At 51.1% G+C, this 57,671-nt stretch carries 59 protein-coding genes and 1 pseudogene (1 of these 60 running past the window's edge); 9 read left to right on the plus strand and 51 right to left on the minus strand.

The window, feature by feature from the left end; genetic code table 11:
* Positions 1–399: 399 nt before the first annotated feature.
* The 11 genes from BN2762_RS24945 to BN2762_RS24995 form a co-directional block, all read right to left on the minus strand.
* Positions 400–966, minus strand: coding sequence for a type IV secretory system conjugative DNA transfer family protein (locus BN2762_RS24945; RefSeq protein ID WP_230202594.1), 567 nt, complete (start codon positions 964–966; stop codon positions 400–402).
* Entirely contained in the window at positions 953–1,144 is a 192-nt protein-coding gene (locus BN2762_RS24950; RefSeq protein WP_007130974.1) for a hypothetical protein, read from the minus strand. Before BN2762_RS24950 ends, BN2762_RS24945 begins: the two co-directional genes overlap by 14 nt.
* A 21-nt stretch (positions 1,145–1,165) precedes the next feature.
* A complete protein-coding gene (locus BN2762_RS24955; RefSeq protein ID WP_007130975.1) occupies positions 1,166–2,071 on the minus strand; it encodes a hypothetical protein in 906 nt (301 codons plus the stop codon).
* Positions 2,068–2,943, minus strand: a complete 876-nt coding sequence (locus BN2762_RS24960) for a PcfB family protein (RefSeq protein WP_055109584.1) — start codon at positions 2,941–2,943, stop codon at positions 2,068–2,070. The genes BN2762_RS24955 and BN2762_RS24960 overlap by 4 nt, the downstream gene beginning before the upstream one ends.
* Positions 2,852–4,261: a relaxase/mobilization nuclease domain-containing protein gene (locus BN2762_RS24965; RefSeq protein WP_055109586.1), complete on the minus strand. Its 1,410-nt coding sequence runs from the start codon at positions 4,259–4,261 to the stop codon at positions 2,852–2,854. Before BN2762_RS24965 ends, BN2762_RS24960 begins: the two co-directional genes overlap by 92 nt.
* A gap of 13 nt (positions 4,262–4,274) precedes the next feature.
* Positions 4,275–4,631, minus strand: coding sequence for a plasmid mobilization protein (locus tag BN2762_RS24970; RefSeq protein ID WP_010274554.1), 357 nt, complete (start codon positions 4,629–4,631; stop codon positions 4,275–4,277).
* Positions 4,632–4,898: 267 nt separating this feature from the next.
* A complete protein-coding gene (locus BN2762_RS24975; protein WP_007130979.1) occupies positions 4,899–5,216 on the minus strand; it encodes a type II toxin-antitoxin system RelE/ParE family toxin in 318 nt (105 codons plus the stop codon).
* Positions 5,194–5,484: a type II toxin-antitoxin system Phd/YefM family antitoxin gene (locus BN2762_RS24980; RefSeq protein WP_007130980.1), complete on the minus strand. Its 291-nt coding sequence runs from the start codon at positions 5,482–5,484 to the stop codon at positions 5,194–5,196. The genes BN2762_RS24975 and BN2762_RS24980 overlap by 23 nt, the downstream gene beginning before the upstream one ends.
* A 164-nt stretch (positions 5,485–5,648) precedes the next feature.
* Positions 5,649–6,599, minus strand: a complete 951-nt coding sequence (locus BN2762_RS24985; protein WP_007130981.1) for a DUF3991 domain-containing protein — start codon at positions 6,597–6,599, stop codon at positions 5,649–5,651.
* 49 nt (positions 6,600–6,648) lie between these two features.
* A complete protein-coding gene (locus BN2762_RS24990; RefSeq protein ID WP_055109589.1) occupies positions 6,649–6,933 on the minus strand; it encodes a hypothetical protein in 285 nt (94 codons plus the stop codon).
* A 181-nt stretch (positions 6,934–7,114) separates the two neighbouring features.
* Positions 7,115–9,811: a DEAD/DEAH box helicase family protein gene (locus tag BN2762_RS24995; protein ID WP_230202595.1), complete on the minus strand. Its 2,697-nt coding sequence runs from the start codon at positions 9,809–9,811 to the stop codon at positions 7,115–7,117.
* A gap of 53 nt (positions 9,812–9,864) precedes the next feature.
* Between BN2762_RS24995 and BN2762_RS26395 the strand changes: the two genes are divergently transcribed.
* On the plus strand, positions 9,865–10,815 hold the full coding sequence (locus BN2762_RS26395) for an N-6 DNA methylase (protein ID WP_230202596.1): 951 nt from the start codon (positions 9,865–9,867) through the stop codon (positions 10,813–10,815).
* 1,285 nt (positions 10,816–12,100) lie between these two features.
* Here the strand turns inward: BN2762_RS26395 and BN2762_RS25005 are convergent.
* From BN2762_RS25005 to BN2762_RS25100, 22 genes and pseudogenes are all read right to left on the minus strand, one after another.
* Positions 12,101–12,958 (minus strand): TnpV protein, encoded by an 858-nt coding sequence (locus BN2762_RS25005; protein WP_222861118.1) that lies wholly within the window; start codon positions 12,956–12,958, stop codon positions 12,101–12,103.
* A gap of 349 nt (positions 12,959–13,307) precedes the next feature.
* Positions 13,308–13,574, minus strand: coding sequence for a helix-turn-helix domain-containing protein (locus BN2762_RS25010; protein ID WP_055109595.1), 267 nt, complete (start codon positions 13,572–13,574; stop codon positions 13,308–13,310).
* On the minus strand, positions 13,571–14,050 hold the full coding sequence (locus BN2762_RS25015; protein ID WP_055109596.1) for a hypothetical protein: 480 nt from the start codon (positions 14,048–14,050) through the stop codon (positions 13,571–13,573). Before BN2762_RS25015 ends, BN2762_RS25010 begins: the two co-directional genes overlap by 4 nt.
* Before the next feature lie 65 nt (positions 14,051–14,115).
* Positions 14,116–17,628 carry a DUF5704 domain-containing protein gene (locus tag BN2762_RS25020; protein ID WP_055109598.1) on the minus strand — a complete coding sequence of 1,171 codons (3,513 nt, stop codon included), beginning with the start codon at positions 17,626–17,628 and terminating at the stop codon, positions 14,116–14,118.
* Positions 17,629–17,631: 3 nt separating this feature from the next.
* Positions 17,632–18,096, minus strand: coding sequence for a hypothetical protein (locus tag BN2762_RS27995; RefSeq protein ID WP_230202597.1), 465 nt, complete (start codon positions 18,094–18,096; stop codon positions 17,632–17,634).
* Complete coding sequence (locus BN2762_RS28000; RefSeq protein WP_230202598.1) at positions 18,072–18,737, minus strand: copper amine oxidase N-terminal domain-containing protein; 666 nt, start codon at positions 18,735–18,737, stop codon at positions 18,072–18,074. Before BN2762_RS28000 ends, BN2762_RS27995 begins: the two co-directional genes overlap by 25 nt.
* An 87-nt stretch (positions 18,738–18,824) precedes the next feature.
* The gene (locus BN2762_RS25030) at positions 18,825–19,802 is read right to left on the minus strand and encodes a hypothetical protein (protein ID WP_055109600.1); all 978 of its coding nucleotides are present in this window, start codon (positions 19,800–19,802) and stop codon (positions 18,825–18,827) included.
* The gene (locus BN2762_RS25035; RefSeq protein WP_055109602.1) at positions 19,789–20,337 is read right to left on the minus strand and encodes a hypothetical protein; all 549 of its coding nucleotides are present in this window, start codon (positions 20,335–20,337) and stop codon (positions 19,789–19,791) included. The genes BN2762_RS25030 and BN2762_RS25035 overlap by 14 nt, the downstream gene beginning before the upstream one ends.
* A gap of 10 nt (positions 20,338–20,347) precedes the next feature.
* Complete coding sequence (locus tag BN2762_RS25040) at positions 20,348–20,737, minus strand: hypothetical protein (RefSeq protein WP_055109604.1); 390 nt, start codon at positions 20,735–20,737, stop codon at positions 20,348–20,350.
* Between the two features lie 72 nt (positions 20,738–20,809).
* Positions 20,810–21,289: a hypothetical protein gene (locus BN2762_RS25045; RefSeq protein ID WP_007130992.1), complete on the minus strand. Its 480-nt coding sequence runs from the start codon at positions 21,287–21,289 to the stop codon at positions 20,810–20,812.
* Positions 21,290–21,361: 72 nt separating this feature from the next.
* Positions 21,362–23,425, minus strand: a complete 2,064-nt coding sequence (locus BN2762_RS25050) for a hypothetical protein (RefSeq protein ID WP_055109606.1) — start codon at positions 23,423–23,425, stop codon at positions 21,362–21,364.
* Positions 23,415–25,283 (minus strand): P-loop NTPase family protein, encoded by a 1,869-nt coding sequence (locus tag BN2762_RS25055; RefSeq protein WP_055109608.1) that lies wholly within the window; start codon positions 25,281–25,283, stop codon positions 23,415–23,417. The genes BN2762_RS25050 and BN2762_RS25055 overlap by 11 nt, the downstream gene beginning before the upstream one ends.
* Positions 25,280–26,128, minus strand: a complete 849-nt coding sequence (locus BN2762_RS25060; RefSeq protein ID WP_055109610.1) for a CpaE/TadZ family protein — start codon at positions 26,126–26,128, stop codon at positions 25,280–25,282. Before BN2762_RS25060 ends, BN2762_RS25055 begins: the two co-directional genes overlap by 4 nt.
* 39 nt (positions 26,129–26,167) lie before the next feature.
* Positions 26,168–26,890, minus strand: coding sequence for a hypothetical protein (locus BN2762_RS25065; protein WP_055109612.1), 723 nt, complete (start codon positions 26,888–26,890; stop codon positions 26,168–26,170).
* A gap of 9 nt (positions 26,891–26,899) precedes the next feature.
* A complete protein-coding gene (locus tag BN2762_RS25070; protein ID WP_055109614.1) occupies positions 26,900–27,991 on the minus strand; it encodes an SAF domain-containing protein in 1,092 nt (363 codons plus the stop codon).
* Positions 27,992–28,022: 31 nt separating this feature from the next.
* Positions 28,023–28,193: a hypothetical protein gene (locus tag BN2762_RS27160; RefSeq protein ID WP_154674789.1), complete on the minus strand. Its 171-nt coding sequence runs from the start codon at positions 28,191–28,193 to the stop codon at positions 28,023–28,025.
* 84 nt (positions 28,194–28,277) lie between these two features.
* Positions 28,278–29,216, minus strand: coding sequence for a ParB/RepB/Spo0J family partition protein (locus BN2762_RS25075; protein WP_055109617.1), 939 nt, complete (start codon positions 29,214–29,216; stop codon positions 28,278–28,280).
* Positions 29,164–29,991 (minus strand): ParA family protein, encoded by an 828-nt coding sequence (locus BN2762_RS25080; protein WP_055109620.1) that lies wholly within the window; start codon positions 29,989–29,991, stop codon positions 29,164–29,166. Before BN2762_RS25080 ends, BN2762_RS25075 begins: the two co-directional genes overlap by 53 nt.
* Positions 29,992–30,263: 272 nt before the next feature.
* Positions 30,264–31,904, minus strand: a pseudogene (gene rlmD / locus BN2762_RS25085) (23S rRNA (uracil(1939)-C(5))-methyltransferase RlmD).
* 780 nt (positions 31,905–32,684) lie between these two features.
* Entirely contained in the window at positions 32,685–33,566 is an 882-nt protein-coding gene (locus BN2762_RS25090; protein ID WP_055109622.1) for a diacylglycerol kinase, read from the minus strand.
* Between the two features lie 21 nt (positions 33,567–33,587).
* Entirely contained in the window at positions 33,588–34,484 is an 897-nt protein-coding gene (locus BN2762_RS25095) for a sirohydrochlorin chelatase (protein WP_083485170.1), read from the minus strand.
* Positions 34,484–34,774 carry a YerC/YecD family TrpR-related protein gene (locus tag BN2762_RS25100; protein WP_055109624.1) on the minus strand — a complete coding sequence of 97 codons (291 nt, stop codon included), beginning with the start codon at positions 34,772–34,774 and terminating at the stop codon, positions 34,484–34,486. The genes BN2762_RS25095 and BN2762_RS25100 overlap by 1 nt, the downstream gene beginning before the upstream one ends.
* A 227-nt stretch (positions 34,775–35,001) precedes the next feature.
* On the opposite strand from BN2762_RS25100, the gene BN2762_RS25105 reads away from it, so the two are divergent.
* Positions 35,002–35,517 (plus strand): hypothetical protein, encoded by a 516-nt coding sequence (locus BN2762_RS25105; protein WP_055109626.1) that lies wholly within the window; start codon positions 35,002–35,004, stop codon positions 35,515–35,517.
* Between the two features lie 46 nt (positions 35,518–35,563).
* Here the strand turns inward: BN2762_RS25105 and corA are convergent, their stop codons facing one another.
* The 6 genes from corA to BN2762_RS25135 form a co-directional block, all read right to left on the minus strand.
* Positions 35,564–36,523: a magnesium/cobalt transporter CorA gene (gene corA / locus BN2762_RS25110; protein WP_055109627.1), complete on the minus strand. Its 960-nt coding sequence runs from the start codon at positions 36,521–36,523 to the stop codon at positions 35,564–35,566.
* 108 nt (positions 36,524–36,631) lie between these two features.
* Positions 36,632–37,621: an inorganic phosphate transporter gene (locus BN2762_RS25115; RefSeq protein ID WP_055109630.1), complete on the minus strand. Its 990-nt coding sequence runs from the start codon at positions 37,619–37,621 to the stop codon at positions 36,632–36,634.
* A 90-nt stretch (positions 37,622–37,711) separates the two neighbouring features.
* The gene (locus BN2762_RS25120) at positions 37,712–38,326 is read right to left on the minus strand and encodes a DUF47 domain-containing protein (RefSeq protein ID WP_055109632.1); all 615 of its coding nucleotides are present in this window, start codon (positions 38,324–38,326) and stop codon (positions 37,712–37,714) included.
* A gap of 192 nt (positions 38,327–38,518) precedes the next feature.
* Entirely contained in the window at positions 38,519–39,562 is a 1,044-nt protein-coding gene (locus tag BN2762_RS25125; protein WP_055109633.1) for a DUF3048 domain-containing protein, read from the minus strand.
* Positions 39,563–39,774: 212 nt separating this feature from the next.
* Entirely contained in the window at positions 39,775–40,605 is an 831-nt protein-coding gene (locus tag BN2762_RS25130; RefSeq protein ID WP_055109635.1) for an alpha/beta hydrolase, read from the minus strand.
* A 113-nt stretch (positions 40,606–40,718) separates the two neighbouring features.
* Complete coding sequence (locus tag BN2762_RS25135; protein ID WP_055109637.1) at positions 40,719–40,940, minus strand: hypothetical protein; 222 nt, start codon at positions 40,938–40,940, stop codon at positions 40,719–40,721.
* 245 nt (positions 40,941–41,185) lie between these two features.
* Here BN2762_RS25135 and BN2762_RS25140 point away from each other — a divergent pair, with 245 nt between their 5' ends.
* Together BN2762_RS25140 and BN2762_RS25145 are read left to right on the plus strand one after the other, a co-directional pair.
* Positions 41,186–41,899, plus strand: a complete 714-nt coding sequence (locus BN2762_RS25140) for a DUF1129 family protein (RefSeq protein WP_055109639.1) — start codon at positions 41,186–41,188, stop codon at positions 41,897–41,899.
* Between the two features lie 168 nt (positions 41,900–42,067).
* Complete coding sequence (locus BN2762_RS25145) at positions 42,068–42,787, plus strand: hypothetical protein (protein ID WP_187386584.1); 720 nt, start codon at positions 42,068–42,070, stop codon at positions 42,785–42,787.
* A gap of 107 nt (positions 42,788–42,894) precedes the next feature.
* On the opposite strand, the gene BN2762_RS25150 is transcribed toward BN2762_RS25145, so the two are convergent.
* The 8 genes from BN2762_RS25150 to BN2762_RS25185 form a co-directional block, all read right to left on the minus strand.
* Positions 42,895–43,653, minus strand: a complete 759-nt coding sequence (locus tag BN2762_RS25150; protein ID WP_055109644.1) for a hypothetical protein — start codon at positions 43,651–43,653, stop codon at positions 42,895–42,897.
* Positions 43,653–44,348, minus strand: a complete 696-nt coding sequence (locus BN2762_RS25155; protein ID WP_055109645.1) for an ABC transporter ATP-binding protein — start codon at positions 44,346–44,348, stop codon at positions 43,653–43,655. Before BN2762_RS25155 ends, BN2762_RS25150 begins: the two co-directional genes overlap by 1 nt.
* A gap of 58 nt (positions 44,349–44,406) precedes the next feature.
* Entirely contained in the window at positions 44,407–44,799 is a 393-nt protein-coding gene (locus BN2762_RS25160) for a GntR family transcriptional regulator (RefSeq protein ID WP_055109647.1), read from the minus strand.
* A 48-nt stretch (positions 44,800–44,847) separates the two neighbouring features.
* Positions 44,848–45,606: an ABC transporter permease gene (locus tag BN2762_RS25165; protein ID WP_055109649.1), complete on the minus strand. Its 759-nt coding sequence runs from the start codon at positions 45,604–45,606 to the stop codon at positions 44,848–44,850.
* Entirely contained in the window at positions 45,599–46,549 is a 951-nt protein-coding gene (locus BN2762_RS25170) for an ABC transporter ATP-binding protein (protein ID WP_055109651.1), read from the minus strand. The genes BN2762_RS25165 and BN2762_RS25170 overlap by 8 nt, the downstream gene beginning before the upstream one ends.
* Before the next feature lie 202 nt (positions 46,550–46,751).
* Positions 46,752–47,537 carry a hypothetical protein gene (locus tag BN2762_RS25175; protein ID WP_055109652.1) on the minus strand — a complete coding sequence of 262 codons (786 nt, stop codon included), beginning with the start codon at positions 47,535–47,537 and terminating at the stop codon, positions 46,752–46,754.
* Positions 47,534–48,238 carry an ABC transporter ATP-binding protein gene (locus tag BN2762_RS25180; RefSeq protein ID WP_055109654.1) on the minus strand — a complete coding sequence of 235 codons (705 nt, stop codon included), beginning with the start codon at positions 48,236–48,238 and terminating at the stop codon, positions 47,534–47,536. The genes BN2762_RS25175 and BN2762_RS25180 overlap by 4 nt, the downstream gene beginning before the upstream one ends.
* Positions 48,239–48,607 (minus strand): GntR family transcriptional regulator, encoded by a 369-nt coding sequence (locus BN2762_RS25185; protein WP_055109656.1) that lies wholly within the window; start codon positions 48,605–48,607, stop codon positions 48,239–48,241.
* A gap of 296 nt (positions 48,608–48,903) precedes the next feature.
* Here BN2762_RS25185 and BN2762_RS27165 point away from each other — a divergent pair, with 296 nt between their 5' ends.
* The 5 genes from BN2762_RS27165 to BN2762_RS25205 all read left to right on the plus strand — a co-directional run bounded on the left by BN2762_RS27165 (position 48,904) and on the right by BN2762_RS25205 (position 52,126).
* Entirely contained in the window at positions 48,904–49,080 is a 177-nt protein-coding gene (locus tag BN2762_RS27165; protein ID WP_148500011.1) for an LPXTG cell wall anchor domain-containing protein, read from the plus strand.
* 48 nt (positions 49,081–49,128) lie between these two features.
* On the plus strand, positions 49,129–49,866 hold the full coding sequence (locus BN2762_RS25190; RefSeq protein WP_055109657.1) for an ABC transporter ATP-binding protein: 738 nt from the start codon (positions 49,129–49,131) through the stop codon (positions 49,864–49,866).
* Between the two features lie 29 nt (positions 49,867–49,895).
* Positions 49,896–50,552 carry an ABC transporter permease gene (locus BN2762_RS25195; protein WP_222861119.1) on the plus strand — a complete coding sequence of 219 codons (657 nt, stop codon included), beginning with the start codon at positions 49,896–49,898 and terminating at the stop codon, positions 50,550–50,552.
* Positions 50,553–50,682: 130 nt separating this feature from the next.
* On the plus strand, positions 50,683–51,432 hold the full coding sequence (locus tag BN2762_RS25200; RefSeq protein WP_222861120.1) for a DUF4097 family beta strand repeat-containing protein: 750 nt from the start codon (positions 50,683–50,685) through the stop codon (positions 51,430–51,432).
* A gap of 19 nt (positions 51,433–51,451) precedes the next feature.
* Positions 51,452–52,126, plus strand: coding sequence for an ABC transporter permease (locus BN2762_RS25205; protein WP_055109662.1), 675 nt, complete (start codon positions 51,452–51,454; stop codon positions 52,124–52,126).
* Positions 52,127–52,292: 166 nt separating this feature from the next.
* On the opposite strand, the gene BN2762_RS25210 is transcribed toward BN2762_RS25205, so the two are convergent.
* From BN2762_RS25210 to BN2762_RS25225, 4 genes are all read right to left on the minus strand, one after another.
* A complete protein-coding gene (locus BN2762_RS25210; protein WP_055109664.1) occupies positions 52,293–53,126 on the minus strand; it encodes a response regulator transcription factor in 834 nt (277 codons plus the stop codon).
* On the minus strand, positions 53,098–54,876 hold the full coding sequence (locus BN2762_RS25215) for a cache domain-containing sensor histidine kinase (protein ID WP_055109666.1): 1,779 nt from the start codon (positions 54,874–54,876) through the stop codon (positions 53,098–53,100). Before BN2762_RS25215 ends, BN2762_RS25210 begins: the two co-directional genes overlap by 29 nt.
* Before the next feature lie 54 nt (positions 54,877–54,930).
* Positions 54,931–55,980, minus strand: a complete 1,050-nt coding sequence (locus BN2762_RS25220; protein ID WP_055109669.1) for an NAD(P)-dependent alcohol dehydrogenase — start codon at positions 55,978–55,980, stop codon at positions 54,931–54,933.
* A gap of 657 nt (positions 55,981–56,637) precedes the next feature.
* Positions 56,638–57,671: the 3' portion of a glycoside hydrolase family 43 protein gene (locus BN2762_RS25225; protein ID WP_055109671.1), read on the minus strand. 574 nt of this gene lie beyond the right edge of the window; only the last 1,034 of its 1,608 coding nucleotides appear in the window; the start codon falls outside the window, past its right edge — the gene reads right to left on this strand; the stop codon is at positions 56,638–56,640.

The following is a 57,671-nucleotide window of genomic DNA, read 5'->3' on the forward strand; positions in this document are numbered from 1 at the left end:
TATGAATGACCCATTAAGAGGGCGATACCATCTGTAGCAACATGGTCAATGATTTCTATTTCTTGTTCACCTAGTAACTGTTCGCTGGGCTGCTGGGAAAATGGCCGGCGAATGCCCAAAAACGGTGGAAACTTGTGAAAAAAGCCTGACTGCGACCAGGATATGCCCAAGAGGTATCGGATGAAATCAATCGTTGTATTTGACAAGGGGCAGTAATAAACCGAATTGCATCTGCTGAGGTGACTCCATTATGGCTGCATTGACACTGCGTATCTAGCCGTTAACGACCGGTAACTTTGCGGAAATGAAACGACCGGAGGTTGCCGTGAAGTTATTTGTTCGATTTATTTTGGCCAAGGCGGCGGTTCCATCAATATTTGATTGGGAATACAACAGGTTCTACGAATAGTCGCCAAAGTAGCCTTTGGCTTTAAGCAGATGACCGGTGTCCCGCAATATTTCCCCCTTTGGGTCCAGAACGACATAAGAGGTCGAGGCTTGCATCACATTCGGCTTAGCATAGAACCGTGTTTTGCCCGCGCCGGAGCCGCCGACAACCAACACGTTCAGGTTCCGGCGATGCTTGCGGCCATCCAGACCGATTTTGACCCGCTGCGTCAAAATTTTGTTTTGTTCCGTCCGTCTGTCTCGATACTTGGCATTGACGGTTTTCGCTCGGCCCCAGCGGGCGCTGCCGTGCTCTTCCCGCCGACGATAATTCCGTGGTGTCGCCAAATAAACCCCAGCGCAAAGCCCATAGATCAGCGCAAAAATCAACAAGCAGCGGGGCGTATCGTCCACCCACTCTATGTTAAGCGGCTGGCGCATCGCCGTGCTGAGATGGACCAACATACTCGGCAATCCTTCTGACCATGCGGGAGCAAGCAACAGTGCCAACCAGATGACGGGAATAAAAAAAGCCGCAAAGAGTATCAAATTACTCCTTGCGGCTTCATCGCGTTTCATAATGCCTCCAGCGCTTTTTATTTAGAAGTGGGGCATCAATCATTTTTAACAATAAATCATCCACGGCATCCGTCGGTCGTTTCTCACCGATTAAGTCATTTCGTAACGCATTCAGCGCATGGACGACTATCCCGTGCTCATAATGATTCAAAGACAAGATTCGTTCCTGTTTTTTCATAGCACTCCCTCCAGACAAAACTTAGCGAACCGGATCGTATCGTTTAGGCTGGCGCTGTTGTGACAGGTTCCGGTTCATTCTCTGGGATGTTTGTTGAAAAGCTTCCTTCATGAGCGTCAACTCGGCACGAACTTGCTGCGGTTCCAACCCGTTCCACTTCTCCGGCGCTCGATCAAAGCGGAAGGTGTCGGTTGCAACACCAAATTGCCTGCACAACATATAAGAAGCGGAGTAGGCAACAAACTCGTTATCTGAGCGGTTGTACCGTCCATCGCCACGATCCAGTTCAGCATGTGTCAGTTCTTGGGCAAGCGCTCGAAAAATATCGCCGGCCTCAAGCCCGCGACGAATGGTAATGTTTTTTGTATCTGGCTGATAGAACGCGTGCTTTACCGATGGCAACGCATCACCAATGCCAATCGGAACAGGGGCGAGGTCAATTAACGCTTTAATACGGGCGCGATCATCCGGGAATGCCGGTTCTTCCCGTTTCAACGCGGCGGTCGTTTGCGCAATATCAAACATCTTTTTCGGATTGTAGCTGATACCGGTGCTGCCATCCTGCTTTTGATAGGTTTCGCCCGGTTCCAGAATGTAAAACCCTGTTTCCTTTCGACGAATGAATACCCCTTGTTCCTTCCATGTGTCAAAATCGGCAATGCGAGTCGCGTTTGGCCGCTGCGCCAGAATCAGCAACGCATTGGCCACGCTATAGCGGTCAAAGCGGCTCTGGACATCCAAATATTGCTGGAACGCCTCACCGTTCTGCATCACCGACAAGGTGGTGGCATCAATCGTATCATATGTCCATTGCCGCAGCTCCTGTTTCTTTTGCACCCATGCTTCTTTATCGAAGGATGGTTCGGTTGTACGGAAAGAAGAGGAAGCCGCAGCATCCTGTCGGAATAAATCATCCAGTTCGCTCATTTGGCTTTCCCTCGCTTTCGTCCTTTTGCTTTGTTGGCTTGTTGTTTATCGGCGGCTATCCGCTCCTTTCGAGACGGCAACGGTTCCGCTTGTTCCCGCGGCTGTCTGTCTTTCTCCCATATCCTTTGCTGCCGGTTCTCTTCGCGTATTTCCCGCAATAATTGACGGACGGACACTCGCTCCGGCTCTTGACGAGAAGGTGGATCAGTATCCCTTGCGGTAACCTCGTTGCGCTCGAAGGTATTCTCGGACGGATGGGACGTTTCCGCCGGTTCCTTCTCCGCTGTTGAATGGTCGTCCTCCGATGGAGTCGGCTCCGGCAGTTCGGACTTTCCCATCAATTCATCCAACAAGTCGTCCGTATTCCTTTCTTCTGCGATTTCCTTCGACAGCTCTTGTTCCTGAACTTGCTCGTGACCTGGTTCATGTCCTTGTTCCACAGCAGGAGCTTCGGACATTCCATTGGATTTTTCAATTTCACTCTTAATTTTGGCGGTATCCACAGTGGCCAAGTGGAAACGCTCCACGATCCGATTGATTTTGGACGCATCCTCCGCCCGGACCATCACATCGCACATCCCGTCCACGTTCTTTTTGTCGCGCAAAGCACAGTACAACACGCCATACCGCTTGGCTTCCTTGCAGAAGGTTGCCAGGTCTTCGTTCTTGACCGCAAATACCTTTAATTCTTTCCCACTGCGCAGCAAACTCTCCAACCGGATGCTGCCCTTTGTTCGTTTTTGTCCTTGCAAGGCCGCAAACAAATATACCGCCAAATGCTTAGCGCCTTCGCCGGAAATCTTGGCTATGACTTCGATGCTTTTCAAGCTCATGTTGACAACCTGATTGGCGGCTTCCGTTTCGGTACTCATCGAAAATTTCCTCCTTTCGATCCTGTGCGCCACTTCTGTTTAACGTCTCTCGTAATTCTCCTGATCGCTCCAAAATGCCTTGAACCAGCTTCACCTCCTTTCGAAGCGAGGCAAGCCGTTTAGAACAAACAGCAATTTGCGTTTTGTATTGTTCTCGCTGGCCAGCATCCTTGCAGCGGCGAATTCGGTTGTACAACGACTTGCGCTTCTGGTGCAGAGATTGGATCTGTTCCTCCAACCTGTCACGGAAAGCGAGAAGCTCCTCTTGATGGGTGAGGCGATACTTGCATAGCAGCTTGGTTTGCTCCATCAATACCGACAAGTGTCTCAAATCCTCCCGAAGTCTAAAGGATGGCTTTTTGACAGGCTTTCGTTTTCCAGGAAGCACACCCATTTCAAACAAGTAGCGGATATATAAAGCTTGCAAGCCGCGCAATTTGCGACCAGACCGAACATGGCTCTTACACATGGCACGTCGTCTGCGGACATGGGATGGCCTTTCCCGTTCAGGTATTCGGTTTCGCAATATTCGCTGCTTGATCGCTTCCTCGGTATAGCCATCGCCTAGACTGCGCAAACGGACAAAGCGTGTCTTTCCAGGCGGCCGTATCGCCATATGTTTAACCGCCGTTTTTAGCTCATAACCTTGCTTTTGTAAATGGGCAAAAAACTGTGTCATCGTCATGGAAGATGCAATAGCCTGATCGATGTCCTGCCGGATTAGCCCTCTCCATGTTGGCTTTCGCTCACGTTCCGCTTTCCATTCTCCATAATGCTTGGCTTTGCTCGGTTCGGGATGCTCAATCACCGATAGCGCATGTTCCTGGCAAAGCCGGTCGGATGTCTGTCTCAGCAGGGCATAGGAAGCTTTGTTGTCGTAATACCGTTTCCCATCCACAAAGGAAACCGAGTTTAACACAAAGTGATTGTGCACATGCTGTTTATCCAAATGGGTCGATACGACGACTTCAAAGCGCTCCCCCCACAACTTCTGTGCCAGTTTAACACCGATGGTATGGGCGATTTGCGGCGTTGTCTCCCCCGGCGCAAACGCTTGATAGGCGTGAAAGGCCAAAATGCCGTCCGTCTTAAAAAACTGCCGCTTCGTCCGCTGCATCTGCTCATAAGCCGTTGACGGATCGCAGTTGACACCGCTGACATATAGTTGCTTCTCCGTCTTGGCATCCGCCTGTGTATATGCGAGTACCTGCTCCAAACCTCCGCCTTCGCTACGTTCTGCTGTCTTGTCGGGATTTGCGGCGTAATCCAGCACCCGCTTTAGCCTGTCGGTCACACCCCAGATTGCGGTCGTTGCCACGCGAAATTCCCCCCTACGGCGGATGCACATTTGGATTCACTGGTGGCCTTCGTTCCGGTTCGGTTACAGCCTGTTGAATCTGCTGGACTGCGCGGCGCAAGCGGTCGGCTTCCACCTGAAATGCAGCCCGTTCCAGATGTCCAGTCGTATGGGCCTTCACAGTGAGTTGATTCAGGTTATTCCCAATAGCGTTCAGTTCACGCATCATCGCGTAATATTCCAGCGGCGGTAGCGGTTTGGGAATATACCCATTGATCAATGCCCGAATGTACGCTTCCCGAGAAAGTCCCGTTTTTTTCACTTCTCTCATTAGTCGCTTATGTTCGCTTTCGTCTAAGCGAACCAGAAAAGAGATTGGTCGTTTCCTCATTTGCATCACCCCTTTCCGAACATGAGCTTCCGACAGAAAATTTCAACGCTGCGGATCAAATCGAGCATCAAACAATTGCATCGTGCGAACGGGGTCTTAGGGGCTGTGCCACTAACAAGCGAATTTGGATATCCAAATTCAGTGCTTGCTACAACACGAGACAGTCGTCTCGCGTTGCCTTCAAGGCACCTGCCGGGAAAAAGAGGGGGCCCCAAAAAACACAAAAAAGACGCCGATCCGCTCAGCGCCTTCCTTCGAACTTTTTTGTTATCTCACCAACCAGCGATAATCCTGACGGCAGTCTACAATGTAATCGACATACACGATTTCATCCTGAATTTGATATAACACCAGATACCATTTTTCCACGAACATCTTGTGATACTTGTTTGACGGGATAAATTCCGCTTCCAGAAAAGGATAGCGCTCCGGCATTCGCGCCAAGGAACGTATCGCTTGCAGTAATTCGTTTTTCGTTTTTCGCGCCGCATCCGGACTTTTCTCCGCAAGAAATCGCACATGAGTCGCCAGCATTTGGCGGGCGCGATCGGAGACGATGATCTTATAACGGGGCATCTTTTCCATGCTGCACCTCGTCAATAATGCCCTCCAGGTAAGCGTCCAGTTCATCCGGCGTCACGCCAACACGGCCCGCCAAACGATCTTCTTGCACAGCGAGCAGTTCTTCACGCAGCTTTAACATCTTCTCGCGACGGGAAAACGTATCAATGTCCATTACGACAAGATCGCCTTCACCGTTCTTGGTCAGATAAACCGGTTCCCCGGATGTTTTGCATAGATCGGCGATTTCATTATAGTTTTGCCGGATACTGGCGGAAGGTTTGATAATCATCTTGGTCACTCCTTGCATAGCTGTATATTGATTTTATTATACCTATTACATGCTATACAATCAATGCGGCTGCACTTATCCCCATCTATTCACATCTTATCCACATGCTGTGAAAATTTTCCGTAGCCCAGAAAGAAAAGACGCCAACCGTTCAGCGTCTACCGCTATCGGGATGGTTCACCGCGTCTTCTTCGGAATTCCATCAAATCGTTGTTTACATCCTTTCCGAACTTAGGCGGCTCATCGGATATGAGAAGGGCGGGGGAGAGGAGCCTCTGTATCGTGGCTGCCGCCAATCGCCCCGGCTCATCATTGTCCAGGTGCAGGACAAGTCGATTCACCTGGGGAAAGCACTGCAAGTAATGCGTTAGGGCAGACGGGGGAGTAGAGTCCTCCCCATTTGTCCTGGGCCTGTATATTCCGGCCAGCGACAGCTTATGCGCCTGCCGCCAATCCCGGCCAGCGAGATGTTCCAGCGTACAGTAGGATAAGAGATCAATAGCGCTCTCAAACAGATGCAGTTCCGTACAGTTTCCCGAGGCCGGAATGGAAAACGAATACCGCTTGTCGCTGCCAGCGGCTTCCCCCATATAACGAGTGCTTGTCGTACCGCGTATCGCCGCATAGCGCGGCGTTCCTTGCTGGTCGAAACCGACGAATACCGCGTTGTGATAGCGGCGGCTTTCATACAAACGCCCCGTTTCGAGACAGTAGTCGATCAACGTGCGATGGATACCACGTTTGCTGAGATAGGCCATGACGCGATGCGATGTACGATTCGGTTCAGGAAGTTCAAACCGCGCTGGAGATGAGCGTTGTTGCAAAGATTGCGAAAATGCAGGTGCGCTGCCTGGATGAACGCCTTCCATTTGCAGCACCGCATCGGGAAAAGACATGCCCCGCACTTTGATCAAATAGTCCAGCGCCGAGCGCCCGCCGATCCCCCTTGACCACCAGTACCATTTACCGTTGGAAATTTTCAAGCTGTCGTGTGTCCGGGTGGTGTAGACATTGCGGGAGCATCGGACCAGTTCTGCCGGCTCGTACATTTGCAAATATGTGAGCAGGTCCAGTCTTTTGGCACGTTCGATCTGTTCCTTGTTTACATAGCTCATTGCCGCAGCTCCTTTTGGAAATCCAGGCAGCGTCCGATGGGGTTATGGTTCATCGTGCCTTCCCCCTCTTTTTGGGGTACGTATAAGCTCTGCCTTCCTTCAACTTCGTAACGCCTTTCTTGTTCATGAATGCGTCTAAATCGCCTTCATGAACTTGACTGGTCACCCCGTTTGAGTCGCGGATGTAATCATACGTGTCGCCAAATCCGTTTTTCTCTTTGGATATCAACTCCAACGATGGCACGGTTTCTCCCTCCTTGATCAAGCTGGTTCCGTAACCAAAAGGCGGCAAAATCGGACAAAAGCATCCGCCGCTTGGGCTGGCATACAACATGTTCATTCCTCCGGAAACGAGAAAAGGACCCCAAAACCGGAGTCCCATTCGTCATGAAATTGATAATTTTAACAAGTGAGCGATCTTCGACCTGTGAAATGCTCGCACCGATACCATGTTCTTCTCCGTAATGGTCAGCATGAAGTTCCCTTTCAGGGGGAGGAACGACGGTGTCAGGCCGTTATCGCCCACGGCCCACCACTCGCCGTTCGGGCGCTTCCGGTTCTTCGTCCGGAACGCTGTCCACGGCTTCATTCTCCCGCTTATCCATATTAAGCAGGGCATTCAGTTCCGCGAGTCGCGCCGATTTCGTTAGCAGCTCCTGTTCTTTCTCGAAAGGAGCTTCGACTTGTTCCTTCGCTGTTTCCATCTGCTGGAGCAGCGTGGAGAGTTGCTGGCGGCTATGTTCCAGTTTGGCTGGCAAATCCGCCAACATATTGTTCAACCGGGTGATGTTGCCGCCTGCATCCATCCCTAGCGAGATGGTATGGTCCAATGCGCCGCGCAGGGTCGCCTTGTATTCTTTATGGAAGCTGTCAAAGGATAACCATAGGGAAAAACCGAGATAACTGCCCGCCTCCTGCGGCTCGGATGAAGTCATTCCCTTGCACGCCTCCAGCAAGGCCGCGCCTGCTGCCGCTCTCTCCGTGTAGGTAAAATCCTTAATGACCATACCTGGGAACTTGGATTCATCCGTTCCCTCCGGCACAGCCGATTTGGAACGCAGATATAGAGCGACATCCTGTTCATATCCGGCAATTCGATCTTCTGTAGATTTGACTTGTTGCGGCAATACTTTCAGCAACCGATCCTCCAATGCGTAGCGTTGGCTCAAGTGATTAGCCTTGAGCAGCTTAAGCTTGGAAACCTGGATATCCAGGTCCATCTTCTCTTTGATATACGGATTACCGGTTGCCAGCGCCTTGACTTCGGCATAAGAAAGGGCTGCTTCATCGATATCCTCGGCAGAACGTACCGGCGATTTACTGGTCATGATTTGCGAGATAAAGCGCTGTTTATTCTCCAGCGTCTGATACAAATAAGCGTCGAACGTGTTCTCCGTCACATACCGAAAAATGTGTACCTCGCTATTCTCATTGCCTTGCCGGATAATGCGTCCGCTTCGCTGCTCCAGGTCGCGCGGGCGCCAAGGGCAATCGAGATCATGAAGCGCAATCAGCTTCGTTTGCACATTGGTGCCCGCCCCCATTTTAAATGTCGATCCGAGCAGTATACGAATCTGGCCAGTCCGCACCTTGGCGAACAGTTCCTTTTTCTTCACCTCGGTGTTGGCATCGTGAATGTACGCAATCTCCTCGGTAGGCACCCCTTTCTCTGTCAGCTTGCGTCGCAGTTCGTCATACACATTGAACGTTCCGTCTTGCTTTGGGATGGATAGATCGCAAAACACCAGTTGGGCTAGCCGCTTTTCCTCGTGTTCCTTCCATAGCCGAAACACATTGTCCGCACAAACGCTCACTTTACTGCCTTCGTCATCGGGCAACATCGGATTGGCCAGCCGTTGATCCAGTGCCAGCTTACGCCCATCATTCGTAATCTTGAGCATATTGTCTTCGTGCGGCTCTACTTCCTTGGCTCGCACCCGCTCAGCACGGTGGGCGAGATCCGCGACCATTTCCCGCTGGAAGTCGCTTGGCGGCACGGCAACATTGTGGAAATGGGCTTTCGGTACGGGAAGCTGGAGCATGTCCGCCGTCTGGATGTCAGCCACTTCCTTGAACATATTCATCAGTTCCGGCAAATTGTAAAAACGGGCAAACCGGGTTTTCGCCCGATAGCCCGTTCCTTCCGGTGCCAGTTCAATCGCCGTGACCGTCTCGCCAAACGTCGAAGCCCAGGAATCAAAATGTTGCAATCCTTGCTTTCGCAGCCGCTCATATTGCAAGTAGCGCTGCATCGTATACATTTCCGTAATGGAATTGGAGATCGGCGTACCCGTCGCAAAGATGATACCCCGGCCTCCGGTCAGTTCGTCCAGATAGCGGCATTTGGCAAACATGTCCGACGACTTCTGCGCTTCGGTTTGCGACAGTCCGGCCACATTGCGCATTTTCGTGTAAAGAAACAGGTTTTTGAACGAATCGGCCTCGTCCACGAATAGCCGATCCACTCCCAGCTCCTCGAAGGTGACCACATCATCCTTGCGGCTGGTATCGTTCAGCTTTGCCAGCTTGGTTTGCAGCGTCTTCCTCGTCTTCTCCAGTTGCTTGATCGCGTACCGTTCGCCCTTGGCCTCCTTCAGCTCGCGAATGCCGCTTGTGATCTCGTAAATTTGTTCCTCCAGTTGTTGACGTTGGCGCTCCATCGATATGGGAATTTTCTCAAACTGCGAATGTCCGATGATGATCGCGTCATAGTCGCCGGTGGCAATCCGCGCGCAAAACTTCTTCCGGTTCTTTGTTTCAAAGTCCTTCTTGGTCGCTACCAGAATATTGGCCGATGGATAGAGCTGCAAAAACTCCGCTGCCCACTGCTCCGTCAAATGATTAGGAACAACGAACATGCTTTTGCTGCATAAGCCAAGATGCTTGCTTTCCATGGCCGCAGCGGTCATGGTAAACGTTTTGCCTGCGCCTACACAATGAGCAAAAAGGGAATTGCCTCCATACAGCGCCCGGGCAACCGCATTGACTTGATGTTGGCGCAGCCGGATTTCCGGATTCATTCCCGTAAACCGAATATGACTGCCATCGTACTCGCGCGGGCGGATCGCATTGAAACGATCATTGTACAAACGCGTTAATCGTTCCCGCCTCTGCGGGTCTTTCCAAATCCAATCGCGGAACGCTTCTTTCAGCATCTCCTGCTTTTGTTGGGCAATTGCGGTCTCTTGCTTGTTCAAAACGCGCTTTTCCACGCCATTCTCCAGCACGGTATCGAAAGTATGGTTTTAATGTAGCCGCGATTCGCTTGCTCAAACAATTGGAGCTAGAAGGCCGCCAGGCAACTGCGGATGAACAGGTCGTTCTCGCCCGCTATGTCGGATGGGGCGGAATCCCACAAGTATTTGACGAAGCGAACGCGCAATGGACGGCCGAATATGCCGAACTGCAATCGTTGCTGGAACCGGATGAGTATGCGTCCGCTCGCGCATCAACGCTGAACGCTCACTATACGTCTCCAGTTGTCATTAAAGCAATCTATGGTTGCCTGGAAAGGATGGGCTTTCGCAACGGCAATATTTTAGAGCCGTCCTGCGGGATCGGCAATTTCTTCGGGTTAGTTCCGGAGTCGTTTCAAGACTCGCAGCTATTTGGTGTAGAGCTGGACAGCATCACAGGTCGCATCGCCAAGCAGCTTTACCCGCAGGCAACGATTGCGATCAGCGGGTATGAGGAAACCGCTTTGCCGGACAGTTTTTTTGATTTGGCCATAGGGAATGTTCCTTTCGGCGGGTATGGTGTGGCGGATACACGCTATGACAAGCACAAGTTTCTCATTCACGATTATTTCTTTGCGAAAACATTGGACAAAGTGCGTCCGGGCGGCATTATTGCCTTTATTACGTCCAAAGGAACGATGGATAAACAGAACCCGGCTGTCCGCAAGTATATTGCGGAACGGGCAGAATTGCTGGGCGCGGTTCGTTTGCCGAACAACGCTTTTCAGTCCAACGCCGGAACGGAAGTGACGGCGGATATTTTGTTTCTGCAGAAGCGCGACCGAATGGTGACTGTCACCGAACAAAGTGTGGAATGGATTGGCTTGGCAGAGACAGCCGAAGGCGTGCCGATTAATGCATACTTTGCTACGCATCCTGACATGGTGCTTGGGACGATGGCGTTTGATGACCGGATGTATGGCAATAGACAGGAGACCTTGGCTCCGCCATGCCCTAACTGGTCATCGGTGATACGGTAATTCACCGCAGTCGTTTGCGGTGCAACAGACCGTACATCCTCGACAGCGGAAGGAGCAGAGGGTGCTTCCTCATTATGCGCCTCATCCGATACTTGTTCGGTTAACTGAAGGGATGCCGAGGCAGACTTCGGCTCATCTCCATCCGAAAGCTCCGGCTCTATTTCTTTTCCGGCATGTTCCTCCGCTTCGGTTTCCACTCCTTGTTCATCAGTTAGCAGATGATCATTAAGCGGATTTTCACACAGGATGCGTTCAAAATCTCGGCGTTCCAGTTCCTTGGTAAAAAGCGGAAAATGAACATCCCGCAACATCACGTTACCGTTTTCCACCAGCAAAATCTCATATTCGTCCGCGCCAAAAAAGACCGTATCGCCGGGCGAATAGGCATAACGCGCCTGCTTCCGCTCCATCGTCTCCGACTGCTGTGAGGAGGACGGCTGTTCTTGTTCCAACCGTTCGCGAGCAGACGCTTCTTCGGCCATCTGCCTGCGGCGCTCCTCCTGTTGCTCGGCAAATGCAGGAAGTCGTTCCGTTTCCAAACGATTCAGATAACGTCCCGCCGCCAGCAACTCGCCGATCCGCTTCTGTACCTTCATCCAAGGCAACACCAGCTTTTGCTCTTGATCCGTCATTGAACGTCGGGTCAACGTGATGCCTTTGCTATCATGGTGCTCATAAATATCCGTGCCGATCAGTACAGGGGCGCGCCCGCCCGTGCCATATTCCCGTTTCAAAAATTCGGCGTTTTCTTTCTCCGATAACGATTGCTGAAAATGGAGAGCAATGCGATATTTACTGTTGGCAAAGCCGCTTCCTTGTTGGAGAATCGCATCGATCACCGCCTGCGGCCAGACAAAAGCGGAGGCTGTATCCGCCTCCGCCTGTTCCATAAATAAGGTTTGCTGCTGAACCGATGGCTCCGTCTTTCGTGCCGGGTCAAATTCGTTAAGTACTATCATACTGTTGATATGGCCGACGATCACTTCCCAATCATAAAAACTTTGTGCGGTTGGTTCGGTTGCCGGACCCGTCCAAAGATGGAGCACATTGCGATACGGTTCATACCCGATGAGAAGGTCTTCGTCCAGCGTAAGCTCGGACTGACCCGGCGCAAACAGGCTACGCACATACAACGCCCGCTCCCCTTCATTTTCATGTGCGGCGAAGAAAGCCTCGATTTCCGACTTGCTTTTCAGTAAAGGAGCGGTGCGCAGTAGATCGTTGATGGCATGATGGTCATGAAAAAACGGAAGACTCCGATCTTCCGTTTTTCGATCATACCATTTTAGTTGTAAATCAGTTCCGTCAGAATGGTCTCCTCCACCTGTTGCTTCAGGCTGTTCATGTAACCCGTCCAGCCCAGCGGATCGCTCGCTTTGTCCGGGGCCGGGTGCAGACGGAGCAGTTCGTTCATCGTCTGTTCGAGCTGCGTCCGCGCCGACCGGTCGATTTCCGTCAGATGCTGGTGCAGTTCGCCCGAGAGCAGCAGGCTGGCGTATGTGCCTTTCTTCTCGGTTTTCAGGTAGTTTTTGCGCAACATCCATACTTGCCGATCAGTTGATGATCCTCGGTCAGTGTCAGGTCGGGCAGCAGATAGTCCCCTTGACGGGTGTAAGTCACTTCCATGTTCATCCGTCCTTTCTGGCAATCGTTTAGCTTCATTTTGTGTCAAGGCCGTTTCTCTTGCAACGGTGCGAACGTCTCTAGCCTGTGAAGTCTGACGTTCTACACGCCGCTGCACCCGTATCGTCGATTCGATTTCCCGCAGCATCATCTCCGCGATATCGCTGATCGCTGCTCCAAGCTGCGAAAGAGCGGGCAGTGTATTGAAATTCCCGATGCCTGAAAGGTCCTCCCGTCCAATATAGTGAGAGGCGTTCATACCACAGCGGGTTAGTGCCATATAGGCAACGGAATGATACGCAATCTGACGGAATAGCACTTCCACAGGTTGGCGTTCCAGTTCTTCAAGCAGACTGCCCTCAAGCTCTCGAACAAGCAAATCCACATAATCCGAACTGTTGTCATCCACCGCGTTCCGGGCTGCGCTCAGCAGCGCATTCGGCCATGCCGCATCCGGTTCCTGCTCGCCAAACGCATTGTTCAACGTTTCCGTAACGACCGCTATATCGCCCGGCTCCATGCGCCAAAGCGAGACCGGTCGAGGATCTCGGCTTTGCGTGTCCGAGATATCAAACACATGCCGTAACCCAAAATGGTTGCCCCGGTCTTCGATAAGTGCAATACCTTTCGCCCCGCGTTTGACCCAACGGTTGAGCCGCTTGTTCCAGACGTCGATGGATGCGCAAGCTGTAGCATCGGGCCGCTGTGCATAGATTAATAACTGATCTTGAAACGGATACTTGTAGTTCCACGCCGCTGTCGATAAAAAATCCGCCCAACGGTCGGGATGTTCCACAACCGTGCGGGCGGCATGAACGGACAAATCAACGATATGCTGTATTTTCGAGGTCAACGGTACCTTTCTCCTTTCATAAGATCGTAATCTGATTGGCCAGTTGAATCCCCTCCTCCGAATAGCGGGTCATGATCCGAATCAAGCCCTTACTCTGCAAACGGTGCAAGTTTCGACATACCGTCGAAGGAGAAAAACCTACATCGATTGCCATTTTTGTACTGGACAGGTAGACCAACTTGTGTCGCCCGCCCGTACTATCCAGCAAATAGCCGTACAACAGCTTTGCAGCTGGCGGGACGGCTGCTCCCGCGATCAGCTTGTAGCGTGCTAGATCATTCATTGTACGTCCTCCTTCACAAGGTTTACCGCGCCGTTCTGGTTTTGCTGAACAGATCGTCCAAGCAAGTGATTCTTGCGATAGCAGTAGATATAGAAGTTGTAATCGCCAAGATGGGGGACGCAGCGAATATAATAGCGATAGTGAGTGGTTTGTAAACAGAAACCACAAACATCGGAATGCCATGCGCCGGGGATACGTGCTTCCGGGTGCCGTCTGCAATAGGCTCGCATCTCATTCAAATTGAGCAAAATTCCTTGCCATTGCAAATGTTGCACAAGTGCCGCCAATTCCTCGCGAAAGGCAAGCGTCCTCCGTTCCCCGGCATGATCCGACCATGGCATCCAAAACTGATCGTCATCAGTGCCGAAATCTCCTCGCAAATGACCGATATAGCTGAGTTCCTTGCTTTGAGTCGCGATCGCTGAATAGAAGTAAGGTGTCTCTTCCGATGCTAACGGTTGAAGTTCGCCAAACATCGCCCGAACCTCCGTTTCCACTAACGTTGCTGTTCCGTTTTTTTTCTTCCTCCCGGCTGGTGAATTTAATGGGTACCTCCTGTTCCAAAGTCATCATAAGAAGACAGGTGGGCATGATAAAACACCACATCGCCGTCCTGCAAACTAAACGTTGCTCCATACGGGTCGACAAAGCGATGCTGAAACCCTTCTCGTCGCCATTGATTGCTGAGCGGTGCGTGGATATACTGCAAATGTGGTTGATTCACCTGCTGATTGCGAATCGTTTCAATATTGAAATTGACAATGATGTACCCGTCCCGCAAAAAAATAGGCGACTTATCGTCCAGCCGATTGGTGCGTCCGTACTCGGCCAAGTTGAATCCTTTGGGGACGACATACGGTGCAGCAGGTAGACTGTATTCGCCGACCCAGCGCTGCACTGACGCATGAGCACGCGAAACGTCGATGCCGGAAGGAACTTCCATACTGCCGATAAATGTCCGAAGCCGTGGCGGGAGCAACATGACATCATATCCGCCCACGTAAACGGGCTGCTGTGCATCTTTCAAAAACTGCTGAATAAACGTTTGCTGGTTGCCAGACGCACCGTTCAGCGACCAAAGGGAAGATGCCGTGTTCGTCAGTTCCTGCTGGGACATATTGCGCAAGCGGGTGTCCAGCGTCACATGACGCCGCTCCACATCTGCACTGGAGCCGATGCGAATAAAACGTTTATTCCCCGAATGATAGTACAAGTCCACCTCTTGCCGGTTCTTGCCCTTGCTGTCGACAAAGTAAAAGGTTGGCGTAATCTTGATCCCGTCGTCCGAACCGAACATGTTGCCCATACTCTTCAATTCAAATTTAATATGGTAGCCGGTTTTGACAGCCACGTTTTTCTTGCCGGCATCCGGATGGCTCCCCGGTCGTATCGGCAACACGTAAGGAGGCTGATTCCCCCGTGCTGCGCCGTCGATGCCCTTCGTCCCCACCCAATAAGCGTTGCCAGTCGGCGTTGCACTTCCTCGTTCTCTGCGAAATACGGTCTCCCAATTAAAGTCGGCAATGTCTGTGATGCGGAAATCATAGACACGGCCGATCACTTCAACCGGCACAACCTGTGTGGCCACATGGTGCGTCAAGTCTAAATTGGCGTTCATTTGTGACGTAAAGGAGGGAGGACTGTTTTCAGCAATGGTTCGGAATAGTACATCATAATTGCCCTCGTCCACCCAAACAGGTAAATAAAACGTTGTCTGAATCTGGCCGACCGGGATCGACGTCCATGTTTCTTTCGGGATCAGCGTTTTCCGATCCGCTTTGTACACGTCAAACGGAAACCATACTTGCTTGTCGCGCATATACTTGCCATAGTCGCGATTGCCGTAACCCTTTATATCCCGATGCGCTCCATTGGTTGGGATGATGACCGTAAATGGACGATCCAGAATAAGCGCGGCTCTCCCTGCGGTCGGCAGCGTTTTTTGATTATGCGCCTGATCGTCAGATACGGAAGCCTGGTTGACGACCGGCGTATGCACCGTCACCGGATTAATGCCATCAATGGGATAGCTTTGGTTCTGGCCGCCTCCAATTCCTTCGATGAGCGCATAGAAGATCGTGCCGGAGCTTGGCTGTTCGGCCTTGTTGGGTTTGCTGGCATCGATCAACAAACCGTTGCTATACAGAACATTTTGTCCGATCTCGGGCGGAGTCGGTATCTCCCTCGGGGGCGGGGCGGTTTCTTCCGTGATCCGGTTGTCCATAATCGTTTGCCCGTTAAAGATCAGTGAGTCATTTTTCACTTTGATTTTTCCGACAGCCTGTTCCGCTGCGTTGGTCCAATCCTCATTCGGCACAGATGGACGGCTGGAACCTCCTTGAATCGTTTGCCCAGGCAGCGTCACATTTTGATAGACCGGATCGATAATATGAGCCTGATGGGTGGCGTCGTGAGAAACCGAGACCCTTGGCTGCGCGTAGCCGTTCGGCTTCAAGGTAACTTGTCCGCTGGGTAACGCGTAGTTGGAAACCTCTGCTTTTTGCAAGCCATATACCTCCAGACGATCAATGAGCCAGTAGCTGTACTTGCGCTCCACGGTATAGCTTTTCGTTACGGTTTGTGTATCCGAGCGTGAAACAGGCACTCTGGTTGGATTGCCTTCGCTGTCCGGGGGACCGGAAACGTATTCCGTCCAGCGCAGCGTGTATGTTCGACTAACGGTAATCGGGTACGTCTTCGTCCCTTTGATTTCCGTAAATTTGTTTCGGTACAGATACGCTTTGGCATTCGCTTGAACATAAAGACTCTCCGATGTCGGGATGCCTTGAAGCACGTCGAAGCGTTCCGCACCGCGAGTATCCGCTTGGATCACAGCCGAAGCATCGGGATTCATCACTTCGTTTTCCTTGACAGCTCCAGGCTCTGTTTCGTCATCCGTACCGCCATTTCCCCCTTTGTATATGCCGATAAAATTGGAGCCTCCGGAACCGACAAAGATGGACCGATCCAGCAACTTGCTATCTCCTTTTTCCTGAATAAACAATTTCTCGTCGGGCTTGTTGTTGTTCGTGATATAAGACCGGATGATTTCATACGTCTGCCCGTCTTTGGTCAGTGCGGCTTCAAACGTGTGATTCACTTCATCTCCGGTCGCATATTCGCCTTTATCCACCTCTTTCAGGACTTGGCCGCCTTCTGTCATATAAATCGCCTTCACCGTATTTTCCTCATGGTATTCGGCGATTAGATTCGTTCCGCCCAGCGCGACCGTAAAGCTGCGAATGCGCACTTTTTCGTTCGTTTCCGGGTTTTCCTGCACCCACGTTTTTCGCGACGGGTCTTGCTTCGGTGATATATAGGAGCGAGCGATGGTATACGTTTTTCCATTGTCTTCGATCACCGCCGGAAATTCATGATTGATCGTTTCCCCGATCTCGAACTTTCCTTTTTCAAATGTCACATCCGGTCGGTCAATCACCCGTCCGTCTACTGTTTTAGCGATAACGTCCACCGGGAATTCCGCACTACGATATGGAATATGCAAGCCAAAGTAATCATCCAGATCGTCCGGAAATCTCCAGCCTTCCGCTTGTTTGATCCCGGACAACGTATAAAACGGACCTTTCCGCACCGAGCCGTCCGCATTGACCGATACCATCACAGCATAAAAGTAAAGATCGTCATTGTTCTGAATGCCTTCCATTCCTGCTTGCCAGAGGCGCTGCGTCACGATTTCTTCGGGGATTTCGTAGTATGATGTCAACGGTTGCCCCGGTACAGGAGGATCGGGATGCTGCCCGATTTGTCGTACTTCCTGATTCATAAACAAGGCATGCGGCCTGCTGCGCGGGTCAGCGCATTGTTTGGGCGATGTTGTGCTGCAAACTTGCTCCCGGGTCACCACCCAGCCCACCGTCCGATACCGAATCGAAGTGCTCGCCGCCGTGCTGGTGATTTCGAATTGAATCTTGCCGTCACGGATAATCACTTGCGGGGGAGCTGCCGCCGCTTGTTGAACGACGAAAAACGGCATAAAAAAAGTGCATGCCAGCAGCATGCACAGTACACGTTGATAAAGTTTTCTGTTGCTCACCGATCATTCCACCTTTGAAATCGTGTGGTTGAAAAACAAGCTGGCCGTGGGCGAGACCTTTAACGTGCTTCCCCAATGGCCGCCGACGTTGGTGACCATTTTGATGTCGGCGTACCCTTCATACCACACATTCTTTTCAAAATCTGCTTCCTGCGGAAACCAGTTATCATAAATCAACCGTTCATGATGTTTAAACGAGAGGAATTGAACCCGAAACTTGACGCGAATATAATCCGCTCCAAACCCGTCATAAAAAATCATGGACGGCTCCGGTTCCAGGTAGCCCATAATATGAATTTGATTTTCTTTCACCCAATCCACATATTCACGAATGTATCTCAATTCCGCATTGGAGTTTTGCATCTTCGTTGCAAACATGGCCTGCGCCCACGTATCATCAATCGTGCGGTAATCTACATTTAACAACAAAGCGCCAAACGTTTTTAAGTGTCCCATCCAGATGTCCACGTTCTGCTTGTTGTATTCGGGGATGGTCGCGTACAGTTCGGAAGACACTTTGCTTTCTGAAGGACGGGAGGGGGGTACGCCATCTCGTACATCTCATTGGGAACATCGGCCAAAATGTAGGGATAGTCCGCCGCATTTTTCGGAAGATCCGTCTTGCGGAGCAAGCGGCCCCATTCATCCGTGTCGCTCTCAGAGATGTCCTTCGTGTGAATTGTCACCGTTGACGTACTGCCGTCCCATTCCACCTCTGCGCCCAGCACCTCGCTGACAAAACGCAGCGGCACAAACGTCCGGCCGTCCTTGGTTACCACTTGCGTATCTAAAGCGACCTCTTGTCCATTGACAAGCGCAATATTTGAACCGATTTGCAGTCGAATCTGCTGGCCGTCCCGTTCAATCGGCACCGATTGGCTCGGAGCTTCCCAGCCAACCTTGGCACCGAGCGACTCTGCGACAAAGCGAAACGGCACTAATGTCCGCTGGTTCTCATCAACATAAGCTTGGGCATCGGGAAACCATATTTTCTTGCCGTCCAGCACCACGCTTACAAACGCAGGAGGAAGACTGGCAGCACTTGCCGTAGCCCCGAACAAGCTGCTAACCAGGACGGCAATCGTCATGGCCATAAACCATTTCTTCACTCATTTCACCTCTTATTCAAGTAATCCTGACTGGACTGGTTGTACTGTTACTACTAGCATAATGTGCATGAGTCAGACTGTCCACCCTTAGAAAGAGGAACAAGAAAGCGGCATATAGCCCTGTTGCGCCGCCGCTTTTTCGCTTGCGAACGTTTCTTCTATCGGATAGGAGTACGGACAGCTTTTGCGATAATACACTTTCATATTGCCTTTCATTGCTCCCACAATCTCCGTTTGCTTCATCACGCGGCTGCCGCCCAGTGCGTAGTTGTTATATACCTTGCGTCCCATCGGAATTCCCTGCATAAAAGCCACAACGCCTACATCGGCAATCGTGTTATGCCATTCCTCTAGCGGGATGGACGGCAGTGTAAACGTATAGGAAAGACCATTTCGCAGGGCGACCTCGTTATGCTTGTTGATCCGATAGGACAGCTCATCCTGTATTGCGCCCACGATCGTGCTGCGCCGCACTTCATGAAATAACGCCGCATCTCTTAACAATGGAATGTTGGCCTCCGCCTGAATGTCCCTACGAAAACCTTCATGCCAACTACGAGTCGCCGCAGCATACACCAGCACTTGTTCATCCAGCGTAAAGGAATAGCTGTTGCCGTTTGAATCGGTATACGCATAGGGCCGTTTGGTTCCCCAAGCCGGTGCCATAACCGTTTGGCCGTTACGATCTGTCCATTCATCCTCAGCATAGACATAAAACCCGTCGTATCCAATGACGACAATCACCGGAATGTAACGGTTCAACACCCCTTGCGCAACCGGATCGCCGGATATGCCGAAATTGGCGTACAACGTCCGGTAAAACGCCGTGAGCGCTTCCTCCCTGTTGACCGCCACTCGCTTGACCGACTCGTAGCGTGACTCATGCTGCTGATCAGCATTGATGATGAGTGCTTGTGCCGCCGCATCCACCGCAGCATCCATGGCAGCGTCATAACGCAGTTCGAGCAGCATCGTTTGACGCATCAGTTCCACATCAATCTGATTGATTGTGGCAAACGGGAAAAAGATCAGCACACCAACGACAGCCCATTCAATCCACTTCATTGCGTACCACCCCGCCATAAGGAATGAATATTTTATCGTTCGGGCTGACGGTGCTGTTCAGAAAATCAAACAAGACCGTGCCGGGCGTACGGCTCACATTTTTGACCGTGACGGTGAACGTATCGCCCACCCGCAGTTTGTACCTTCTTGACGGGTCGTCTCTGGGGGCAGAGCTACCGGGAAACAGCACCGGCAAGATCTGAGCGTTGTAAAACGCATCGTAATGCACTTCATACGTACCCTGGAACGTTTCTGGCCTGGTCGGATCGTCATATACCGGCACATATTTCTTGCTTTCATGTTCCATCTGCACATCGAAATCAAGGCCCGTCGCCTCAATAGTTTGTCTGAAATCGGTATACATGGTCGGTGAAATATATCCTTTGTCACGTACCGCATCCACAAACGCCGTTGTCGCCCGCAGGACGACTAATTCTGAAATATCATCCTGCTGCTGGAACGCTGTGTAAATCGGGTAGATGTAAAGCAGCAGTACGGCAAGCAGTATCGCAAACACCTTGATATAACTGTTCATGGCATTCTCCTCAACGTGTGACGACTACCAGGCGCAACAGCCGCCCGTCCGTGTCACGTTCGTGCAAGACGCTGTATCGGCCATGGAGTTGGATTCTGTCTGAAAACCATTGCTCCCGGTTCACCGGTGATGCGTATCGGACGCCATCCACCACGATTTCCGCATCTCCTTCTTCCAACCGCGCGATGGCCTGAAACACTTCGGTTCCCGACATCCTGCCATCACCGGACAAGGGAGACAACGTTTGCCGGATGGTCCGGTCCTGCGTCATACCGGCGAGATAGGCCGTATCGGCAAGCGTCGCGCCGTTTTGAAACAGCCATAGCCCGTTAACCACGGCGATCAAAAACAGGAGACAGGATGCACTCACCTCCAACATCGTTCGCGTCGCGTAATCCAATGGCTTCCTCCTTTCAGCAAAAGGGGGCGACAGCTAGACGGACGCCCCTTGGCTTCATTTCATTTTCGCACCTTATTGTTGCCGGAACACGATCCCGCGAATGACATTGCTGCGATCCAGCACCAATTGCGCCTGAAACTTTCCGCTCGGATTGACATAGTTCACATTGGCTTCATCGACGGTATGCTCCAGACGTCCAGGCGCATCGCCAACGACCGATCCATACGTAATGCTGTCCATCGGAACGCCAATGTTGATGACTTTGCCATACCACTGCCCGGTCGGGTTTTTCCCGGTGATTATTTGGATGCCAAACTGTTCCTGATCCGAAAACTTGCGCAGTGCATTGACGACTTGACTGCCCGAAAGTGTCGTGTTGTCATACACTGTAAAGGCCGTCTGAGATAATTCCGTTTGGATATTGCTAAAATTGCTTTGAGCTGCTTTTGTTGAATCTTGTGCGGAAATAAACAACACGACGGCGAGGGTAATGAGCGCAATTGCGAGGAAAATGCCCGCCGCCATTACCAGCGCCTTTTGTGCATTGGACATGGTCGATCTCTCCTTTAAATGTAGAAATAAAAAACGGTCCTTTCCAACATGGAAAGCACCGCTAAAGGTGAATCATTGAATGCGTTGCAATTGCTCGTAGTACACCGACATTTGGTTCAAGCTGACAACAATGAGCGGAATGACCAGATAACCGAAAATGAGCGCCATCATTGGTGCGAACCCGATCATTCTGCCCCAGCCCGCCTTGTGCTCAATCAATCGTTCGTACTCCTGCTTGCGTTCTTCCTGTGCATACACGTACTCGGACTCCAAATCATCAAACGCTTTTCGAATTGGCAGCGTGCTTTCCGCCAGTTCCAGCTTTTCCACCATGCGCACGAATGGCTGAAAAGGCGCATCCTCCTTGAGCTGCGCCAGCGCCTGTTCAGCGCCTTGATCAAAATGGAGCAGGCATGTTTGCACCGGTTCTTTGAACACGCGGGCGAACTGCTCCATCCAAATCAGCAAATGCTCTACCGACATGCGATCCATATCGGCCAGTATCGCAATGACCGCCTGCAATTGATCCACTTCATGCTTCATTTCCATTTGCCGCATCTTGCGCTGGAACAGGCGAATGCCGACCGGCGCCCAGTAGCCGACCCAGCCCGCCAAAACGGTCAATAGTGCTTGCCACCATTTGACGTATTGCCTGTCGAGTTTCTCCAACTTGCCCATAATGCGCTGTGTATCCGCGCGAAGCGCTTCATCCGAACGTTCTCCTCCAGTCTCCATTCTCAACAGGTCCAAGAGCGACTCCTCTGTAGGCCTCACCCCCTTTACTTGATCGATGATTCTCCGATCCAGCACGGCTGCTTCCAGCGCTTTTTCCTGCTCCTCAGGCGTCGCTTGACCAAACAGCGTATCAGCATACACCGGCGCGTACAGCACTTGATGCCGATCCGCATAAGACAAAGCTATGAATAGTCCCATTGCTGCAAGAAAAGCCATGCTTCCCGCCACGATTCGCTGGACATAAAACCATTCCAACCGCAAAGGAGAAGCCGTTTCTTTCAGCAGCTTCACCATCCGTTCCGCTTCCCTTGAGCCAGGAGCAGGACCCAAACGGTGAACAAGCCAACGCATCCAGCCCCGGCCGTGCAGCCATTTTTCCCATCTCTTTCGGCTGGTGATTTTCGGTGAGGTCTCCAAGTTCTGAATATGACGAAGCAGAACATAGGAGAGCCAAACGACCCCCATCAAGCCGAGCTTTATACTCCAACCCATCACACTGCTGTAAAAGGCGTCCATCGCCGAAAAATAATAGCTGGCCCATGCTTCAATCGGACGGGTAAACAAGAGCGGAAGCAGGGCAATAACGGACAGTCCATGCAGCAAAAATCCAAGGCGTTCCCGGCGCAACAGTTCAAAGTTTAATTCACCGGCCAATTTTCCCAATGCCTTCAAATACAATGATCCGCTATCCGTTTGTTTGTCTCCGTATTCCTTCACCAGATACGACAATCCGGCCAAACCTTTCAAATAACGGTTCGGAGCCGCTTCCAAGTATTGTTCCAGTCGTTCTTCCGCGTGGCTGTCGGTCAACACTTCAACGATTTCCTGGCCGTGCAAAGTCATTTCATACGGCGCTTCATCCGTCGCTTCGTAAATCGCTTCTTCTACCATTCCGTGTCGGTGATAATGATGACGGACATCCCCGAAAAACTGGCGTAGCTGACGCAACAATCGCATTTCCAACCGTTGTACGAATACGTCTGTTAACATGCCGTGGCAAACCCAACCGCCAATCATCAGCATGACAAGTGTAAATACATCGCGCACCCAAAGCGTGATCGGCACAGCCGCTGCAAGCAACATGCCCCAGAGCCAAAGCGCCGTCCGCATCGTCTCCAGACGCAGCTTCCACTCATCGCCCAGGTGGAGAATGACCAAACGACGACGAATGAAGTGTAAGTAGGTACGCAAGAGCGGTACACGAGAGCAGAGGGTATAGAGTTGCTGCATGCCGTTGTGCAATGCCTGCTTGTTGCTCGTTTTAGCAGGTTGGCGCAAGGCTTCATACTTTCGTGCTGCCCCGGCTTCCCCATAGCGGGACAAAAATTGAAACGCTAAGACCGCCCCAAGAAACAACAGCGTCGCTCCGCCAAGCAGCAGGGAAAGCCACTCAAGATTCATCGCCATCCCCCCAATTACACAAAAACGCCTCGAAAGCTGCCTGGTCCGGACCGGCAAGCCGCTCGGCAATCTCTTTGCGGCTTTGTTCGGACAACGGATGAACCGCGACATAACGGCCGTCCCGATATTCAATGACATTTCGCGCTTCATACAATTTCCGATCCGTGGAGCGATGGAAGTAGTCCGTCACCGTCTCCATAAACGCATCCATCTTCTCATCGAGCGTCTTTTTCTCGCGAAAGTCTGTCCGGTAAGGCATTTCCTGTGCAAGCGGTACGCATTCCGTGATGCGCTCGATATAGCGGCGACCGTCCGCATCCCGTTTTAAATGAATATCGAAGTTGATGACGCTGACCACTTGCTGTTCTGCCACCTGTTCATTGGTAAACACGCCGGTTTTGAGCAATGAATTGCGCAAGGACAACACCAAATCGCGAAACGTTTTGGCGTGGTGGGTAAACAACGTAAAAAGTGAAGCCACTTGCGCCATTTGGATCATCCAGGCCGCTACCGGGTCGGTCGCCACTTCACCCAAAATGTTGACCGAGCCGTCCGTCTTTTTCTGTATGTCCAGCCCAGCCTGACCGGAGATCGTTTCCGTTTCCCGAAGGCTGAGAATATTACGATTCGGATAAATTTTGCGCAGTTGCAGTTCAAAGCTCATCTCTTGAACGCGAATCGGAAGCAGGGCGGATATATGACGCACCATGGCCATAAGCAGCGTCGTTTTCCCGCTGCCTTGCGCGCCAGTTATCGCCGTAATGCGCTCTCCCATCACAAGATAGCGAATCAGAGCAATCGGCAGTTCCGCATGTTCATCGCGAATCAGCTGTTCCAAAGTGGCATTTTGCACATCAAATTTGCGCACAAAAAAAGCCCACGACTCGGCAAATCGGGGGCGCAGCACCACGACACGAGAACCGTCGGCCATTTCATTCACCTTGTATCCGGTCGTTTCGGACAACTGGCCGGGAAAATTATGCTTGTAGATGTTTTGGCATACGCGCCGCAGTTCCAGTTCCGATCCAAAGGAGAGGAAACTAAGGTGGATGGATTTCCCCTCATAAAAAACCCACACACTGTCATGCGCCCGCGGCACCTCACCGAGTTGAACATCCCCTTCCCAATCCCATGTTTCTTCCCATACGGAAGGCGGCAAACCGGAAACTCCACCGGACACGCCGTCAATGCGCATATCGCGCAGTTCGTCCACGACACTAAAGCCTTTGTAGTGCTGGTAAATGCGCTGCACCACGATTTGCAGTTTATCTTCTTCCGATAGCTGGACGTCCTCTTGTTCATAAATCTCGCCGATCTCCTCAGACGTGATACGGTAAGACAGCTCCTGTTCTTCTAGGACATCCGGCTTGGGCCGATCCAGATCATAGCGGCGTATGAGTTCACTAAGCGCACGATAGCCGTGACGTTTTTTGTATACATGAAGCAAGATGTCAAACCGATCCTGATGCGACAACGATTCAGGGCGATCAAACGGGATCAACCGGTTCAGATGTTCATGATCCAACGTATAGTGCTGTGCAAGCAAATCGGTTATATATTGCTTGACATACATTTTGTCACGCAGATCACCAGACGTGCATCCGCGCAGCGCTTTTTTCATCTCGGCCCGCTTGTTTTTCCGTCGCCGGTACTCTTCTTCTGATAGACCGTAATCCGTCAGATTGGCGCTTATTACGTCATGCAGTGCTCCTTTGACGTATTCTTCCATCGCCTTCAACGTGTACACCGGCGCTTCCTGCTGGCGTTCCGGCAAGGTTCGGCTCATGCGCAAATACAAGAACAATACGCCAATCAAGACAATGCCTCCGATCAACAGACCATGTAACACGCCCATCATATCGGGGTCTCCTTCCCGCCGAAAAAGGCATTGTGCAAGCCCGTTTGTTCAGTCAAGGCCTGTGCCAACGCTCGCACGTCCCGCATAAACAAATAGTTTTCATGCTCCCTCGGCACTTGCCGATTACGATACATGTAAGAAATCGCGTGCCCGTTTTGTCCATCATCCAACCACCGTGTATTGTAACTGACCAAATATGCTCGCAAATGCCGTCCGTATGGACGCAACAAATTTTTAATGGTTAAAGTTGAATGCCGGTCATATTTTCCGAACACGAGCACATGCTTTTTAGTTGCGAGCATCGTTTGAAGTTCACCCATCCGAAAAAAACGATGGACAGCCAACCGATTTTGCGGGAGGCACACCACCAGCACATCCGCCAGCCGCAGTAAACTGTTGGTCCAATCCGATGAATTTCCGCTGCCGCCATCCACAAACACAAGATCATACATCCGTTTCGCCATGCTTAGCAGCGGTTCCATCCAAGGGGTGGCCAAGTCAATAAAACGATCATCCGGCTTGCTTGAACCCGGCAGCAAGTCGAGCCTGTCCTTTAACAAAGGCAGCGTGTAATCCCGAATCATGTTGGGTTGCAATTTTCGGTTTTGCAGCAGTCGCAATAACGCATCTACACCCATATTGACTGAGACATCCATGTCCATCTCCCGAGAGGCATGCGTTTGATAAAAGCATTGCTTCAAGGCGATATCTTGACTTTCACAATGACCCAGCAGCAACATGTGTGCCGTATATTCCAGTCCCATGACCGAGGCAGTCGCTGCCAGATTACTCGTTGTCCCGGTTCCCGATACCGGACTCCAAAACACAATTGTATGTCCCGTCACCGTGTCCCCTCCTTTTCTCAATCATTTTGATCAGCCTGATTAGCGACGGAAGATGGCACGTTCTTGGCGAATTCGCTTCCATGCCTTGCGAACGGTTTTGTCGTCCCAATCAAACAGCCGCTGTGCCATCTCCCATATCGTGCGACGATACGTTCCCGATAGCCCCTTCACATCGATGCGGCCATGATGCTGGTTTTCCAGCTCGGCAGATACATCATGCTCATCCAGCGGAAAACGAAAAACCGCTTCCTCCCAGCGAATGGTCTGCTGAGCAAAAGCGGAATCGAGATACGCTTCGGAGACGGTCAGAGGAACAACGGATAGCATCATCTTGTAAAACGATACCGGTTGATTCTGCGCTTCATGCAAGCATAACCGCTGCATCAATTCGACATTTCGCTGCATGGTCAATCGGTTGAAATTGCTGCACCAGATCCGCTTGTCGTAATGGGGCAACTCCCACCCTTTGACCATTTCGGTATGGTCGGTGTCCATCAGCATCACATCGTAATCCATGCCATTTGCTTTCTGATACAAGTATCGTTCCATCTGCGAATACAAGATAAACCCACAGGCCACGTCCACACCTTCAAACTCGTAGAGCGGGGCGCGTAATTCTTCCTGCGGCAAATATCCCTGTGTCGTTTGTGCGAGAGTGGAGTCCACCACCAGCACCTTGTAATCCATTGCGGCCAGGAGTTTGCCAAGCAATAACAGCACATGGCTTTTATCCGGCGCTCCTAAAAACACAATCTTTTTCATGGTTCCTCCTTATTGATTGAAGATATCTGAATAATCCAGGTCCGTTTCTGACTCTGGCTCGGATGCAGGCGGTGGATCGGGCAACGTCGCTTCGGGCGATTCTTCTTCTACCACGACCGGAAGGGAAGAAGGCGGCTGTTCATCTTCTCCTTGCACCGACTCTTGGTCATCCTGCTCCGGGAAACTAAGGGGCTGCGGCATTTGCTGAGCGGCATTGCTTTGCTGTGTTGCGGCCCGTTCATTCATGAGTTGTTGCTGCACGGTGACATTGCCGTACATCACCCGCATTTTGTCCGCTTCGCTCATTTCATTCAGGTTGCTTTCCAACCTTTCGCGTTGCTGACGAGCCAGCTCAGTAGAAACCTGCTCAACCAGGTTCGGGTTTTGCTCCAATAAATCCAACACCATCGGATTGGCCGGATAAGTCGCCGTCGCTGCCTCTTGCAGTCCCGGTTCGATATAGGGCACCGCGTATAATCTTGCGCCTTGCAGATAAGCATCGATGATCGCGCTTGATGTGAGCAGCAGGTCGGTTTCATTCATCTCCAGCCAAATAACGGTTCCCTCGCGATCAAGCACCTGCTTTTTGGCAAGCACAACGAAATCTTCGCCAGTCGGGAAGTTGATCCTCACATCGATATACTGTGATTTTTCCAGATGCGACGGAAGCTGGATGATTTGAAACTCTTGTGTCCGCACATCCTTGGCAATCGGCGTGCCCTCATACAGCACAGAAGCAAGAAGCGGCATTCCCGGGGAAATTTCAACTTTAGTATGTTTACCGACCGCCTCTTCTTTCTTAGCGATCATCTCGGACGAAACCAATGCGGTCGGCAAGGTCATCGCCGTAATGTCTTCCGGTACGATCTGACCGCCAGCCGGAATGGTTCGAGCCACGGTCCATACCGTTTGCAGCGATTCTTCTTTAGTCGCTGTTAACTGTTCTATTTGCCTCTCATAATGAGCGATCACTTCCTGATGTTCCTGCTGTTGTTCAGCTTGTCTCATCAAGTGAAAAATGACAGCCGACACGAGCAAAAGGATGCCGAACAAAATGGCAGCGATCACCAGCATCTTGCGATGACGATAGGTCCAAGACATGCTCACGACTCCTTTCTATACCAAATGAATTTCAACTTCCTTCCTTCTTATTGCTTTTATGCTTGTCTCGACTTCTTTTTCTTCGTTCCTCTTTAGCTGTGTTGGAACGCTCAGATTCATCTTCCGGTTCTCTACGGTCAAAACCGGGCCTTTCTTTCATTAAGCGCTCGTATTTCCGCCATTTACCTTCAGTAAAGAGCATGTAAGTCACCTCCTCGTAAGCACAAAAAAACTCCCCGGCTATGGAGAGAAAGGAGTGGCTATTTTTAGTTGATGTTGCTTAAGATTATCGTTCATGTTCGCGTTGCCGCTTGCGATACCAGCTTTCCAACAGTTGAACAATAAGCTCTTCCTTTTGTTTTTCAGTGAAATTCTTAGGGAAAAAGCGATCAATGCGCTCCCGCTGAATGTGCATTTTTTCCCTCTGATTGGGCTTTTCCTCCGTCAAAATAAAGAAGATAACATCCATGTTGAGCCGTCCGTCCTGACTCAGTTTCTTCATACGCAGCGCCTGCGACAAAGAAGGAGTACAGTCCTCGGACTGCATCGTTTCATAAAGGTCTTGCTGCTCTTTTTCGGCCAAGTAAGACAACTCGACAGCCGGATTAAACGCGATACGTTTTTCATCTACCATTTCAAGAATGGAAGGGATTAAATGAGTCAAGCGGATATATCGCTGAATTTGATTGCGACTTTCTCCTACTTGATCTGCTAACAGTTCATCGGAACGTTTTTGTGTCCCAACTTGGGACACATTTTCTTTACTTGGTCTGCCTGCCTGTCTTTTCATCGCCTCCAACTTCATCTTATAGGCAAACGCCTTCTCGCTAGGCGCGATATGTTCCCGTTGTAGGTTGCTGTCCACCATAATTATGGTTGCCTGATCATCGTCCAGTTCTCGAACAATGCAAGGCATCGTTTCCATGCCAGCCAACTCGCTCGCCTTTTTTCGCCGATGTCCGGCAACCATCTCATACCCGCCTTCTGCCTTCGGACGTACCAATCCGGGAACCAACACCCCGTATCGCTTCACACTGTCCGCCATTTCCAGCATTGCTTCGTCCGCCATTACTTTGAATGGATGATCGGGGAAGTCGCTGATCTCAGATATTGGAAGTTCCATGACTTTTTCCCGCTGCGCATCCGCTCGCCCCTCATCAGTCGAAAACAAATCATCGACTGTGGTCAGCTTGATGCTGGCGCGTCTGTCGTCTTTCCTTGCCAATATTCTGCACCTCCTTTGTTAAAGCTGCATAAGCTTTGGCTACTTGTCCGTTTGGGTCATGCTCATAAATGCTCTTCCCCTTGGCACTTGTTTCCGCCGCCCGAATAGAAAGGGGGATTTCCGTTTGAAATACTCGCAGCTTGTCGCCATAATCGCGCCGAAGAACAAAGGAAATATCCTTGGCAAAGTTGGTCCGGCTATCCACCATCGTCAGCAGCACGCCATCTACCAGCAGTTTCGGGTTGATTTGGCGGCGGACACGGGAAATGGTTTGCAAAAGCTGCGTCATTCCTTTTGCCGGCAAATAATGCGCCTGAACCGGAATGATGACGCTATCAGCGGCCGCCAGCGCATTGATGGTCAACATGCCCAAGCTGGGCATACAGTCAATGAGGACGTAATCATAGTCCTTTTTCACCTTGTCAATATAGGAGCGCAAAATTGTTTCTCTGCTCATTGTATTGACAAGCGAGACTTCCACAGCAGACAATTCGATATTACCGGGCATCAGGTCAATCCCCTCGTGGTGATGCAAAATGCCTTCTTGTGGCGGATACGGTTCTTCCAACATATTTTTAACGAGCAGTGTAGCCAAAGAAATCGGCAAACTATCCGGTTCGTGGTAACCTAATGAATCCGTCAGATTTCCTTGCGCATCTGCATCCACCAGAAGAACCTTCCTGCCTTCTGCCGCCAAGCCAATACCCAAGTTGACGGCCGTAGTCGTTTTGCCGACACCGCCTTTCTGATTGGCAAGAGCAATCACCTTCGTCATACGCTGTTCCTCCTTTCATGCAAAAAGCCGGCTGCCTGAGAGATTCAGGACAACCGGCTCTTTGAAGAAATATCTATATAAAAAGAGAACGCCCGATAAGGACGCTCTCTTGGATATTCTTGTTTTCAATTAAAAATCACTAGGTGTATCTATCCATTCCAAGTCGATAATAATAGAAACCTCGATCTTATCGTTCAGTATCTTATTCCTATAATCCTTTCCTGCTTCTGTAAAGGATACATACTTTGCAGTATACTGGTGATTCAGCACTTCTACGTATCGACTCGACATATTCCTATTACGCACTCCACATGCACCGTATGCGGGAACATATCCACCGGCTGTACCTCCACCGTCCGGTACCCGCCGTCCTCCAGAATCCGCAAGTCCCTTGCCAGCGTCGACGGATTGCAGCTTACATATACGACTCGCTCCGGCTTCATCTCCAAGATCGTCTCCAGCAAGCGGGGATCGCAGCCTTTGCGCGGTGGATCAACCACGATCACATCAGCTTCAATGCCTTGCTCCTTCCAGCGGGGGATAACATCCTCCGAAGCTCCCACCTCAAACGTCACATGCTTCATCCCGTTCAAATCGGCATTGCTGCGGGCGTCGTCGATCGCTTCCTTAACGATTTCTACCCCATATACGCGTTCAGCGTGCTGCGCCAGGAACAAAGAAATCGTCCCGATGCCGCAGTAGGCGTCGATAACGGTCTCTCTTCCGGTCAGCCCCGCATATTCCACCGTCTTGCTGTACAACACTTCGGTCTGCACCGGATTCACTTGGTAAAAAGACCGCGCCGAGATCGCAAACTGCACGTCTCCGATATAATCATAAATGACGTCGCGTCCCCAGAGGACGCGGGTTTCGTCGCCAAAGATGACGTTGGTCTGCTTCGTGTTCATGTTCTGGCAAATGCTGACCACCTGCGGGAGCTGTTCCCGGATCAGGCTGATCCAGGCCTCAACATGTGGAATGTCCTGCCCATTGGTGACGAGGACAAGCATCATTTCCCCGGTGCGAAAAGCCTTCTTCACGACGACATGGCGCAAGAGGCCTCGCCCCGTCTCTTCGTTGTAGGCGGTGATGCCGAGCTCGCGCCCGATCGCCTTCACGCGGGTGACGACATCATCGTTATGCTCATGCTGGATCAGGCAGGTCTCCATGTCGACGATGCGGTGGCTGCCGCGGGCATAGAAGCCTCCCACCAGGGCGCCGTCGGTGACGCCGACGGGCACCTGGGCCTTGTTGCGGTAGCGCCAAGGCTCCGCCATGCCGAGCGTCGGCAGCACGACCACGCCGCCCTCCCATGTACCGGATGCTACCTCCTACACGCCCTTTCTGCCCCCGTCTTCGTCCAGCTGGCTCGCCATGTCCGGCAATTTCTTACGCACTTTCCACGCCACGCGCAGCTTGCCGATGCGCTCCAGCGCATCGACCACGTGCTGGCGCTTCCAGGCCAGCTGGCCCGCGTAGCTTAAGTGCTGCAGCTGGCAGCCGCCGCACTTGTCGTAAATGCCGCACGGCGCAGCTACGCGATCAGGGCTGGCTTCACGCAGCTCAAGCAATTTGGCATAGCCGTACTGCTTCTTCGTCTTCAGCACCTTCACGAGCACCTTCTCGCCCGGAAGCGCTCCAGCTACAAACAGCGTGTAGCCCTCTGCCCGACCCACGCCCTCGCCGTCGTGGTTCATGCCGATGATATCGATAACAACTTCATCATTTTTGCTGACAGGCAATCCGGCGATTTCTGGAGCCTGCTGCTTTCTAGCGCCACGCAAATTACCGCCACTTCCATTTCTGCTTCGTTTACTAGAGCTGCGGATACCTGTCTCGCGCTCCGCCGATCCGTAGGCACGGCCCGCTGATTCCTTCCTGCCCGCGGTCCCATTACTTCGCTGCCTCTTCATTGCTGGTACTTCACTTCTTTCTTGTAAGGTTATTCCCTCATATTTAGAAAATCTGCCAGGGTTTCTGTTTCTTCACGATTCCCGTCTTTTAGTGGCTGCCGGTTCTGTCGGTTCCGCCGGTTCCGCAAGTTCTGTCGGTTCCGCCGATCCTGCCAGATCTGCCGGATTTGTCAGGTTTGTCCAGTCTGTCGGATCTACTAAACCTCCTAGGTCTCCAGGCCATCCGTTCTACCAGATATCCTGATCTTAATCTTCTCTCTTCAGGTCTTCAGGTCTTCAGGTCTTCAGGTCTTCAGGCTTTCGGATCTTCTGCTCCTGCCCTTCCTGCCCGTCCTGCCCTTCCTGCTCATTTCACTCTCCAGGTCCTCCAACTCTCAAGTCTATAACATCTTTCCGTTCCCCAGGTTTCAGGCCCTTCAACTCTTCCCGCTTTTCCTATCTTCCTGCCATTCCCGCCCCACTGTATCTCATCCAAGCATAACCCATTACAGCATTGTCTGATCTCCTCTCATGCCGCCTTCATGAAGCCGGGGCTGTTCCCCGCATCCTGCATGCTTCGGAAACAGCCCCTCTATATTCATCAAAATATCGACTTTTCACTATCCTCTTACCCTGCAATCCACTCAAATCCGACGATATAGTCAGCGTAGGTTGATCGCCTCGCCAGCACAGCACAATACAGCCCAGTACAATACAGCACACTACTGCATAGTACAATACACTAACGTTTCCCAGCAAACGAACCTGCCAGCTAATCCTCTAACCCGCTAACCCTCGCACCTAAGCAAAAATCCGCAAATGCGACGGCAAAATCTCGAACACGCCAGGCAGCTCTCCGCCCAGCTCACCGTCCAGATTCAGCTGGACCAGGCCCGGCGAGGTGACCTCCATCCGTCTCGTCTTGAAATAGACGACGCGCGGATCACTGAAATGATCGCCGCGCAGCGCCATCGTCAGCAGGCGGATGAATTCGGCCAGGTTGCATTTGCGAACCGCAATGACATCCAGCAGGCCGTCATCGATCCGCGCATCCGGCGCCAGCTTCTCGAAGCCGCCGACGGAGTTGCTGTTCGCGATCAGGAACAGCATGAACTCGCCTTCCAGCACCCCATGCCCCTCGGCGCGGATAATCAGCTGGGTCGGCGACAGGCTGGCCACCTTCTCGATGCCCTTCATATAATAGGCAAGCTGGCCGATCATCGTCTTAAGCTTGCTGGGCACCTCATAAGTCAGCTCTGTGAGCGAGCCGCCACCAGCGATATTAATGAAATGGCGCCCGTTCACCTTGCCGATATCGATCGGCCGCGTCTTGTTGTCGATGAGCAAGTCGCAATAATCCTCCCAACGCTTGGGGATCCCTATAGCGCGGGCAAAGTCATTCGTCGTTCCCATCGGGAAGATGCCGAGTGGCGGCAGATTCTCAAGTCCTGCCATCCCGTTCACGACCTCATTCAGCGTGCCGTCACCGCCAGCTGCAATGATGATATCATAGCCGCGCCGCACCGCTTCCGCCGCTTCTCGCGTCGCATCGCCTTCACCCGTCGTGGCATGGCATGACGTCTCGATGCCGGCCAGATCCAGGCGGTCCAGCACGTCAGGAAGCAAGCGCCGCATCTCCTCCCGCCCGGAGGAGGGATTATAAATTAACCTAGCCCTTTTCATGTTATGAACGCCACCCGTTTATCATAATTTCAATGACCTCATTATATGCAATATTTGATCCAACATCCAGTGAGGCAGCAGCGAATGGGGAAGCAGCGCTTCTCCCGAGTAGCGATAGGCCATCCCCTCCAGCCTGGAAGGGATGGCTTGCTTCGTGAAATACCCTGCACTTAAAAATAACGGGGCGATCAGCACCTCATATCCCCGTTCTTGCCAATAGTTGACCTTCCTATGCACGCTATCAGGATTTAACAGCGCGAAATCAGTTGCGGCTACGCCGCCAATCTCCTTGACCCGCGCTGCCAGCGAGGAGATTCCCCGCTCCCAGCGCTGGCGGAAGCCCTCATGCCTGCTGCCGTGGCCGATCAGCAGCAGCGCTTCCCGCCCTGGCTCCCGGGACATTGGCTTGACTTTATCCCAGATCATTTGCGCAACCAGAGGATGGTCATCTACAGGCTCGCCAAAAAACACGCGTGCAGAGAGGCGGAAACGTTCCAAATCCGTCTCCTTCTCCGGCGTGTCTGTAACCCCGAGCGCATAAGCGATCTCATCCACATGCGTGCTCCCCGAGGACATAAACAGGGGAATAACGATCATATCGGTGACGCCCTGCAGTTCCAGCCGGTCGATTCCGTCCTGTATGAGGCGGCCGTCCACAATTTCAAGGAAAGAGGCTTCCACGGGAAGCCCCTCCGGTAATTCTGCCCGAACGGCGGCTACCGCATCATCCACAAGCTTCACCCAGTGGCTGTCCGGTGACCCGTGGCTGATAACGAGAACGCCGGGACGCAGCTGGCGATCCGCCGCAAGCGTCTCCTGCGTATTTTCCAACTCAACGTTCACTTGCCCTTGGCCTTGCCCGTAATCCTGCTCCCACGCCCCGAATGGTCCGCGCAGCACGTCCAAGCTTGGCTTCATTAGCGCCCCAGGCGTTCAAGCGTCATCTTGTACCCGTCATTACCATAATTCAGGCAGCGCTTGACGCGGGAAATCGTCGCCGTGCTGGCTCCGGTCTCCGCCTCGATTTGATTATAGGTATTTCCTTTGCCGAGCATGCGCGCCACTTCCAGGCGCTGGGACAAGGATTGTATTTCGTTAACGGTGCATAAATCATCAAAAAAGATGTAGCATTCCTCGATATTCTTCAATGTAAGGATAGCTTCAAATAATTGGTCGATCGTTTTATCATTCAACTTCTTAAGTTGCACTGATTAATCATCCCCTACGGTTACTATAAACACACCTTCATTGTACCTGAGCAGCAGCCTGCTTTTCAAGCGTTAACGGTTTCACGCTTCACAGAAATAACGCCCAAATATGCAAAGGCCCACCCTACCCGGGACATTCGTCTATACACTCGCTATACACAGCACATACAGTATAGTAATGCAAACGCCTATTTCCACCCTAAATATTTTAAAAGGACAGTGATATTATGCCTCATTATTATCCCCCTCATCGCAGCGTAACGCCCCCTGTGCCGTATACGAACTATTACCCTGGGATCGATCCGTTGGAGACGCCATCTGCCCAAAAAGCGGAATCCTCCGCTCTGGTTCCTTATTCGCCACAGCCTGTGGCCAGTGAGAGCGCATCGCTTCCCGCCGCCTCAGGCGGAGCCTCGAAATCCTCGGGAGGCTTCTCCCTGCCGAATCTGGGCGATCTCAAGGGCATCGTCGACAGGCTCGGCGGGATTGAAGGGATACTGGCCACGGTCGGCAAAGTACAGAAGGTCATGCAGACCGTTCAGCAGTTCGCCCCTATGGCCAAACTATTCACAGGACTGCTCCCTGGTGCCAAAAAAGGGCCGGGGCTTCAGGGCGGCAGAAACGACCGGCTGGACGAATACAGACCCCGCCGGCGGCGGAGCAAAGGAGGCAGCCGCAAGGGCAGGCCGCGCCGCAAGACGGGATCCCGGGGAGCCGGCAAATCCGGCAATCGCCGCCGCTGAACTAGCGGCGGCGCTTTGCCGGGCACAATAGAACGCCAGACCCGGCTTATTTAAACCAGCCGCGCTTCCGGAACGCCAGAATCATCCAGATGCCCAGCACGCCCATGACTCCAAGTACAGCAAAATATCCATATCTCCAGTTCAGCTCCGGCATATTCACGAAGTTCATCCCGTAGATTCCCGCAATCAGCGTGAGCGGCATGAATACAGTCGTAATGACCGTCAGCGTCTTCATGATGCCATTCATCCGGTTGGAGTTCAGCGAAATATAGGAATCCCTTAAGTCTGCGGTCATCTCGCGGTTGCTCTCAATCATCTCGGACAGCTTTAGAAGATGGTCATAGATATCCGAGAAATGCACGCGCGGCTCCTTCTCTCCTTGAATATGCTGGGAGTTCAAGACCCGATACATTAAGTCCCGCATCGGTACAATCGTACGCCGCAGCTTCAGCAGGCGGCTCCGCAGCACAAAGACCTGATTCAACAGCACCTCAACGGACTCCCGGCCCCCTTGCTTTTCCAATTCGTCCAGATCGTCCTCGATCGAATATACGCAGGGGAAATAATTGTCCACCAGACTGTCGATCACCACATAAGCCGCAGCATAAGGCCCCTTCGACCAAATTTTCCGGTCATGCGTCCGGCCCCGCATTTTCTCCCAGGCCTGATCCACTTCCGCCAGCTTCTTCTTATGATAGGACACGAGATAGCTGCTGCCGATAAACAGATTGACCTCGACCGTTCGGAGCGTTTCCGGGTTCATGGCATGCAGCACAAGAAATTGGTACTCCTCGTAATAATCCAGCTTCGGCCGCTGCAGGACATGCAGGCAATCCTCAATGGCCAGCGGATGGAATCCGAAGAAGGAGGCGAGCAGCTCGGACTCCTCCTCTGTCGGTTCATCAAAATCGACCCAGCACCATACATAGCTGCCCTGGTGGACAGCCTCCAGCGGTAAATCCGTTTTCACCTTGTGATCCTGCGTAATGCCCATGATTCGCAGCATGGCCGCCCCTCCTAAATTCATTTTCCTCATCGATTTCAATAGAGGGCCCCGCATATCCAAAAAAAGCCAACCCTTGGTATTCCAAATGATTGGCTTTTTTAATGCGTTCTAAAACAGTATGGTGTAAATGATTCCGGCGAGGATAGCAACGATCGGAATCGTGATCACCCAAGCGATGACAATTCGTCCGGCAACTCCCCACTTCACGGCCGAGAAGCGCTTGGCAGACCCTACGCCCAGAATCGCGGATGTAATGGCATGCGTAGTACTGACCGGCAAGTGGAACAGGGTCGCTCCGAAAATAACCGAAGCTGCGGACAGATCGGCTGCGAAGCCGTTGATCGGCTCGATCTTGAATATTTTCGTCCCCATCGTCTTGATGATTTTCCAGCCGCCGATCGATGTCCCGAGGGCCATCGCTGTCGCCGCAGCGACCTTGACCCAGAACGGAACGTCCATATTGTCCTGGTAATTCGCCGTGACGAGAGCGAACGTAATGATCCCCATCGCCTTCTGGGCGTCATTGGTACCGTGCGTGAAGGCCTGGATGGACGCCGTTACGATCTGCATCGAGCGGAACCCTTTGTTGACCGTATGCGGACTGCGCTTGGCGAAAATCCATTTCAGGATCATCATCACGACATAACCGATGGCAAAGGCGATCAGCGGAGAAAATATAAGTCCTTCGATAATGGTCGTAAACCCGCTCCAGTTGAGGTTCTCAGAGCCGGCGCCGACGAATACCGCGCCAGCCAGGGCACCGATCAAGGCATGCGAGGATGAAGAAGGGATACCGAACCACCAGGTAACCAGATTCCATATAATCGCCGCAAGCAATGTCGCAACCAGGATCTCCAGGCCGTTATCCAGCTTCGCCGGATCGGCTACGCTGCCGCCTATGGTCTTCGCTACGCCCGTGAACATCATCGCCCCGATGAAGTTCATGACCGCGGCGAGCATGATTGCGGTGCGCGGCTTCAATGCGCGTGTCGATACCGAGGTCGCTATCGCATTGGCGGTATCATGGAACCCATTGATGAAGTCGAAGGCGAGCGCCAGAAAGATGACAATCAGTATGATGATTAAACTCGTATCCATAGTCTCATTTATTGCACAGATCGTTGTATATTTATATCATCCGCGCAATTCCAACCTCCCGAAATATTGAATGATGAAGCGAAGTTATGATTATGAATTGCGCATGATAATGGATTCCAGCATATTGGCAACGTGCTCGCACGCATCTGTCGTCGTCTCGAGACGTTCGTAAATTTCCTTCTTCTTAATCAGAACGATCGGATCGGTGACTTTAGCGAACAGCTCCTTGATGCAAATCCGCAGCAGCTCGTCCCCTTGGTTCTCAAGGTCGTTCAGGCGGATGGTATGCTCCCGGATTGCAAGCAGCTTCTTCTGGGACAGCAAATGAACCGCCTTTTGGATTTCATAAGCGGAGGTCCGCAGAATTTCTGCAAACTGAACGATATGCTCGTCCGGCTCGCTCAAGTGATACATGAAGAAACGGGAGGTCGTTGCCTCCAGGCCGTCAATCACGTCATCGAGCGTCGTCGTCAGGTTCATAATGTCATCACGTTCAATCGGTGTAATAAACGTCTTGTTCAGTTCGACAATAATTGTGTGCGTAAAGCCGTCACATTTCGACTCAAATTCCTTCATTTGCTTAGCGAATTGCTCTACATCCTTTAATTCCGATACCTGCTGGGCGAAATAATCCGCCGAATGCACGATCGTATCCGCCATATTTTCTAACGTCTGGAAAAAGATATCCTTCTTTTTCGCTCGCATCTCTTATCCCCTTTTCTCTACGTGTGTTTCTGATACACTCGGATGACATAACCCTGAATATCTTAACACAATTAGCGACAACATGAACACTTTTGTTACAAACATTTCACGTCTTCTATCTATAATTACCCTTTAAGCGCCGTCCCTATCCCTTATATTTCATATAGAAGGAATAGTTTCCTTATATTCGACTTATTGTACTGTAAAACGACTATCAAATCCTGGTTCATTTGGCACAACATTCACATATGTAATCCCCGGGTAAAAAGGAATCTCCACATTGTCCTTTACAAAACGGATGATATCGCCGGATTTGCGGATCCATTGGCCGCGGATCATGCTGCCGCGCTGGAAGATCACGGCTTCCCCGCCCATTTCCAGATCTACGCTCAGCCGTCCTACCTCATCCAGAACCTTATGATCCGCCCCCATAATCACGACATTGGCCGCCGTCAATTGGCTGCCTGTATCAAGATCATTATGCGGCGAGTCGTTGATGAATCGCTTGTACAATTTCGAAGCGGCATCATATTCATACATTACCCGGTAATTATTAAGCTGAAATTTAACCTCGACCTGCCCGGCCGGGGTTCCTTCACCCGGGTCATCTTCCTCGCGGTATGGATATGTCGGCACGTTCTCATCCTCGGCGGCAAAGCCTCTTTTAACCGTGCCTTCAAGCAGCTTCTCTATATTGGTGTACAAATTATGCGGCGCCTTCCGCGATTTATCCCTCCAGAAATAGGCGCCGGCATTCGTAATCTCATCCAGGTCTTCCTTGCGCTGCTGCTGAAGAATAGCAAACGCATCATTGCTTGCTCCCGCGTGAACGAGTACGCCGTGATAGCTCTCCCCGAGGTCGATCATGTAAGGCCGTATGCTGCGAACGGGACCGATACGGGTCGTCTCATCCCCGCTCTGGTAAATCGCGATCAGCCGGGTAACCCCGCCCTCCGCCAGCACCTCATATATGATATCCGCCTGGCCCAAGCCGGACTGCGGCCTGGCTGCCGGAGCATTGTTGATCATGACTGCAAGCGGCCTCCGGGTCACCGGCTCCTCTACCGGCAGGCCGGTCAAGGGCGCCTTATACAAGATTGGCGGCTCCTCTACGATCGGCTCCTCGGCAAGCACCGGGATCTCCTGCTCCTCGTTCCCGCTTCCCGGCGCGGCGGCTTTCTCCTGCCCGCAAGCCGGGATAATAAACAGGCTCGACAACAATAAGAACAACAGCATGCGTTTTGGTCGGTTTGATCGGTATGATCCATTAGAACAATTCAAATTCATATCCTCCGAGCACCATGTTTTTCCTCATATTATACGCCGAATGTCTATAGGACGGAAAGACATGATTGCCAGAAGCAATAAAAGAAGCGCAGCAGCCGAGCAAATCGGCAGCTGCGCTGTGACCTTCATACAGGATATTCGCTTCTGTTATATTTCAGTCTCTAAATCATCCAATGCTGCCAATCGCTCTGGACGGCTTCCAGACCGCGGAGCCATTCCTTGGTCTTCAATAGCAGCTGATCGCGGTGCTCGCTGGAGGAATACGTGTGATCGCCCTGAAAAATAATTTCCTTGTCGCAGCGGCCTTCCGAACGCATCCAAAACACCTTCTGAAACAGAAAGGCATAATCGACCGGTATCGCGTCGTCCGAGGTGCCATGAATAACCAGCACGTCCCCGTTGAACTTGATCGCCTCCTGGAAGGGCTGATAATTGCCGAGCGAATCGAAGAACGCGGGGGTGAACCCGTAGCCGAGATAATCCGCGATGCCCTGATCCTTCGACCGGTCATAGACGTCCCGGCCGGTGATCTTCACAATGTCATTGAAGGGATAGCCGACAGCGGACCACAGGATGAGCTTCCTGACGCGGCGGTCCCGGACGGCCGTAAGAAGAGCGACCGCTCCGCCAAGACTATGCCCGATAAGGATCACCTGCGTGGGGTCAATGTCCCCGCAGCTTAATCCGTAATCCAGAACGGCGCGCGTCTGGGCGATCATGGAATCGATGCCTTGCTGCCCGTATTCTCCGCTGCTCTCCCCGCAGCCGATATAGTCAAACCGGATGACCAGATTGCCCTCCCCGGCCAGATCACGGGCCGCCTTGACGAACAGGCGGTCCACGCCGATCCGGCTGCCTACAAAGCCGTGGCAAATGATGATCAGCGGCACCCGATCCTTGCACCGTCCCTCGCGCTTGACTGTACCGTCAGGGTAATGAATACTGGCCGTTATTGTCTCTGCTCCATGATTAATGACGATTTGCCGTTCCATCCGCTCAGCCTCCTAATTCCGCAATGCGATATATCAATTAATCCGATAAGTTTAATATGAATTATACACTTATCTTAGCATTACAAGAGACTGAGTGTCAATCGTTTCCTTCATTAATCATAATACTGGCGAAAATAACTTTGCGTCAGCTCCTGGCCTTCCCTGGATCCGATTCCCGGAATATCTCCTTCAAGCCACGGCTCCGCATCCTGCACAGACCACTCCTCCGCAGCGAATTCCACTTCCTCATCAATCGCCGTCACTTCTTCAAGGCTGCCTCTCGAATTACTGTTCAGCAAATATTTCCGGGTGAGCTCCGAATGGAACTTTACCATGGCTTTGTTACACCCCGCTTCTGAGAATTGGAAGAATGGCGTTCAATTCTTCCTGCCCATTATTGTTGGAGCCGCGCCGTCTTTTTATTCCAGCCTTATCCGTGATTCTCCAGACTCACTCATTTGACACTTCTGAGGACCCTTGCGGGAACAGCGAATCATGAAGTATACTACTGGAGAAAATCGGCAAAACACATACAGAAATGGGAGATTGAATTAGCCAATCCGCCTGGAAGGAGAGATTCATGTACATTCACGAGATGATCAGGGAGACGAATCAATTAAGAGGGCAGATGTCCCCGGCTAATGAGGCTTATTTCGGAGAAATGGTAATGTATTTCCGTTCCGGATCTAGTTCGCTTACCGAAGCCAAGGGTGAAGAGCTTCTGCTGGAGCTGGCCCGGCGCATCGTTAAGAACCAGGAGAAGAATATTTCGGCTTCCGAGCTATTCGGCGATAATCCGAGAGCATACTGCGAGCAGCTTGCGGAGGATGTAATGATGAGAAAGCCGCGCAGCCTGCAGGATAAAATCAAATATTACACGATGATCCCCTGGGTTGCGTTAACTTGGGTATTCTTCATTTACATGCTTACAGGCTTCTTTAGCAAGTGGTTCGGCGGCGAGCTGGAATATACCCAGATCAGCACGGCCTCGCTGCTTCTGATCGCCGTTCTCGCGATTGCGCTGATCGAAGGGGTGACCCGGTATCTCGGTCCAGGAAGCAAACGAAGAACGGAGCAGCCGAAGGAGCAGGAACAGCCTCAGGGCCGGCCGGCAACATTCAATCCCAGAACAATAGCGGTTTATATCGGGATTACCGCAGCCATCGCCATAGTCGGCCTTGTCTTGACCTGGCTTCTGCCCGCCTTCACCGTCTCGCCTTGGGACAGCCTTATCATTTTCATTATTGGCATCGTCGGCCAGAAGCTGATCTTCGGCCGGAAGAACAAGACCTAATTTATCGATTAGGATGCAGTATACAAAGGGGCCAAGCAGTATATTCTGCCTGGCCCTTTTCAGCTTCACATGACCATGGGATGACAATGTCTTGGACATTTTGATACATTTGCGATTCCTGCCTCAGGTAAACTGCAAGATGAGATTTTTTAAATGAAGGAGTTGCTAATGGTGTTCATTAAACATTTAAATAAATACTTATTATTTATGGTTATCTCATTTACGCTTGCAGCCTGCGGCCATGCCGGCGAACAGGCGGATACAAGCAACGCTGTCCCTTCATCCGCCTTGCCCGACCAGAGCCTGATCCATCTGGTCAAGGCCCAGGATGTAGTTATTTCTGCAGCCAAGCATACGGATTCCAACCTCTTTAAGGGACTCGTCGTTCAAGCCGGTCAACTCAGCAAGGAATTCGACTGGGCCAATGTGACGAATCCGACCTACTATCCCGCCGTTCATATTGCCGATATTAATGGTGACGGCGTAAATGAAATCGTCATTATCCTGACCACGAAATACGGAACAGGAATCAAAGAGCAAGAAATCCATGTCCTGAACAAGGACGAGCTGTCCGAGCTTGCGCTGGAAAACCCCCTTCAGGTCTTACAAGAACGGGTAGCCTCTGAAATCAGCCATGAACAGGGTCAGGTCAAGGTCAGTGTGGAGGCTGCAGGGAGCAAGGTAGAGAGAACGTATTCGGAGGAGGATGCGGTAGTCTGGAATGAAGAGGTCGCATTCGGCTCGATCATCAGATACAGCGTATCCGACGGCATCATCACCGCTGCGGTTCCAGGGAGCGTCTCCCCGGCGTCCTTCGCCGTGAACGCCCTCTTGGAATACGGCCCTGACCTCAAGGTCAGGTCGATCCGCCTGGAGCCGGCCCTGTAGCCGCCCGGCTGGGGAGTATTCCCCGCCCGAGGAGAACCCTCTGGATTCGCAATAGCGAACAATCGAAGAAACCTCAGGCCAGCAGCTTGGCGCGAGGTTTCTTCGGCTTATATTTCGACTTTCTTGCTCATTAAATAATTGATAGACAGCAGCATCAAAGCTATAACCGCCCCTTCAAACAGCAGCTGCCCTACTGATAGCATCGGTATGTTCGACATGATCTCGGCATTGACCGACTTATTGGAGTATTCCATGATGCCTACGCTGAACCTCATCGTGTCATATCCTCTGAACAGCACAATCTCTACCCAGCTTATTACATATTGAATCACAATGAATGCCAAGATCCCGACCCATGTCCCCGCTTTGCCCCGCAGACTGACACTGGCCCCGATCGTCATAGATACAAGAATGCTCATCATCAGAAAGGTGAGCGACCAGCCTGATGCAAAAATCACTTTGAGCCATCCCATCGCATCCGTAACCGCCAGCTCTTGCGGCCACAAGGAGCCCGAATAGACATACGTACTATAAATCCAATAGTGGATAATGGCTATGGCCGATAATACCGCGACCGTCAGCCACAGCAGCACGATGCTGGACACGGCCGTCCAGAACGGACGAATCGGCAGCAGTCTGCGGTTGTAGGCTTTCATGTTATTCTCGTACGTCTTGGAGGCAATGATCAGCAGAATGATCCCGGTCATCGTATACAGCATGAACGAGAGTACCAATATGATTGATTGTTCCCAGCCTCTGGCATTGCCCACAACCCCGATGACGATTTGCAGGAACAACAGTACAGCAAGAAGGCCCAGCAATAAATTCGCATTTCGCTTCCAATCGTACTTAAGCAGCCTCAACATTATGCATACACCTCTTTAAACATGTCATCCACACTTTTACCATATTTCATCCGAAGCGCCTCTACCTCCTGCTGCATCACGATTTCACCCTCACGGATAAAAATCACTTCATCAAAAATCCGTTCAATGTCCCGAACGAGATGGGTAGAGATAAGAAGGCTGCTATCCTCGTTATAAAATTCCACGATCGCATCCAATATTTTATCGCGCGCCACCGGGTCCACTCCGCCAATCGGCTCATCCAGCAGGTACAGCTTGGCGTTCCTGGACAGGGTCAACGTCAAATGCAGCCGCTCGTTCATCCCTTTGGACAAGGAGGTAACTCGCTCCTTCTCATTTAGATTCATAAAGTCGAGCATCTTCCGCGCCTTCTCTTCATCAAAATCCGCATAGAAATCCCGGTAGAAATGAACTGCATCCCGGACCTTCATCCACGATTCCGTTAACGGCTGATCCGGCATGAACGACACGTCCGCTTTTGTCTTCAAGCCTGGCGTATTGCTCTTCACTGCAGCAGTTCCTCGAGTGGACGGAATCAGTCCAGCCGCGATTTTCATGATCGTGCTCTTGCCGCTGCCGTTCGTTCCCAGGAGGCCGACGATTTTACCGGCCCCGATGGAGAAAGAGACATCACGCAGAGCCTTCTTGGAACCATAGGATTTGGATACACTTTTAAATTCCAGTATATTTTCCACGGTATTCGTTCCCCTTTGCTAACTGATGATGATATACTGATGATCCTGTCCAGCCCTTTCAATCGCTTGACCGGCTTGATCCGGCTGCCCCTTCCTGAACCGCTTCAGCAACGATCGCGGCGATATCCTCGCTCGTGAAACCGAGCTCCTGCATGCCATGAATGAACCGTTCCAGCAAATCTCCCGCCATTTCCTTCTTGATCATCATAATTTTCGATTCCTCACTTGTCACGTATCTTCCTAACCCTCTTCTGGTCTCTACAATCGCTTCCCGCTCCAGCTCCTGGAACGTCCGCTGCACCGTGTTTGGATTAATTTGCAGCTCAGCAGCAAGCTCCCGGACGGAGGGGATCTTCTCCCCCGCCTTCAGCTTGCCGGTTACAATCTCTCTCTTGATATAATTCATGATCTGCAAATAAATCGGCAAATTATTATCAAATTCAATACTCACAATGCGTCGTACCCCTTTCCGCTCTATGCCCTCATGAGGTCATGCCCCTTAGGCGACATCCCGTTTCTTAAACGTAACAAAGCTGGCCCCGAGAAACAAGAACATATAAACAGCCAATACGATGAGCGAGAAAGTCATGGTCATCCCCTGAAATGGCGGGCTGCCATTCGCATATACCGACAAGTCGGCATTCGTAAACAGCAAATACTTGACGAAGGAATATTTGGACAGCAGGGCAACAATCAGCCCTTCCAGCATCAGCAGGGTCATGCCGATGCCGATCGTCGCTCCGCTGGAGCGGGTAAGCGTCCCGATCATGAACGTGACGGTCACATAGATCGTCAGATATACCCCATGGTACAGCGCAGCGGCGAGCAATTGGCTTAACTCGGCAATGCCCGAGAAGCCGAACATCACTGCTCCCGTAGCCAGTCCTGCGAATAAAGCATATAGCGTAAGCAGGAACGAATATATCAGGACAATCGCATACTTGGAAGCCAGAATCTTGCTGCGGCTGACCGAGCGTATCAACAGCAGCTTGATCGTTCCGCCGCTGAACTCCTTGGATACGATGCCCGCCGTACAGATGATGCTAAGGATGACCAGAAACTGTCCGAGCCCGTTTTTTGCCACGATCACCTCAGCAAATTGGGGAGCCGTCAGAACATTTTGCAGCCCTCCCATGAACTGAGTCAGATAGGCAATAAGCAGGATGAACCCTGTAATGATCGCATAAGGCACAAAAAAGCTGCGCTTCTTGAACATTTTCAACCATTCATTCAAAATCAGATTACCAAAACTACGCAATGTTATTCCCTCCCGTCCATTTGAGGAACTCATCCTCCAGCGACTCCCGGCTTTCCTCCATCCGATACAAGCCGATCCGCTCTTCACCGAGCGCCTGTACGATACGCGGAATATGACGGTCGCGCACGACAATCGTAATTTCCCTCTGCTCGGGAGCAATGCCGGCAATCGTAACCTCCTCCATTCGCTGCAGAGTTTCTTTGGCCCGTCTGGCATCATCGACCCGCAGCTTTAGCTTCACGTACTCCATTTCATTTTGCGGCGTATCCAAATTTCTCACTGTCACGAGCTCGCCTTGCTGGATCACGACGACCCGGCTGCACATCAGCTCCATTTCCGACAGCAAATGGCTGGATACGAGAACGGCGATCCCTTCCTCGCGGGCAATCTGCTTCAGATAATCCCGCATCTCCCGGATGCCTGCCGGATCGAGTCCGTTCGTCGGTTCGTCGAGGATCAGGATCGCTGGCCTATGCAGCAGCGCCTGCGCAATCCCCAGCCGCTGGCGCATGCCGAGCGAGTACGCCTTGACCTTCTTGTGCAGCGCCTGCTCAAGCCCCACCAGCTTCACAACCTCAAGAATCCTCTCCTCCGTAACCCCCTCTGCCATGCGTTGAAACTGCTTCAAATTATCATAACCGGTCATATAGCCATAGAACTCCGGGTTCTCAATAATGCCGCCGATATGGGCCACTGCTTCTGTGAAATTTCGGCGCACGCTCTTGCCTTTGACGAGAATATCGCCTTCGCTCATGGAGATCAGGCCGACAATCATCCGGATCGTTGTCGTCTTGCCTGCTCCGTTGGGACCCAGCAATCCGACAATCTCCCCTTTTCGAATATCAAACGACAATCGGTGAACGAGGAATTTGCTTCCAATTTTCTTGCTGACTTCATTCACCGAAAGTACGGTAGGATATGTCTCTAGTTCGTGTACGTTCATCCTCCCACTCCCCTGTACCAGTGTTATAATTGAATAGTACACTAGTGTTCGGTTACTGTAAAGCCCTTTTCTAATTTTTCACAAAAAAACGCCGGAGAGCTTACTCTCCAGCGCTGGGCTGTGAACAGGATCTGACACATTTATTCTATTCATGGGCTAACTCCTAATTTGAGGCGAGCTGGCTTAACTAGTTTACTATACTTCAAATTTGAACCGCCCGATCCACCAACTTACCGCTAATCCAAATGAGCAGTATCGAATAAACAAGCTGCGGGAGCATTGTTCCCAGTGAGAAAACCGTTAGCTCTGACAATACATTTATCGTATGAGCCATCTCCTGCTGATTTAACAACATCGGCTGAATCCATTCTGTCATAGCAGATGTAAGCATTCCCCAGGATACTAACTTAGTGTAGCCTGTCGTATCATGAAATAATAATTGAAGGAGACTTGGGATCAGTAAAAAGCCTGCGACTAAGAGCAGCCTGAATCGGGTGACACTTTTCCCGATAATAATCGCACATATCACTTGACTGCCCGAGAGAATGGACATAATCATCGTCCCGAGAAGGATAACCCAAAATTCAGAGATAAACCAATGGACGGCTTGAGTGACCATATCATTGTCCGCTCCCAGAACATAACTATACAGCAGCGCCAATGAACCGTTGCAGACTAATAAAGATAGGATCATCATAGCTATTCCAGCGACAAACTTAGATGTAATAAGTACTAAACCTGAATGTGGCAGGTTAAGCCAATGGGTTAAGGTTTTATGTTTCCATTCGACAATCATTGAATAAATCATCCAAGCCGGCAAGTAGATCACATGAAATATAATCATTACAAGCAGGCTATAGAGCAAGACTTGAGTCTCATTGAGAAAGAACAGAGAGGATGCACCGAGTATGATGACGAGCAAGTTGAAATAAAGCCACATCCTCGCTGCTCTGAACTCTTTAGTAAACAACGCGATCCAAGATGTCATACACAGTACTCCCTCATCACATTTAAAATACTTTGCTCCCGTTCTTCTCGAATCTCCTCTGCTGAAGCGTAGAGCATAATCCGGCCTTCCTTCATGAATATCGCATAGTCAAGATACGGCTCTAACTCGGATACCTCATGCGAAGATATAACTATGGTCTGCTGGTACACCCCGCCAAAATGAACGAACATTTTCAATATTTCCTCCCGTATAAACGGGTCAAGTCCAGATAAAGGTTCATCCAAAAGCAGCAGAGGCACTCGGCGTGCAAGTGCGATGGCCGTATTTAACCGCATTTTGTTTCCCTTAGACAGCTGGCCAACCTTCTGATTCATATCAAACTTCAGGAAATGGATAATCTCTTCAGCTGCCTCCCTTACAAAGTCCTGATAGACCTTTTCGGCGTAATCTATTGTTTCCCGGATCGTATAGAAGGCATATAAGGACTGATTATCTGCAACATAAGCAATTTTCTTGCCCGACTGTCGAGTTACTTTAGATCCATTTAATGTTACGCTGCCTTCTGTGGGACGTAGTAAACCGGCAATTAAGTTAAGAAGCGTTGTCTTGCCGCTGCCATTTAGTCCTAACAACCCGACAATACCTTGATCCGGTAACCGAAGAGAGACATTCTCAACTGCGGTGACATTCCCAAATCGCTTAGTCACATGATTTAGCTCAACCACAACGGAATGCTGCAATTATAACCCCCCCTCCTTCTTTATCACTTCAGCAAGCTGCTGCTGAATTTCTTCATCATTGAACCCCATCTGCTTCATCGAGGTATAAAAAGCTTTGATCTGGACTTCAGCCATCTGAGACTTTAATTTCTTTATAAATTCAATATCAGTTGTAACATAGGATCTTTGACCCCGCTGCTTCTCAACCACACCATCCCGTTCCATATCAGTGTATGTACGCTGAATTGTATTAAGGTTTACTCCTAACTCTACCGCCGTTTCTCTTACAGAAGGCAGCCTGTCACCAGGACGGAGTGTCCCGTTACAGATCCGTTGATAAAAATCATTCTTAATTTGTAAATATATCGGCTGTTCATTAGAGAATTTCATTATTTGCCCTCGCTCTATTAAACTCCAGTTAAATGTATTTTATTCTAAGTTGTGGTAGTGGGCAAACCTAATAGTCATAATCCCCCCTCTGTGATTTGAAAAGCATTCATTAACGCCCGCCTTGCTTACAAAAACTGAATCACCAATATTTTTTTCTATTGACCCTTCATTTTTGTATAGTGTACTATGATAGTAATACAAACGGTTTGATTTTACAAATCGCTTAAAAAAGCTCAGCTGAACCTTTTAAATCATAATAGAGGAATATTATGGGCTGATAATGGAGGAGAGTATTTATGTCAACACACAGAATTATGAAATGGATATTGTTGTTGTGTGTGATTACCCTGATCATGAACGGATTTCTTTATTTGGGTCTAAGAAAGCCAGAATTATTGTATAGCCTCGTAAGCGCAGCCGGTCTGGGACTGATCTCAGGGGCTGCAGTATTGTTGACTAAGAAGAAGGAGTAGAGCCTTTCCCTTATAGGCCATTATTTTAGATAACAGGAAGGAGAAATCATGCAACAGGCACCCATACTGCAAATCCGCAATGTCAGCAAAACAATCCAGAACCGGAAGGTTATTGATGAGTTGAGTCTGGAGGTATTCCCAGGTGAAGTATTTGGTCTGCTAGGTCCAAACGGGGCTGGCAAAACATCTGCAATTCGGTTAATTGTCGGCTTATCGACGCTGCAGCAAGGAGACATTGAAATTCACGGTCATAGCATCAAAACGGATTTCATCAAAGCTATTTCACATGTTGGGGCTATTATAGAGCAACCTGACCTGTATTCGTATCTTACCGGTTATAAAAATTTGCTACATTTTGCGCGTATGCATAATAATATCTCGCGTGACCGCATCATGGAGATCGCTGAAATCGTTGGATTAAGCAACAGAATCCACGATGTCGTAAACAGTTATTCCCTCGGAATGCGCCAACGGCTGGGGATGGCTCAAGCTTTGCTTCACTCTCCCTCATTGCTCATTCTCGATGAGCCAACAAATGGTTTAGATCCTGCTGGAATTAGAGATACACGTGATTATATAAGAAAGCTGGCTCATGAAGACAATACTGCGATTCTTATTTCATCTCATCTGCTCTCTGAAATTGAACTCCTGTGTGATCGGGTAGGGATTGTACAGAACGGGAAGCTTTTACATACGCTGAAAATGTCGGAAATATCCTCCTCTTCCCAGTCAAAGACTCCTCTGGAGGATGCCTTCCTGCAAATCACTAGAGGGAATGTCATATGAGATTGATGAACCTGATCAAAAACGAACATATGAAACTTTATTACCAGCGAAGCGGTCTGATCTCATTGATCATCGCTTATGCATTCACCATATTGGCGGCCATTGGGCAGCATCTGGGCAGCTCGTCGCCGGCTTTGCCTTATTGGGACAGTACCTCGCATGTGCTGCAGATCTTCATTCAGATCTTCATGATGATCTCGATGATCATCGCCATTCATATCATTAGCCGGGAGTATTCTACGGGTACGATTAGACTTCTGCTGATCAGGCCGCTCCCCCGATCATGGATTTTGTTATCCAAGTATATTGCGATTCTGTTATATGTCCTCCTTGGAATCCTGGGCAGTATTCCTTTGGCTATGACCATTGCAGGATTTACATCGGGATTTGAGCAGTGGACTTACGTGGAAGGTCTTTATGCAGCCATGAAGCTGTTTGTCACGAAGCTGTTTGTTTTCCCATTTTATATTGCATTGGCCTTTACTGTAACTGTACTTACCCGCCATCTGGGCCTCTCTCTTATGATTACGATTCTTTTTTTTGCTTTTACCGTAAGCTTCGTTCCCGTGATCCCCGGGATGAGCCTCCTTATCTCTTATTTGTTCTGGACCCTCGTCCATGCAACATTCCTCATTATTGGCTGGAGAGCGTTCGAGCAGCAAGAGATATTAAGAAGAGAAGAGTAGCACTGAAAGGAAATATATGATGAAAAAATACATAGCATGGATTAGTCTATTGCTCCTGCTCGTATTAATAATTACCACAATAGTGGGAGTCAATAGTCTCTATACGGCTCAATTTGACAAAACTAAAAGCATGGAAGCTGATCAAATTAACGATATTACCGTCATCAGCGATATAACTGACGTTCATTTATCGTTAAGCTCTGATCATCAAGTTCATGCGAAGATTACCGGCACAGCCTCCAGGCTGAGTGATTATGATGTATTCCTGCTTGCTGATAAAGATCACTTACACGTACGGGCCATTGAGAATAATGCTGCGATGTCCTTGCTTAGCCTGAACAAATCTGTCAGGCTTCAAATTGATCTGCCTGCAGACAAGCTTCGAAACGTAAATATACAAACTAAATTTGGCAGCGTATATGCGGACCAACCGCTGAAGGCGAATACATTGCAATTCAAAAGCGATCTTGGCGGCATTTACCTGGATTCCTATATAGGCCAACAGTTAACGGCTGATTCTACTCTCGGAAATATTCAAATTATGAGGCTGGAAGGAAATGCTTCACTAAATACAAGCGCTGGGCATGTAACTATTAAGGAATGGCAGCCGCTGACAGGTCATAACCGGATCCTTACAAATAAAGGGGATATCAAGGTTGGATTAACCGCTTCTGCGAAGGCTCTTTTCTTCCACTTATACTCAAACGGTGTAGTCCGTACCGATCTTGATGCAGCCTTCACGCCCTCCGCTGCTTCGCTTAGCCAGTTCGGTATGAATCAAATCGCAGGAAGCCTTGGTGAAGCAACAGATCATAATGCTCAACTGGAGATTAGCAGTGATACCGGAAAGATAATCTTAAATCAAAATGAAATCCCGTGAATACTTGCAGGAGGTTCTTATGAAATTGATCCGGTTAGTCCGCAATGAAAACATGAAGCTTTACCACATGCGATCCACTTGGATCATGCTTTGCACATCTTTTGTTTCTATTTTAACCGTTTTGCTGTTAACGACATTTCAGAGTCAGCCTTTTAGCGATTATTGGACTGTAACCTTCAATTTATTTCAGACGGAAAACCAAATCCTATACGTGATTTTAATTCTATTTGTGTCGCAGATCATTAACTACGAATTCTCTCACGGTACAGCCAAGCTATTATTTATTCGGCCAATCCCCCGTTTGCAAATCATGCTGGCAAAATGGGTGTCTGCTGTACAATTTGCATTTCTTATCCTGATCTTCAATTTGGTCTCCTGTATGCTGCTGGCGCTTCCTATGTCAGCACTCGCTCCTCTGGCTGAGGACAATTTACAGCAGCTCTATTTCTTATTCGCTATTAAACTGGCGGCCTTTATCTGCTATGCTACCCTGTTCTTTGCACTAGCCATTCTGATTCGAAATGCTGCACTATTTATTATCATGAGCCTCGTTCTTATGGGATCTCTGCAAAGCCTGCCGAGTATGATTATTTTCCCGCAGACCGGATTTTTATTCTCAGCCGGCTGCTGGGCCATATTTTGTGGAAGCATTTTGATTGTTGCTTTAACCCGTTTTAAAAAGTCGGATATCTAACACTTGGGGCGGAGGGCATCACCTGCAGGGTGAAAGCTCATATAGATTGGGGGCCAAGCGGACATCGCCCGCATGCTGCAAGGCTTATATTGATTTGGGGCCGAGCGGATATCGCCTGCATGCTGCAAGGCTTATATTGAACTTAAGGCTGCCTAGATTAGGCAGCCTAGCTTCTGTTTTTCACTTGATCGCGATATTGTTTGGGGGTTATGCTCTCAAACTTCTTGAACATCCGGATGAAATAGCTCGTCGTTTGCAGGCCGATTTGCTCCGAAATGGCGTCCAGGCTCAGGCTGGAGCTTTCCAGCAGCTCCTTCGCCTTCTTCATGCGAAGCTGGGTAACGTAATCGATGAAGGTAAGCCCCGCCTCCTCCTTGAACAGCACGCTGAAATAGCTCGGATTCAGATGAACCTGCTGGGCCACTTCCTTGATCGTCAGCACGTCGGAAATATGCTCTTCGATGTATTGAACCGCTTTGACCACATACTCGTTGCTCGTGTGCAGACTAAGCGGGTCTTTATCCTGGCTCGTCTGTCCCTGCGCTCCCCTTACCGCATCAGCTTCGCTAAGCTTAAGCTGGCTGAAATGCCGCTGCAGGCGCGCTCTTCGCTCTTTCGCCTGGCGGGCCATGCTCAGCGCCTTCTCGGTCGTGTTAATAAGCTCGGACTGCTGCACCGGCTTCAGAAGATAATCGATCGCACCCAGCCGCAGTCCCTGCTGGGCGTATTCGAACTCCGCGAACCCGGTGAGCAGTACGGCCGCCACCTCATTCTTCTCCTCACGTAGCGTCTCCAGCAGCTGAATGCCAGACATCAAGGGCATGCGGATATCGGTGATGAGCAGATCATATTCCCGCTCGCGCAGCATATTCAGCGCCTGCTGTCCATTCTCCGCGACGGCGATTTCAGCTTTGTCTCCTCCCCATTGCTGCAGCGTATAGGACACGCCCATTCTTGTGTTGTATTCGTCATCAACGACCAAGATCACCGGCAGGCTCATCTCTATCCACCTCCTCCTTCTGCGCGGCCGGAATTCTAACCTCAACGATGGTGCCTTTATTCGGCAGACTATCGATGCGAATGCCATATTCAGGCCCGTAGTGGAACTGAATCAGCTTGCTGACATTGAACATGCCAATGCCTTTGCCGCTCGAGATGAACGCTACATTCATCCCGTTCTGCAGCCGTTCCCGAATCTCAACCAGCTTGTCCGCACTCATGCCGACGCCATTATCCGCGATGATGAACGAGACGGCTCCCTCCCGCTCCCGGACCGTCAGCTCAATGCTTCCGCCGCTTTCCAGCGGCTCAATGCCGTGGATGATCGCATTCTCAATGAGCGGCTGAATCGTCAGCTTCGGAATTCTCAGATTATGCAAGGACGGATCATCGTGAATTTCCACCTGCAGCCGCTCGTGCCAGCGCATTTTCATAATATAGACGTAACGCTTGACCTGCTCCAGCTCCTCTGCCACGGTAACGAAGCCATCCTCGCCGCTTGATTGAATGCTGTAGCGGAACAGATCCGCAAGCCGGATGACCATTTGGGCCAGCTCGTTATCCCCTTTGCGGATATGGGCCCAGTAGAGCGAGTCTAGCGTATTGAACAAAAAATGAGGATGGATTTGCGAGTGCAGCGCCTTAATTTCGCTTTTGCTTTTGATCAGCTCTTTTTCATAAACCGATTTGATCAAATGATTGATTTCCCGGACCATCTGGTTATATTTCACGTTCAGCAAATTAACCTCGCGATTGAAATACAGATCCGGGTTCTCCTGCGGATTGCCGCCTCGCCCCTTCTGCATGACCCTCGACAGCCTCTTAATCGGTGAAGTGATCAACAGTGACAAGTAGTAGGACAGGACCGCGAAGACGATGATGCTGAGAATGCTGGCCCAGATGAGCACATCCTGCAGGAAATGGATATCCTCCGTCAATGCCGTCTTAAGAACCATAATCTCCAGCTGCCAATCGGTCGTTTTGATCTTCCGCTGCACGGTCACATAATCTTCCCGGTTGATCCCGCTCCCTGCGGCGGATTCGGACGCAGCTGGCGCGCTCCCGGCTCCCACCAGCGAAATCTCACTGCCGTCCGCATCGAGCAGCCGCATGATGCTGCCCTTGGCCTTAGCGACGTCCCGGCTGATAAATTCAATCAGGGAGGGCCTGATGCGAATTACCAAATAGCCTCCATTCCGGAACTCCAGCTTCTCCACCTTGATCCGCCGGATCGCCAGCAAATCCTCCGGGTTATGCGGATCGCGGCCAATCCAGACCACCGCGCCGACCCGATCAGCCTCATTCGCCTCCCGGACGTATCGTTCACCGACCCGGTCCACAATATTCTGCTCGACAATCGGGTAAAGGCTGTTCTCCTCAGAGAACAGCTCAATTTCGCGAATCGTTTCCGAATATGCCGTTTTATCGATCAGAATTTTTCGCAGCTGCATTTTCTCATCATAGGTCGTTGCTTCACCCCGGAGCTCATCAGCAAGCTGATCCTGAATCCGCTCATCCATCGCAAGCTGCAGGGTAAGCACATTGATCTCGCTCAGCAGCGATTCCAGCCGCCCGCTGGCCTGCTCGGCAATCTCGTCGATATAGCGGGAGGCGCTCTCCTTCTGCACCTTCGACAGCAAATAATAGAGGCTGCTGACCGTTAGCGACAACACGATAATCATCATAACGATGAACCCGACAAAAATCTGGCCTCTCGTCCTGTCCAAGCCTAGCTTGCTCAGCAGCCTCATCTGATTGCCTCCTGACTGTTCTATGGGGTACAGCGAATCGGACAGCGGGCCCGATTACAGCTCGGGATAGATCATGACCTTGATGCTCGTTTCCTTCTCAGTGCGGGCGACCTCAATCGCTTCCTTAATATCCTTAAGCGCATATTTATGCGTAATGACCTGCTCAATGTCGATGCCGGACTTGCTCAAGGCCTGGATCGCCGACGGATAAGTGTTGGCGTAGCGGAACAATCCGTAGACATCGATCTCGCCATCGATGATCGTATTGATATCGACCGGAATCTCCGACGCTGCCGGCATTCCGACCAGCACGACGCGCCCGCCCCGGTTGACGGCGCCGAAGGCGTCCGCAATGGCGCGGCCGTTGCCGGAGGACTCCACGACAACGGTAATGCCCTTCCCGCCGGTCAACTCGGCAAGCCGCTCCTTCAAATTCTCCTTCGAAGGATCAATGACGGCGGTAACGCCCATTTTCTGCGCAAGCTCCTGACGGAATGGCACTACGTCGGTTGCGTAAATCTCCGTCACGCCGTAAATTTTAGCGGCTTGAATCGCCAGAAGCCCAATCGGGCCAAGCCCCGTGACGAGCACCCGATCCGCCGGGCCGACCTTGCCGCGAATCATGGCATGCATGCCGACGGACAGCGGCTCCAGCAGGGCTCCCTCCTCGAAGCTCATCTCATCCGGGAGGCGGAACAGGAAATCGCTGCGTACGGCCACGTATTCCGCCCAGGCTCCATCCACCGGCGGCGTAGCCATAAAGACGACGTCAGGGCATAGATTGTAGCGCCCCGATTTGCAATATTCGCAGCGTCCGCAGGCCACCCCCGGCTCTACAGCGACCCGGTCGCCTACCGAGACGTTGGCCACCTTCGCTCCGACCTGCACCACTTCTCCAGCCAGCTCATGGCCTAGAATGATCGGCTTCTCCACGACATAACGTCCGATCCGCCCATGCTCATAATAGTGGACATCAGAGCCGCAGACCCCAATGCAGTACACCTTAACCAGCGCCTCATCCTCTTTGATGCTCGGAACGGGTACCTGCTTGATTTCGATATCCATTGGTTTGTTCAGTACGGCTGCATCCATCATGTTTGACATTGTCAGCTCTCCCTTGGTTGAATTCTGTCTATCCAGTTCCAGGCTTTAGCCTTAGCTTGAATTCTAAACTAATTCTAGATTCCGGCTTCATCTTCGGAATCTCATAAATTGAACTCTTGAAATGGGCGCAGGGCAAGTTCGTAACACACTCCTGGAATCACTGTTGCTCTCAGTTTTTTTGGGGTTCCTAAGATAAGAGGCAGAAGTCCGGTCACAAAGGCGACCACAGGCCTATGCTTCCGAGTTTGCAGTTACTATGCAACCGATACGCTATGCTTCTGAAGCAGCTACTATGCAGCTGATGCGCTTTGCTTCCGAGGCAGCTACTATGCAACCGAGGTAGCCATGCTTCCGATGCAGCCTTCCTTCCGAGAGTTTTCAGCTTCTCTTGGAATCATTTTTTTCCCTTGTCTGCACCATTCTTTAGTTCATCAATAAAACAACTTATAGAGTAACTTATACAGCACTTATATAGCACTCATTTAGCACTCATTTAGCACTCATTTAGCACTTATTTAGCACTTATATAGCAGCTTAAACAGCACTTTTACACCACTTATATAGCACTTATACAGCAACTTATACAACTACTTATACAGCAACAATTAACATGATCCGTTTTTCGTTTAACACGGCTAACCCGCTGCTGCTTGCGGTCTATTCATCCAGCTCGCGATACGTAAAATAATCAAAATCCGCATGCATTCCACGCCCGCTGAGATCCTGAGCGCACATGCCCAGGAAGGCGCCGGTGAAGCCCTGGTCTAGGGCAATACCATCCTTGACCAGCTCCGCATTCTCATCCGAGAGCTTGGTCGCGTCCATGTCTCCGCCGATCGCCAGCCATTCCTTCCCGTCGCGAGAGTAGTAGAATCTTAGGGACTCCCGGCGGATAACTGCCTTCATGTAGCAGCGATCCCAGCCCTCGATCGAGACCGGTTTATCCAGAGGCTCGTCATACAACCCGCGATCGCTCGACATAATTCCTAAGCATTTGCCCAAGACTTCATCCCGGCTAATCCACAGGTAATAATAATTTTTCGTATTATAATAATAAATCAAGCCGGCCATCTGCTGATAGGTCTCGGGCGCAAATTCCACGACCGTCTCCGCTTCCACGAGAAAAGCTTGCTGCCTCCGCGCCACCAAACTTTGCCGGTGATGCGAATACAGCGATTCCCGGCCCCGCAGCCGCAGATAACCCGGTCGTTCCTTGAGCGATGCCCAAGACTCGGCCAGCGGCTCGCGCAGCGTACTGAAGTGCCGGCTGATCTCTGCGCCATCGAAATGCTCCGTTTCCGGCTCCGGCGCAAAAGGATGCTCCGGCAAGCTCGGGCCCTTCACCCGCACCTGAGGCTCATGATCGCCCGTCGCCAGGCGCAGCCAGCCGTCCTCCGTCCATTCCACCTTCTGAATGGCCGTCTCCCGGCCGAGCGTACAGCACATCGATGGACGCAGCGGCCGCCCGCACAGATGCACAACGTACAGCTCGCCATGCTGCGTCTCTACCAGGCTGCCGTGTCCCGCGCGCTGCAGCGCCGCCTCCGGGCGATCCGCCGAGGTCAGCAGCGGACCGGCAGGATCGGCCTCGTAAGGGCCGAGCAGCGAAGCCGAGCGCGCCATCGTGATGGCGTGACCGTACCGGGTTCCGCCTTCCGCCGTCATCAGATGATAATAGCCGTTGGCTTTAT

Source organism: Paenibacillus ihumii (assembly GCF_001403875.1).
Taxonomy (GTDB): domain Bacteria; phylum Bacillota; class Bacilli; order Paenibacillales; family Paenibacillaceae; genus Fontibacillus; species Fontibacillus ihumii.

Excerpts from the sequence above, each read along its gene's own strand:
- BN2762_RS25135 (WP_055109637.1), bottom strand. The coding sequence starts at position 40,940 with ATGGTAAAGTTCCATTCGGAGCTCACCCGGAAATATTTGCTGAACAGT.
- BN2762_RS25055 (WP_055109608.1), bottom strand. The coding sequence starts at position 25,283 with ATGATGGGCGTGTTACATGGTCTGTTGATCGGAGGCATTGTCTTGATT.
- BN2762_RS25010 (WP_055109595.1), bottom strand. The coding sequence starts at position 13,574 with ATGAATGATCTAGCACGCTACAAGCTGATCGCGGGAGCAGCCGTCCCG.
- BN2762_RS24950 (WP_007130974.1), bottom strand. The coding sequence starts at position 1,144 with ATGAAAAAACAGGAACGAATCTTGTCTTTGAATCATTATGAGCACGGG.
- BN2762_RS25125 (WP_055109633.1), bottom strand. The coding sequence starts at position 39,562 with ATGCTGTTGTTCTTATTGTTGTCGAGCCTGTTTATTATCCCGGCTTGC.
- BN2762_RS25115 (WP_055109630.1), bottom strand. The coding sequence starts at position 37,621 with ATGGATACGAGTTTAATCATCATACTGATTGTCATCTTTCTGGCGCTC.
- BN2762_RS25015 (WP_055109596.1), bottom strand. The coding sequence starts at position 14,050 with ATGTTTGGCGAACTTCAACCGTTAGCATCGGAAGAGACACCTTACTTC.
- BN2762_RS25050 (WP_055109606.1), bottom strand. The coding sequence starts at position 23,425 with ATGAATCTTGAGTGGCTTTCCCTGCTGCTTGGCGGAGCGACGCTGTTG.
- corA (WP_055109627.1), bottom strand. The coding sequence starts at position 36,523 with ATGCTGCGAATCATGGGCATTACGCAGGATCACAAGGTGAAAACGGAT.
- BN2762_RS25210 (WP_055109664.1), bottom strand. The coding sequence starts at position 53,126 with ATGAGCCTGCCGGTGATCTTGGTCGTTGATGACGAATACAACACAAGA.
- BN2762_RS25205 (WP_055109662.1), top strand. The coding sequence starts at position 51,452 with ATGAAATTGATCCGGTTAGTCCGCAATGAAAACATGAAGCTTTACCAC.
- BN2762_RS25090 (WP_055109622.1), bottom strand. The coding sequence starts at position 33,566 with ATGAAAAGGGCTAGGTTAATTTATAATCCCTCCTCCGGGCGGGAGGAG.
- BN2762_RS25030 (WP_055109600.1), bottom strand. The coding sequence starts at position 19,802 with ATGAAGTGGATTGAATGGGCTGTCGTTGGTGTGCTGATCTTTTTCCCG.
- BN2762_RS24945 (WP_230202594.1), bottom strand. The coding sequence starts at position 966 with ATGAAACGCGATGAAGCCGCAAGGAGTAATTTGATACTCTTTGCGGCT.
- BN2762_RS25150 (WP_055109644.1), bottom strand. The coding sequence starts at position 43,653 with ATGTTGAGGCTGCTTAAGTACGATTGGAAGCGAAATGCGAATTTATTG.
- BN2762_RS25185 (WP_055109656.1), bottom strand. The coding sequence starts at position 48,607 with ATGAAATTCTCTAATGAACAGCCGATATATTTACAAATTAAGAATGAT.
- BN2762_RS25095 (WP_083485170.1), bottom strand. The coding sequence starts at position 34,484 with ATGAAGCCAAGCTTGGACGTGCTGCGCGGACCATTCGGGGCGTGGGAG.
- BN2762_RS25175 (WP_055109652.1), bottom strand. The coding sequence starts at position 47,537 with ATGACATCTTGGATCGCGTTGTTTACTAAAGAGTTCAGAGCAGCGAGG.
- BN2762_RS24960 (WP_055109584.1), bottom strand. The coding sequence starts at position 2,943 with ATGAGTACCGAAACGGAAGCCGCCAATCAGGTTGTCAACATGAGCTTG.
- BN2762_RS25145 (WP_187386584.1), top strand. The coding sequence starts at position 42,068 with ATGGTGTTCATTAAACATTTAAATAAATACTTATTATTTATGGTTATC.
- BN2762_RS25105 (WP_055109626.1), top strand. The coding sequence starts at position 35,002 with ATGCCTCATTATTATCCCCCTCATCGCAGCGTAACGCCCCCTGTGCCG.
- BN2762_RS24980 (WP_007130980.1), bottom strand. The coding sequence starts at position 5,484 with ATGATTATCAAACCTTCCGCCAGTATCCGGCAAAACTATAATGAAATC.
- BN2762_RS25065 (WP_055109612.1), bottom strand. The coding sequence starts at position 26,890 with ATGAAAAAGATTGTGTTTTTAGGAGCGCCGGATAAAAGCCATGTGCTG.
- BN2762_RS25005 (WP_222861118.1), bottom strand. The coding sequence starts at position 12,958 with ATGGAGCCGGGCGATATAGCGGTCGTTACGGAAACGTTGAACAATGCG.
- BN2762_RS25120 (WP_055109632.1), bottom strand. The coding sequence starts at position 38,326 with ATGCGAGCGAAAAAGAAGGATATCTTTTTCCAGACGTTAGAAAATATG.
- BN2762_RS25080 (WP_055109620.1), bottom strand. The coding sequence starts at position 29,991 with ATGACGAAGGTGATTGCTCTTGCCAATCAGAAAGGCGGTGTCGGCAAA.
- BN2762_RS24970 (WP_010274554.1), bottom strand. The coding sequence starts at position 4,631 with ATGAGGAAACGACCAATCTCTTTTCTGGTTCGCTTAGACGAAAGCGAA.
- BN2762_RS25070 (WP_055109614.1), bottom strand. The coding sequence starts at position 27,991 with ATGTCTTGGACCTATCGTCATCGCAAGATGCTGGTGATCGCTGCCATT.
- BN2762_RS25190 (WP_055109657.1), top strand. The coding sequence starts at position 49,129 with ATGCAACAGGCACCCATACTGCAAATCCGCAATGTCAGCAAAACAATC.
- BN2762_RS25215 (WP_055109666.1), bottom strand. The coding sequence starts at position 54,876 with ATGAGGCTGCTGAGCAAGCTAGGCTTGGACAGGACGAGAGGCCAGATT.
- BN2762_RS25045 (WP_007130992.1), bottom strand. The coding sequence starts at position 21,289 with ATGTCCAATGCACAAAAGGCGCTGGTAATGGCGGCGGGCATTTTCCTC.
- BN2762_RS25170 (WP_055109651.1), bottom strand. The coding sequence starts at position 46,549 with ATGAACGTACACGAACTAGAGACATATCCTACCGTACTTTCGGTGAAT.
- BN2762_RS24975 (WP_007130979.1), bottom strand. The coding sequence starts at position 5,216 with ATGGAAAAGATGCCCCGTTATAAGATCATCGTCTCCGATCGCGCCCGC.
- BN2762_RS25035 (WP_055109602.1), bottom strand. The coding sequence starts at position 20,337 with ATGAACAGTTATATCAAGGTGTTTGCGATACTGCTTGCCGTACTGCTG.
- BN2762_RS25220 (WP_055109669.1), bottom strand. The coding sequence starts at position 55,980 with ATGTCAAACATGATGGATGCAGCCGTACTGAACAAACCAATGGATATC.
- BN2762_RS25195 (WP_222861119.1), top strand. The coding sequence starts at position 49,896 with ATGAAACTTTATTACCAGCGAAGCGGTCTGATCTCATTGATCATCGCT.
- BN2762_RS27165 (WP_148500011.1), top strand. The coding sequence starts at position 48,904 with ATGTCAACACACAGAATTATGAAATGGATATTGTTGTTGTGTGTGATT.
- BN2762_RS27160 (WP_154674789.1), bottom strand. The coding sequence starts at position 28,193 with ATGCTCTTTACTGAAGGTAAATGGCGGAAATACGAGCGCTTAATGAAA.
- BN2762_RS24985 (WP_007130981.1), bottom strand. The coding sequence starts at position 6,599 with ATGAGCTATGTAAACAAGGAACAGATCGAACGTGCCAAAAGACTGGAC.
- BN2762_RS24955 (WP_007130975.1), bottom strand. The coding sequence starts at position 2,071 with ATGAGCGAACTGGATGATTTATTCCGACAGGATGCTGCGGCTTCCTCT.
- BN2762_RS25140 (WP_055109639.1), top strand. The coding sequence starts at position 41,186 with ATGTACATTCACGAGATGATCAGGGAGACGAATCAATTAAGAGGGCAG.
- BN2762_RS24990 (WP_055109589.1), bottom strand. The coding sequence starts at position 6,933 with ATGTTGTATGCCAGCCCAAGCGGCGGATGCTTTTGTCCGATTTTGCCG.
- BN2762_RS25130 (WP_055109635.1), bottom strand. The coding sequence starts at position 40,605 with ATGGAACGGCAAATCGTCATTAATCATGGAGCAGAGACAATAACGGCC.
- BN2762_RS25200 (WP_222861120.1), top strand. The coding sequence starts at position 50,683 with ATGGAAGCTGATCAAATTAACGATATTACCGTCATCAGCGATATAACT.